The sequence below is a fragment of the Novosphingobium sp. genome (assembly GCF_036820275.1).
Classification (GTDB): Bacteria; Pseudomonadota; Alphaproteobacteria; order Sphingomonadales; family Sphingomonadaceae; genus Novosphingobium.
Genome location: NZ_DAISLT010000005.1, coordinates 171,351 through 216,996, shown reverse-complemented (window position 1 = coordinate 216,996; position 45,646 = coordinate 171,351). Strand labels below are relative to the sequence as shown.

Here is a 45,646-nt window from a genome sequence, read left to right as displayed (position 1 = left end):
TGCGCGCCTTCGACGCTGGTGCGCTGCCCGATCTTACCCGTGACGACATGGGGCGGGTGCTCAAGGGGATTTCTGCGCACTCGACCCGGGTGGGGCCCAACCAGGACTTGTTCGCATCCGGTGAAGATCTGGCCGGGATCATGGATGTACTGCGCTGGAAGAGCCCGCGCATGCCGCTCGCCTACAACCGCAATCTTGCCGCCGAGCAGGGCGCAGCAGGCCGGCTCATGGCAAAGCTGGGCTAGTCCTTACGCGGCCGGATCCGAACGCGTCCCCTGCGTTCAGCCGAGCCGGGGATCGATCAGGGGTTCTGTCGCAAATTCCCGTGATGCCGATTATGTCATAGAAAGAATTGGCTTTTGTGGCGAGGTTTGATGTTTAAGGGGCGGCATTTTGACGCAACAATTATCCTGCTATGTGTGCGCTGGTACCTCGCTTACGGACTGAGCTTTCGGGACTTGGAGGAGATGATAGCCGAGCGGGGAATATCGGTGGACCATTCGACGATACACCGCTGGGTGGTGCGATATTCGCTGCAGTTGCTCGACGCTTTCAACGCCCGCAAGCGGCCTGTGACAGGAAAGTGGCACGTCGATGAGACCTACATCAAGGTCAAGGGCGAGTGGACCTACCTGGGGTCAGTTCCGGTACGGGGCGAAATGACACCCTAAGCGCAATGGCTTAAAGGGGTGGGAAGCCGACGTTAGCTTCGCAGCATTTGTCTTACAGCTAAGACGACGATAGCGAGCAGCGGCGGGATGCAGATTAGATAGGTCAGACGAGGATGGCGGCGCGCCCACTTACCAAAGAGGCGCTCCCCAATAAGTCCTCCGAAGAAACCGATGAGCAGTTCGTCCAGCATTTATTGGGCTTCGCATCTTCCGCTAATGTCCGCAACGGGGCGCTAGCTGCCATTATAAAACTCTGTTGAGCGTAGATCAGATGTCGGTCAGATCCTCGGGGTAACGCCCGCCCCGCTGGCAGAAAAGTCGCCATGTGTCCTGTCCGCGCTCAGTGACAAGAAGACGAACAGGTTTATCCGATGAACGCACAAGGAGCCCAAGCCGGACGAGAGGGACAATGGTTCGATCACCGATCACTTTTTCCCGGTTTCGCCCCGGGACTACCATTGCCCATCCCGGCGTTCCGCGTTCGGTAAGCGCGGGCTCCAGGTATCCATTCCGGGTGTCATCCGCTTCCCGGCCAAGAAAAAACAGGCAGATGCTCCAGAAGGCATCCCTGGGTCGAGGCGGGATCATCGCCCATTCGAGAGGGCCCGTTGTATCGGGCTGCTCATGCACCGTGGTAGTAATTGTTGGAGCGTCTCGTACACCTTCACGATAGGCGCGCTCCAGCGCCTGTGCGATAGCGCCCGCGGTGTCCACAGTGTAACCATATTTGCGATCATGGCGGTCTTTGGCGACGATGCCGCGAGCGATCTCACGGAAGCGTACCTTGCGCCGCGGATCGGGCGGCAGGCGTGGCGGGGCTTTTGTCATGCCGCTATTTCCTCGGCAGGAGAGCGATCTGCTCTTGCCCGACCGACGATTGCAGCGACCGTGTTCTTGCTCAGGCCAAGATCCCGCGCGATCCAGCGATAGCTGCGCCCCTCTTCAACCAGCGCGAGTACTTTGGGGCCAAGCCGATCCGACTTGGGCCGTTCTCCCGGTTGCCGTCCGAGCTTGCGCCCCCTCGCTCGGGCCGCAGCCAGCCCGGAACGGACACGCTCGCTGAGCATGTCGCGCTCGAACTGCGCGATGCCGGCAAGCAAAGTGGCCATCATCCGCCCATGCGGTGTGTCGACCTCGAACGTCATGCCGCTCATCGCCACCACGGACACGCGCCACCCGGACAACCGGTTCAGTGTGTCGAGCAAGTCCTGGGTGGAGCGGCCCCACCGGCTTAGTTCGGTCACAAGGATCGCATCGATCTGGCGTGCCTGCGCCAGCTTCATCACCTGGTTACGTGCCGCCCGGTTCGCCTTCATGCCGGAGGCTGTCTCCCGGAACGCTTTCACCACTTCATAGCCGCCCCGTTCGGCAAAGGCGGCAAGGTCGCGCAATTGCCGCTCGCACGACTGGTCGGCGGTCGAGACCCTGGCATAGATGGCAGCGCGTTGTCCCAATTGAACCCCTCTGGATTTAGGCTTCGAAAACCCTTGATCTGCGTGGGGTCAATGTTGTCCAAAACAGACTCCTGTTCAACTGGGACGATGCGCCTGTGCCAAGACGCCACATCCTGACGGCGCGTCAGCGCTCGGCACTGCTCGACCTGCCGACCGACGAGGCATCGCTGCTCCGCCATTATATTCTGGCTGACGACGACCTGATCCACATCGACCGGCGACGCAGGCCGGAGAATCGGATCGGCTTCGCGCTTCAGCTATGTGCGTTGCGCTATCCCGGGCGCGCTCTTGCCCCGGGCGAACTGATCCCCCAGGCCATCTCGGCCTTTTTGGGCGCCCAAATCGGTATCCCGGGTGAGGCGCTCGTACGCTACGCTGTCCGTCGTCAGACCCGGCAGCAGCACATGGAAGCGCTGCGCCGTATTTACGGCTATCGCATGTTTCCGGGACAAGGTCGTTATTCTCGAGCCTTTCGGCAGTGGCTCGTCGAGGAAGCGGAACAGGCTCACTCGAATGAAGATCTGGCCCGCCGCTTCGTTGCACGCTGTCGCGACACGATGACCATCCTGCCGGCGATATCGACAATCGAGCGATTATGCGCTGATGCATTGGTTGCAGCCGAGGGTCACATTGAAGCCCGTATCGTCGGCCGACTTGATCTCGAAATGCGTAAACGTCTGAACGCGCTGTTGACAGAGGTCATGCCCGGCAATGTCAGCCGGTTCGTCTGGCTTCGGAAATTCGAGGTGGGCCATAACTCGACGGCAGCAAACCGTCTTTTGGATCGGCTTGAATTCCTTCAGGGCTTTGGTTTGTCGGTACAGAGCCTCGCCGGTGTTCCGATGCGCCGGATTGCACGGCTACGCCGGCAGGGGGAGCGTTACTTCACCGATGAGGTGCGCGATACCGGCGCGAACCGCCGGTTGGCCATTCTCGCGGCCTGCGTCATCGAATGGGAAGCGGCCATGGCCGATGCGGTGGTGGAAACCCATGACCGCATTGTGGGCAAGACCTGGCGCGAAGCAAAGCAGGTGCATGAAACCAGGACCAGCGCTGCCCGCACGAGCGTCACCGATACACTACGTGCATTTACCGCACTGGGATCGGCCATGATCGAGGCCCGTAATGACGGCGTCCCGATAGAGACGGCACTGACGCGATCGCCGGAATGGGAAAGGCTTGACGAGTGGGTGGCGATCGCGGGGCAATTGAGTTCGGCGATGGCGGAAGAACCGCTTGCCCATGTCGGGCACGGATACCACCGGTTTCGCCGCTATGCCCCGCGCATGCTCCGCTGCCTCAGAATTGGTTGTGCTCCCATAGCAAAGCCGCTCTTTACGGCGGCGATGGCGATCGGCGATACCCGGTCACCGGTCCAATCGGGCGTCGATTTCCTCCGCCCCAATTCCAAATGGCACCGATACCTCAAGGCGCAGGAGGCCGGGTACGGCCGACTTCGGGAAGTGGCCATTCTTTTCCATCTGCGTGATGCCTTCCGGTCCGGGGACATGTGGCTGACGCATTCCCGGCGCTACGGCGACATCACCCAGGTATTGGTCCCGTTGGCGATGGCGCAGGAACAAATGGGTCGATTGACCTTGCCGCGCGATCCTCATGCCTGGCTCGATGATCGAACGCGGCGACTGGAAGAGGGGCTGAAGCGGCTCGGGGCCGCCGCCCGTGACGGCACGATCCCCCATGGAAGCATCGAGGACGGTGAACTTCGGATTGATCGGCTTACCGCCGCTGTCCCGGATGAAGCGGAAGAACTGATCCTTGACCTCTACCGCCGTCTTCCTCCCGCCAGAATCACGGACATCCTTCTCGAGGTCGATGCGGCGATCGGCTTCACTGAGGCTTTCACGCACCTGCGAACCGGCGCCCCGTGCGAGGACAACATCGGTCTGCTCAACGTCTTGCTCGCCGAAGGCCTGAATCTCGGTTTGCGGAAGATGGCCGAGGCTTCGAACACTCATGATTATTGGAAACTGTCACGGCTTGCCCGCTGGTACGTGGAAAGCGAAGCCATGAACCAGGCATTGGCCATGGTGGTCGCCGCCCAGGGTAAACTGTCTATGGCAGCGCATTGGGGCATGGGTGCCAGCGCTTCCAGCGACGGCCAGTTCTTCTCCACCGCACGGCAGGGCGAGGCGATGAATACGATCAATGCCAAGTATGGATCGGAGCCGGGTCTCAAGGCCTATACTCATGTCAGCGACCAATTCGCGCCCTTCGCCTCGCAGACCATCCCGGCCACGGTGAGCGAGGCTCCCTACATTCTGGATGGCCTGTTGATGAACGAGGCCGGCAGACAGGTGACGGAACAGTTTGCCGATACGGCGGGCTATACCGACCATGTTTTTGGACTGAGCGCGCTTCTCGATCGCCGGCTCGTGCTGCGCATCCGCGATCTACCCTCCCGGCGCTTCTACGTGTTCGATCCGAGGGCGACGCCGACCGAACTACGAAAACTCGTCGCCGGTAAAATACGCAAGGATATCGTCGTCGCTAACTGGCCCGATCTGTTCCGCAGCGTCGCCACGGTCAACGGCGGCAGGATCACCCCCAGCCAGTTGCTCCGCAAACTGGCGTCCTATCCCCGGCAGAACGATCTGGCCCTGGCTTTGCGCGAGGTAGGCAGGGTCGAGCGAACGCTGTTCCTGATCGACTGGATTCTCGACGCTGACATGCAGCGGCGGGCCCAGATCGGCCTCAACAAAGGCGAAGCGCATCACGCACTCAAGAATGCGCTGCGCATCGGCCGTCAGGGCGAGATCCGGGATCGGACCAGCGAAGGCCAGCATTATCGGATCGCGGGGCTCAATCTGCTCGCAGCCATTATCATCTACTGGAACACGCTCCACCTTGGTAAGGCTGTCGACCAGCGCCGCCGGGATGGTCTCGACGTTCCGCCTGAATTGCTCGCGCACATCTCGCCGCTAGGATGGGCTCATATCCTGCTTACCGGCGAATACCGCTGGCCCAAGGGAGCCGAGCCGTTATAAAATTGTCCGGTAAAGCCGTGATCTGTATCTGCAAGAAAGTACAATGGGCCAGTCCAAGGATAAACCGCCAACCGAACGTGCGATCCGCGCCTTGCTCGACAAGCATGCCTGTCCGGTTCCTTACCACGAAGTGAGGACGCGGTTGCTGGGCAACATCGCCTGTCCCGATCCCGCTGTGCAACCCATGGCGGTTATCGCCGGCCTATGGGGCGGAGCGTTACCCGAGTTTGACAGCGTGGATGACGCCAATGCGCTGCTTGGCGCCCTGGTCATGGGCCTGTGGAACGAACTGGCCGACCATCAGGACCCAAAGAAGCCATTCCGAGCCACTCGTGTTCCCCTGGAGCCAACCAGCGCCAATCTGGGAAATCTGGGCATGGTCCGCGCGCAGGAAGTCGAAGGTTTTGTGGAAGGCCTGTTCAATGGCGAGGAGGAAGCCGGGCTACCCGAACGCGCGCATGAAGCGGTCACGCATCTCGGGGAAATCAGAGCGATGATGGCGGGCATCGCCGACCTCATCGAACGCACCAGGGACGAACCTGAGGATCGCGGGCAGATCAAGGAGACGATCAAGCATCTGCGGGTGATGACCGAGATCATGGAGACCGAAATCCATGCCGCGGTTCTATCCTGCACGCGGGCGCGCGCCCAAACCCTCCCCGGTATCACTACGCCGTTGGGAACGCGGCATTGAACCAGAATTCGGATGCGGAGCAGCGCCTCCGCGAAAAACTGCGTAAGATCGAAGCCCTGTTCGCCGGCGCCGCCACGGCAGGCGAAAAGGCCGCAGCCGGTGCCGCCGCAGAACGTATCAGGCGCCAGTTCACTGAAACGAGCCGCCGCGAAACGTCGGAAGAGTTCAAGTTCTCGATTCCAGACCCGTGGTCACGGCAGCTCTTCACAGCCCTCTGCAGGCGCTATGGCCTCAAGCCGTTCCGCTATTCACGCATGCATCGCCAGACCGTGATCGTCCATGCGCCCGTCAGTTTCATCAACCAGGTCTTGTGGCCCGAGTTCGAGGAACTCAGCGAGGCCCTCTCCGCCCATCTCCTCGAGATCACCAATCGGATCATCCGCGAGGAGGTCTATGCGACGCCTGGAGAGGCCGATGAAATTGCCGAGCCAGCACGGCTACGATAGCGAAAAGCCTTGACTGATCGCTTAGGGTGTCATTTCGCCCCCTACCGGAACTGACCCCTTAATGTGCGGGGGCTGCTTGAGGCCTGCGCGGATGATTTGCGGGGGCTGCTTGAGGCCTGCGCGGATGATTTGCCGGGGCTCAGGGATCGGGCTTTGCTGTCGGTCGCCTACGACACGGGCTTGCGCGCCTCCGAGCTGGTCGCGGTCGAGGTCGAGCACATTGTGGACGCCATCGATCCCGAGGCGCGGCTGCTGACGATTTCGCGCAGCAAGGGCGATCAGGAGGGAAAGGGCGCGACCGCGTTCCTCAGCCCGCGCTCGGTGCGGGCGATCGCCGCCTGGACTGCGGCTGCCGACATCGAGGAGGGACCGCTGTTTCGCCGGGTGCAGGTGCGCCGCTACAAGGCGCGGGCCGCGGTCAAGGGGCGGCGGATCGAGACGATTTCTGGCCGCGAAAGCTGGGATCTGCGCAAGACGTTGCCGAAGTCGGCGGTGCCGGCGCGCACCGAATATGATGTGGGAGAGGGGGCGTTGCACCCGGGTTCGATCGGGCCGATCTGGCGGGCAATGATCCGGCGCGCCTTCGACAAGGGCGCGCTGAGCGACCTCACCGCCGATGATCTGGCGCAGTTGCTCAAGGGCGTGAGCGCGCATTCGACGCGGGTGGGCTTGAACCAGGATCTGTTTGCGAGCGGCGAGGATCTGGCGGGGATCATGGATGCGCTACGCTGGAAGAGTCCCCGGATGCCGCTCGCCTATAATCGCAATCTGGCGGCTGAGCAGGGTGCCGCCGGCCGCTTGATCGCGAAAATCGGGTGAGTAGATCTTGAGCTGCGCACAATTAGGTATTTGTGACGGTGTTTGAAAATTCCGAGTGCGCCAGATCACGCGGATTAGCGTTCCAGCGAATGTCCGACGGAATCGGAAAAGAAAACCCGCCCGTCTTTTGACGGGCGGGCAAGGAAAGGTGTCTACGTCTTACCGAGACTCCTTCGGGTCGCTGGCTGATGCTATGCCTTCGTGTTTCGGATTCAAGGCTAAACTAGCGGGGCTGAGCAGTTTCTCAGGCTGTGTACATCGCCGCGACCGACGACCTGGAAATATGCGCTAGCCTTGCGTTTATGCGCAATCATGATAGATGTATTATATATACATGATTGGAGCGCGAGTCGTGGACGGTGTCTCGAAAATCAGAGAAGAAGAGCTGACTCCTTTGGTGGAGGAATTTTACGCGCGGGTCCGCACCGACCCCGCGCTTGGGCGGATTTTCAACGATGCGATCGATGACTGGCCGGAGCATCTTGGGAAGCTGACTGCGTTCTGGTCCTCCGTCATGCTCACCAGTGGCCGATACAAGGGGCAACCGGTGCCGGCCCATTTGAAGCATAAGGCCAGGATAACGCCCGCGCTGTTCGAGCGGTGGCTCGCACTCTGGGTTCAAACGACCAATGACAGGATGACGCCCGAAGCGGCAGCGGCGCTACAAGCGAAGGCGCGGCGCATCGCCGAGAGCCTGCAACTGGCGATGTTCTTCCAACTGGAGGAACGGAGTGCTGCATCGGTCGCCAACGCGGAACGTAAGGATGCCATCGAGCGACCAGGGCAAACCCATGGGTGAAATATTGCCTTACCGTTCCACGCCGGTGTTCGACCAGGACACTCTGCCGGCTGCCTTGCGCGCGCGACATGACACGAAGGCTGGTGTTTGGGGCGTGATCCGGGTTTTCGAGGGCGAACTCCGGCTAACCTACCTCGAGCCACCTTCGGAGATCGTCCTGACGCCTGACCAGCCTGGCTTGATTCTCCCTCAGCAACCGCATTTCGTAACGCCGACAGGGCCGATGAAGATGCAGGTGGATTTTTACGATCACATTCCCAAGCTCTGACATTCCGGGATTTTCAACGCATTCAAAAAGGAGAAGTTGATGACGCAGCCCCTCAGCGATCAGACCATCGCGCTCGTCAAGGCGACCGTCCCCGCGCTCGAAGCACATGGCCTCGACATCGTGAACGAGATGTATTCCCGGATGTTCCAGAACCCGAACATTCGCGACCTTTTCAACCAATCGCACCATGGTGATGCCGGTTCGCAGCCGCGGGCACTGACCGGCGCCATTCTCGCCTATGCGAGCAACATCGAAAATCTCGGTGCGCTTGCCCCGGCGGTCGAGCGGATCGCGCAGAAGCATGTTGGCCTGCAAATTCTGCCCGAACATTATCCGCACGTTGCCGAGGCGCTCCTGGGGGCGATCAAGGCGGTGCTGGGGGATGCGGCCACCGATGAAATTCTCGCTGCCTGGGGCGAAGCCTACTGGTTCCTGGCCAACATCCTGATCGCCCGCGAGCAGCGAGTCTACTCAGAACAGAAGGACGCGACCGGCGGATGGAATGGCTGGCGCGATTTTCGCGTCGAGGACGTCGTGCGTGAGAGCAGCGTCATCAATTCCTTCGTTCTGCGCCCCGTTGATGGCGGGGCCGTCATGCGGCACAAGCCCGGGCAATATCTGACCTTCTGGCTTGAAATTCCGGGACATCCGCCAGTCAAGCGCAACTATTCGATTTCAGCAGCCCCCAACGGCGAAACCTATCGCATTTCGGTCAAGCGTGAGCCGCTTGGTCTTGCGTCAGGCTGGCTTCATGATGAAGCCAAGCCGGGCACGGTGCTCAAAGTTGCCGCGCCTGCAGGCGAATTCTTCCTGGCAGCGCATGTCGAACGCCCGGTGATCCTCCTGTCGGGCGGCGTGGGGCTGACCCCGATGGTGGCGATGCTCGAAACGCTTGCTGAGGGCGAGGCGGGAGTCCCCGTGCACTATGTCCACGGAACTCATGACCGCGATACCCACGCAATGCGTGATCATGTTCGCGCTGTCGCTGGGCGGGGCAAGTCAATCACCGTCACCGATTTTCATCAGACCCCGCTCGAAGATGAAGTCGCAGGACGGGATTATGACGTCGCCGGCATCATTACCGATGAATGGCTGGTCGCCAACACGCCTGTAGGTGAGGCCGATTACTATATCTGCGGACCACGCCCGTTTCTGCGGCACGCCGTCTCGACCTTGTCGCTGGCTGGCGTCCCATCCGACCGCATTCATTACGAATTCTTCGGTCCGGCGGACGAATTGCTCGCCGCCTGACTGAGCGCGGAGAAGGGCGACATCGCCCTTCTCCGCGTCTACTCAAACCGCCATGTCGGCGTGATCTCGGACTTCTGGACGCACTTGGGCGTCAGCGACAGGTTCCTCGACGAGAATCGCGAACTTGGCACCCTTGTAATAGATGCTGGGCCGATGCCAGGCCCGCGTCACGACGACGACCGTTCCGTCGATCTCGATCTCTTCGCCTGCCTGGGGTGACCGCGCGAAGTGAAAACTGCCCCAGGCTGCTGGGGAACTGCTATCGCCAGCCCAAACGTCAACGAGCATTTACTTCTCCTCCTTATTCAACGGGCGGTCTGTGATGGTGGATAGCGCCACGGCTTGCCCTGGCCGATCGCCGCGTCAAACTGCGTTTCGGCGAAGCTCCAATTTGCGAGCCTGTTCCACCAGGACGTGATCCAGCCCGCGCGATCCTGGCGGTAATCGATGTAGTAGGCATGCTCCCACACATCGCAAGCAAGCAGCGGCGTCACCCCTTCCTCAAGGATTGGGCTACCCGCGTCGTGGGTAGAGATCACCTCGAGCTTGTCGCGCTTCGCGATGAGCCAGACCCAACCCGATCCGAAATGGCCCGTTCCTTCAGCGGAAAAACGCTGTCTCAGCGTTTCGAGACTCCCGAATTCGGACGAAATGGCGCTGGCGAGCAGCCCGGCAGGTTTAACCGTTTTCGGCGCCATGCTCTCCCAAAAGAAGCTATGGTTCCATGCCTGGGCTGCATTGTTGAAGACGCCCTTCGCGCCGCTGCCGTGCGCGATGCGGATGATTTCCTCGAGCGTGTGGGCCGAGAAATTCTGCTCGGCCAGCAGCCGATTGAGCGTTTCCACGTAGCGTGCGTGATGTTTGCCGTGGTGGATCTCCAGTGTTTCCGCCGAGAGGACAGGCTCGAGATCCTTGGTCCCACAGGGCAGGGGAGGCAATTCGAAGACGAGCCTCTCAAGGTCGGATTGAGCTATTACAGCATTGCGGCTTTGATCAGCCATCGCTTGTCTCCTTGAGCAGAAATAGCGCCGGAAATCGTTTCGGCCGAGGCGTGATGATGCGGCACCATCCGGCGCAGATAAGTCGGTAGGAAGGCCCTGATGATGAGCGCTGCGGGACCATTGCTGATGCAGCCGCACAGGGCGCTGCAATGGTCTTTGGTGAGAACGGTCAATGTGCATAGGACAGCTCCGCCCTTCGCGCATCGAGCGCGGCCATGCACAGGGCGATTGCCTCAACCGGGTGATGGGCTGTCCATTGGCCAAGCTCGCCCACCACGGTGGTTCCCCTGGGGGCCGGCTTCGATCCAATAGCCGGATGGCACCAACATAGCGGCAGCGCGGCAAGTCGCCGTGTAGAGCAGTGCCCGAACGTGGTTGCCGTCGTCCTGCAGCCAGACTCCCGGAGCAATAACGGTCAAGCTGCGCAGTGCCGGAAATACGGCCAGCGCAATCCGTGCATCAATGTCGCGATCGGGTTCACTCGCGCCCTTGCAGGCGGAGATGGCGTCGACGAGGCTGTCGTCATGGCCAATCGCCCTCACGCGGCACAGGGCGCGCATGGCGATCATGACGCGCCTGCAATCCGGAGTTTGGGAACTGCCTCATCGGGGTGGCGGCTGACGGGTGAGCAGACCGGTTGGAGAAGGCCGTCTCCAATGGCGTAGACCCAACCGTGAAGCGTTAGCGCAGCGTGCCGCGCCCAGGCCCGAAGAACCAATGGGTTGGCTGCGAGTGCTTTCACCTGGGCGCGGATATTATGTTCGCACAAACGGTCTGCATTGGTATCCGGGGTGCAGCAGACTGTTTGATAGAGCTCACGCACCGGTGCGAGCCAAAGCCCGATCGCGTCGTCCCTGTCCGGTGCCATTGCCGCTTGAATCCCGCCGCACCCGTAATGGCCCACGACGATGATGTGCTCGACCTTCAAAACATCGACCGCGAACTCCAAGGCGGCGGCGAAGTTAGGATCGCTCGGCGTGGCGAGATTGGCGACGTTGCGATGAACAAACATCTCGCCGGGATCGAGATCGACGATTTCGGTGGCCGGCACCCGGCTGTCCGAACAGCCGATCCAGGAATAGCGTGGCCGCTGCTGGCCTACGAGCCGTTTTAAAGAATCCGGGATCGATCAGGGTTTTGGCGTCAGCCCATACGCGGTTGCGGGCCAACAGGTCGGAGAGGCCGCCGTCGTCTGCTCCGTCGGCGGCGGTCTGTCTTTTTCCACTCTCCTCCAATTGCCTCATTGCCCGGGAGCCTGCAGATCGACGACCCGAAGGTAGGGCTTCCGTGTCTTGTAGCCTTGTGGGAACTGCCGGGATGCCTCCTCGTCCGACAGCTTCGGCGATATGACGACCGGCTCGCCAGGTTCCCAGTTGACGGGCGTTGCGATGCTACGGGCATCTGTAAGTTGAAGGCTGTCGATGGCACGGAGAATCTCGGCAAAATTCCGACCGGTCGAAGGCGGGTAGGTCAGGATCAGCCGCACCTTGCGTGACGGATCGATGACGAAGACGGAACGGACAGTGACCGTCGGGTCGCTCTCGGGGTGGATCATGTCGTAGAGCGCCGACACCTTGGTGTTGGCATCCGCGATCATCGGGAAGTCGAGTTTCGTCCCTTGGGTTTCGTGAATGTCGAGCTCCCATTTGTGATGGGCTTCGACCGGATCCACCGAGAGGCCAATGGGTTTGACGTTGCGTTTGTCCCATTCGGACCGGAGCTTTGCAACCTCGCCCAGTTCCGTCGTGCAGACCGGCGTAAAATTCTTGGGATGGCTGAACAGGACACCCCAGCTTCCGCCGAGCCAATCGTGGAAGCTGATGCGGCCGTGCGTGCTGTCCTGCTCGAAATCGGGGGCGATCTGCCCGAGCTGAATGGCCATGGGAACTCCTTCATATCGCAGATCTGATGTGGAGATGGACGAAGCATCATACAAACGAATGTTATTATTATTTATCAGCAAAGATATTGGATATAAATTAGCGCCGGGTTCCCGGTCCGAGCCCCACGATCACGAGGAGGGCTATCGGCATGGCGAACAGCACTATCCTATTGCCGTCCCCTTCGGCGACGAAGCCGTTTTGGCGGAGCAAATCGACAAAAAGGCGGATCGAGACGAAGGCGATGCTTGCGGCGAAAATCAGATAGAGCCCGGACATGGAGGGCGGGCGCTCTGGTCCACGCGCTTGTCGGTCATCATCGTTGTCAGCCTTCACGGCAGCTTTGTCCGTGACGAGGGAGGCGGTTTGCGGCGGCAGGTTTCCTGAAGATTAGGGGCATCTTCACCCGACGGCTGTCGGTCTTCAGATGACCACAGCGCAATGAAGTCAAACGGAGGGGGCACTTCCTGCCAGGGCTGACGCACTCGGCGATGTGCCGTTTGTTCCCAATCGAGAGAGAGGATCACACCGATACAAACCGCGATCACGAAGACCACGACGGCAACGAAGACATCGTCGCTGATCGCACCAGCGTCGTGAAAACTGAAAAGTGCTATGCCTATCCCTAAAACCAGCGACGCCAGCGCTATGCTGACTTTCCAGATTTCGGCCCGCGGCGGCGGCGGTTCGGGCGTGAAGCGGCCTGAAGGTTTCATCTGAAAGTTCGCCCAAACCGTTGGACGCTTATGGTTGTTGGTGCCTGTCCAGGGTCGATGACACGGGCCTTGCCTTGTGATCCCATCATCGGCCCGCTACCATGAAGCAAGCAAATGAATATTATTGCGCATTGAGCGCAAGGATGATGGCTTATGGATATCAATGTTGCGCGCACATTCTTGGAAGTCGTCAAAACCGGCAGTTTTGTGAACGCTGCGTCGAACCTTCACCTCACGCAGACCGCAGTCAGTGCCCGCATCCGGGTGCTTGAGGACCTGCTCGATCGGCCAGTATTCATCCGCAACAAGGCAGGTGCGAAGCTGACACCGGCGGGCGAGCAGTTTCTGCGCTTTGCAACCACCATGGTGCAGGTCTGGGATCGGGCGCGCCGCGCCGTCGCGCTCCCGCCGGGACGGGAGACCGTGGTAACGGTCGGCGCCGAGCTCAGTCTGTGGAGTCCCTTGCTGCGGCACTGGCTGCTCTGGATGCGTCGGGAATGTCCGGAAATCGCGGTAAGCACCCATATCGACACATCCGAACGCCTGATGGAGCAGGTCCAGGATGGCTCACTCGATATGGCGGTGCTCTATGCCGCGCCGAGCCGTCCGGGGATCATCGCCGAACTCTTGTTCGAGGAAAAGTTGGTCCTGGTGCGGACCACGCCAACCAGCAGCCCTCTCGCACCGGAAGATCATGTTCAGATCGATTGGGGTGAGGAGTTTGCCGGGAGCTATCACGCCGCTTTCCCGGATCAGCCTAACGCCGTCGTTTCGATAAGCTATGGTCCGCTCGCGCTCGATTATATCCTGGCGACAGGGGGTAGCGGCTATTTTCGCAAAGGCTTCATCCGCTCCTATCTCGAGGAAGGCCGCCTCGCTCTCGTCCCCGGAAGTCCTGAATTTTCGTACTCGGCCTATGTCGTCCACAGCACAAAGGCCGACCCGGGCGTGATGGACCGCATTCGTGCCGGCCTCAAGGCGGCCGCGGCGATTACAGCATGACCGTGAACGAACCATCCTCGCCCGTTTGTTACGCCAGCGAAGCCGATGACATTTACATGGGCTTTGCCGGTCGCGAGGAGATCCTCGCGGCGCTCCACGAACTGCTGGAAGCCGAACGGGCCGGCGCCCGCGTCGCGCTCGCCAGCACCAAGTCGGCGAACGATCCCGACTACGCCGAACTGATGCGATCGGTCCGTGCCGACGAAGCACGTTGGTGCGCGATGCTCTCGAGGCAGATCAGGCGATTGGGCGCAGCGCCCTCACGCAAGACCGGCGCCTTTTACAAGAAGGCGTTGGCAATCCCTGATCCGCTTGAAAGGCTCGCCTTTCTCAACCGCGGACAAGCCTGGGCGGTTCGCAAACTGGAATCTCTGACCCCTAGGGTTCGTTACGAGGCATTGCATGCCGATCTTCGCGAGATGCTCGAGAGCCATCGGGTCAACATCGATCGCGCCGCAGCGCATCTTGAAGCGGAGCATTGACCTGCGCGGAAATCCGCAGCTGTATCATTTAGTCCATGCCGACGCCGAGCGGTGATTGGCGGTTAATCAGCCGCTTCATGGCCTCACGATCGGACAGGAGATCGGAAATCCGGTAGGTATCGAATACCGCCATCATCGCCTGCATGCCTTGCGCCAGCACGCCGGTCAGTCCACATGCGGGAGACAGCGCACACCCGGAACAATCTGCGAGTTGGAAGCCTTCCTCGGTGCGGCGGACGACCTCGCCGACGGTGATCTCATCCGCTGGTCGGGCGAGACGCATGCCGCCGGCGCGACCGCGAACGGTTTCGATGAAGCCGTCGTGCGCCAGGGCGTTGACGACCTTCATCAGGTGATTGTGGGAGACATCATAAGCCCGCGCGATTTCGCCGATCGAACACAGGCGCTCTTCGTGAAGGGCCAGGTGAATCAAGACCCGCAGTGAATAATCCGTGTAGCGTGTCAGCCGCACGCAGAACTCCCGAGAACCAATCTGCAACAGCATACCTGTATGTCACAGACATGTTAAGGCCGGGATCGCCCTCGAGCCGGCTTGCAACGATCGGCCCATGGTTGTTGGCCTGCAGCGACCGGCCTTATCGAGCAATTATTTTGATGGATCGCTGCATTAAAAGTCATTTTGTGCATGAGTGCTCGTGATGCCATCCTGATGTCCCCTTGGGCGTGAGAGGCTGATATGTACAAATACGACGAGTATGATCAGGCCATGGTCGATGCCCGGGTCGAAGAGTTTCGCGACCAGACGCGCCGTCGGATCGAAGGCCATCTCAGCGAAGACCAGTTCAAGCCTCTGCGGCTCAAGAATGGGCTCTACCTGCAACTGCACGCTTATATGCTGCGCGTAGCGGTGCCTTACGGCACGCTCAATTCGCGGCAAATGCGCAAGCTGGCGCATATCGCGCGCAAATATGACCGAGGCTACGGTCATTTCACGACGCGGCAGAACATCCAATACAACTGGATCAAACTGGCGGAGGCACCCGACATCCTCGCTGAGCTCGCGACGGTGGAAATGCATGCCATCCAGACGAGCGGCGAGAGCATCCGCAACCTGTCGGCCGATCACTATGCTGGAGCTGCGCCCGACGAGATATGCGATCCGCGGCCCTGGGCCGAACTGATCCGCCAGGCCACGACGTTCCATCCAGAATTCAGCTATCTACCGCGAAAGTTCAAGATCGCGGTGATCGCCGCGCAGGAGGACCGTGCCGCGCTACGTTGGCATGACTGCGCGTTGCGCATCGTCAAGAACGGGATGGGCGAACAGGGGTTCGAGGTTTATGCTGGCGGCGGTATGGGGCGCACGCCCATTATCGCTTTCCTGATCAGAGAATTTTGCCCGGCAAGCCAGATCTTCTCCTATATCCAGGCAATCCTGCGGGTATGGAACAGGCATGCGCGGCGGGACAACATCCACAAGCAGCGGATGAAGATCCTTGTCCATGAACTGGGCGAGGAAGAGTTCCGCCGTCAGGTCGAGTTGGAGTTCGCGCATATCCTGACGCTGGGTCGGGATTTCCCACAGGCCGAGTATGAGAGGATCGCCGCCCATTTTGGCCCGCCGCCGTTCGAGACCGGGCTTTCCGAGGAGCTCGACCGCTCCGATCCCGACTTCGCGCTATGGGTCGATCGGCAGGTCGCCGCGCACATGGCGCCAGGCTATGCCATCGTCAATATCAGCCTGAAGCCCGACGGGGGCATAGCTGGCGACATTTCAGCCGAGCAGATGGAGATCGTGGCCGACCTTGCCGAGCGCTATAGTTTCGATGACCTGCGCTCGACGCATGTCCAGAACCTCGTGCTTCCGCATGTCCACAAGCGGGATCTCCATGCGGTCTGGCAGGCGCTCCACGCGGCGGGACTGGCAAGTGTCAATCTCGGCCTCGTCACCGACATCATCGCCTGTCCGGGCCTCGATTATTGCAGTCTCGCCAATGCGCGTTCGATACCCGTCGCGCAGCAGATCGCCGAACGCTTTGCCGATCTCGATCGTCAGCTCGATCTCGGCGAACTCAAGATCAAGATTTCAGGCTGCATCAACGCCTGCGGTCATCACCACGCGGCCCATATCGGCATCCTTGGCGTCGACCGGAAGGGAACGGAGAACTACCAGTTGCTGCTTGGCGGGTCCGGTGCCGAGGATGTCTCGCAGGCGAAGATTACCGGCCCGGGCTTCGACGAGGTCGGAATTGTCGATGCGGTCGAACGCACCATCGAATGCTACCGCGAGATCCGCGAGCCCGGCGAACGCTTCCTCGATTGCTATCGCCGCGTCGGCATGAACCCGTTCAAGGAGGCAATTTATGGGTGATCCGCTGCGCTTCCGGGACGATCCGGCGCCCGATGAGCCAGGGGTCTCGCTGGATGCGTTTCTCGATCAGAAGGACGCGACCTCGGTGCTTCTCGAGGCGGGCGATGATGCTCGCGCCTTGCTGCCTGAGCTTGGCCGCGTGCGGCTCGTCGAGATTGCCTTTCCGCGGTTTCGCGACGGCCGTGGCTTTTCCAGCGCGAGCATATTGCGCGAGGCGGGCTACACAGGCGAAATTCGCGCGATCGGTGACGTGCTCGTTGATCTCCTATTCTTCATGCGGCGCTGCGGCTTCGACAGCTTCGAGCCCGACGAGCCCTTCGATCCGGATGCCGTCGACGCGGCGCTGCGCCGCTATCCTGACGTCTATCAGTCCACGACCGATGGGCGCGTGCCGATCTGGGCACTGCGGCATCCTCAATGCGCCACCGGATGACGCAATTTCTTCTTCTGGTTTGAAGTTTCGGGAGCCTTTGCGTTCGTCCTGGCAGGCGAGGTTGAGACGATGATGGGCACTTCTGTAGCTTTGAAACGCGTGTGCGCTGCGAGTGCGCGGCCGCGAACACCGCCTTGAAGCCAACGCCTGCGAACGCACCGGACGCGCCACTTGTAAATATATCGTGATGCGATATATTAGAATGTGGGAGTCGGAGGGGCGTCAATGGAGGCCAATATGCCGATGTTGAAAATCCTGGTCATTTCTATCGGCCTGACGCTGGGCAGCTTTCTGGTGGCGGTATCGCTCTCCTGTCTGGCCTGGTGGGTGGCCACAAGTGTTCATCATCCGCGCTGGGGCGCGCCTCTTCTGCTCATCATAGTCGGTGGCGCTTGGCTGGCTGCGTTAGGGCACAGTGAGTTCGTGAAAATGGTCACCATATTCGCTGTGGTTGGATCGGGCCTGTTCTATTTTGTAGGTCGGGAAGAACAGGGAGGAGGGCCGTCGCGCGACACGAAGCCGGGCCGCTTCGCCATTCCTGGAGGAAGACGGTGATGGCGACGCAAACTTGGATCTATCCCGCTCTCATCGCGGTGCTGGGCCAGAACAGAAGGCCGAGCTTCGCTGAAATGCGCAATTTCGTCAGGCGCGCTCGGCGTGAAGCCGCTGCCAGCGGTTCGGAAGCTGCATGCCGGGGGAAGGTGCGTCGTCTGGTCGAGGCGGCTTTGGGGGCGGAGTCCCAGGCTTGACCACGAAGGAATAGGCATTCCTGTCCTACGGCTTGGTATATGCGATGCTGTCGAATAAACCTCAGAAGTTTTGCGGATAACCTGCAAAAATATTCGTTTGCGACATCGCGGGCAATCATTCACTCCTGCTTCAACAGACCGTGAAGATAGCTGGTCGAGAGCGAGCATCAACGGGAGAGGATGCCGCATGAAGAGGCTTATGTCGCGAGACCCTTCTACGCAGGCCATATTCACGTTGCAGCGGGCGCTATGGACGCTTGGGTTCGCTGGACTCGCCTTCATCCTCTATTGTCTCAGCGAATATCGCCTTCTGAGAGAAGAGCAGATCATGCTGCTCATTTTCCTGGCCGTGCCGATCGCCGCTTTCTTCGTTTCGGGGAAAGGGCAGGACATGTCTGATGCTTCGGACAAGGCAGACCGTGGCGCGAATCCGGGTTTCCCCACAAGAAAAGATTAAGTGCAAAATATTTGCGTTTATCCATCAATATTTTGACCTACGGTTTAACGCACCAGCTCGGTTAAAGGGCCTTCTCATATCCATGGGAGGAAATGACCACGGTCGCTTTCGATCGTGACAATCCCGTTTGTCATGGTGGTAAGTGATGCTTGTTGCGTTTGCAGGCAGGAAACGCCTGTCAGCCTCTCCCTTTGTGGTTGACCCCCAGAAGCTGCTCTTCTCGCTCAGCAGCTTGCTGGCGGCCGCCGCCACGCTGGCCATCGCCTTTTCGGCCAGCCTGCCGCGCCCCTGGTGGGCGTTGCTGACCGTCTACGTCACTGCTCAACCCATGGCCGGTGCTTTTCGGCCCAAAGTTCTCTACCGTCTGGGTGGTATACTAACCGGTGCCGCCGTCACGATCGTGCTGGTCCCCAATTTGCAGAACTCGCCTGAGCTCCTGGTCTTGTGCCTCGCGGCCTGGACAGGGTTTTGTATCTATCTTGCCGTCCTTGATCGCACGCCGCGCGCCTTTCTGTTCCAGATGGCCGCATTCAGTTCGGCGGTGATCAGCTTTCCCTATCTCGATGATCCGGGCAATATTTTCGAGACGACAGCCGCGCGCGTGCAGGAGATGACGGTCGCGATCCTGTGCGTGACCGCGGTCCATGCGCTGCTGCAACCCTGGAGCGCGACGCCGGCTATCCGCGCACGCGTCCAATCCTTTCTGGGCCATGCTCGCCGCTGGACGGCCGAAGCGCTTGGCAGTCAGCATACACGGCTCGAGGATGCGCATCGGCGCATGTTGGCGGCAGACGTCACCGAGCTTGGCATGATCGCGGTCCATTTGCCGTTCGATCAGCGCTGGGCGCCCGCGACCCGGCGGCGAGTTACGGCACTGCAACAGCAACTCGCCACCATCCTGCCGCTTGCCTCGGCGGCGGCGAACCGGCTCGATCGCCTGCGCGAAAGCGGCGATCTTCCGCCGGAGCTCGGGGCTTTGCTTGCCGACATCACCGACTGGCTGGACGATGAACAAAGTGAACTGCACCGGGTGGGACCGCTGGTGCGGCGGTGCGAGGCGCTGGCGGAATCCGGGGAGACGCGCGGAGGCTGGAGCGGATTGCTGACCGCGAGCGCCTGCATCCGCATCGCCGAGTTCCTGACCGCTTTGGCGGCGTGCCGAAGACTGGCGGGCAGGATCGGGTCACCGGAGCGACCCAGTGATAAAATTCTCGCCGCAGAACCCTTTTCCCTTGCCCGCGATCATGGCGTCGCCGCGCTGGCGGGACTAGCGACCGCCACGGCGATCGCGCTCTATTGTGCCGTCTGGATCCTGCTTGCCTGGCCGAACGGATCGGCGACGGCTGCCTTTGCCGCGCTCATCACCTGTTCCTTTGCGGCGCAGGACGATCCCGCGCCGGTGATCGGTCGCTATCTCGTGGCGACGCTCAAGACTTTCCCATTGGCGGCCCTCTACCTCTTCGTGATCCTCCCCCGGGTCGATGGTTATGAGATGCTGATCATCACCCTGGCTCCGGCCCTCCTGTGGATGGGTTATATCCAGGCCGATCCCGCGCGCTCGCCGCAGGCCTTGCCGATGTTCTCCTGCTTCATTGTCGCCATGGGCTTTCTTGCGCGATTCCAGGCGGATTTCGCGCTGTTCATCAACACCGGGCTGGCGCAACTCGGTGGAATTGTCACCACACTTGCGGTGACGCGGATGTTCCGATCGGCCAATGTTCTGTGGACCGCGCGGCGCATCCTGCGCGCGAACTGGAGTGAGCTTGCCCTGCTTGCCGATATTCGCAGACCCTTCCGCCCGGACCGCTGGACGGCCAGAGCGGTCGACCGGCTCGGGCAGGTGGCTGCGCGCATGGCTGTGGCCACCGCCGGCGATGCGCTCCACGCCGCCGATGGTCTGGCGGACCTCAGGATCGGCCGCAACATCATCCCGATCCGCCGGGCGCTGTCTCATGTCCCGCATGACGTGCGTCACCGCCTGGGCGCGGTACTTGCCGGGCTGACGGTGTTTTATGGCGAGCGCTGGCGGCATGGCCATGCGGATGCGCCGCCGCCTGGGCTGCTCGATCCGATCGATCGGGCCTTGGAGGCACTCCTCAGCCAGCCACTCGACGCGCATCGCCGGCCTGCCTTGCGGGCGCTTGTCGGGATGCGTTGCAATCTCTTCCCGGCCGCCGGAGCACCCGACATCGCTACGGTAAGGGCAGGGGGGGGCGCATGATCGAGGAACTCAATGTGCTCGGCGTCTACATGCCTGCGGCGCTCGTCTGGGGCGTTCTGGCGGCGGTCCTCGTCTATCTTGCGCGGGGGCTCCTGCAGCGCCTGCCGGCTTATCGGCTACTCTGGCATCCGAGCCTGCTCGAACTCGCTCTCTTCATTCTGCTGTGGTGGGGCCTGAGCGCTCTCGCCGATAGCCTTCTCTACCGATGGATCGCTTCCTGACATGCTGCATCGACAAAATCTCCTGCGATCGCTCGCCACGCTCCTCGTCATTTTCGTGATTTTGGGGGGGATATATGCACTGTGGCTGCGTTATCAGGTCGAGCCGGTCACACGCGATGGCAAGGTGCGTGCGGACATGGTACCGGTTGCCGCCGATGTCAGCGGGCTCGTCACCGAGGTGAAAGTCGCCGACAACCAGACGGTTCGAAAAGGCGACGTGCTCTTCATCATCGACCGCCCGCGTTACCGGCTCGCGCTGGAGCAGGCCGAGGCTAATGTGGCAAGCCAGCGCACAGCCCTGACGCAGGCAGTGAAGGAAGATCGGCGCAACCGCGCCATGCCCGAGGTGATCGCCGCCGAAGTGATCGAGCAGGGCACAGCGCGGGTCGAAGGGCTGCGGGCGACGATCGGGCAGGCCGTCGCGGCGCGCGACCTCGCCCGCTTCAATCTCGAACGAACAGTCGTGCGCGCGCCGGTAGACGGGACCGTATCCAACATGTCGCTCCAGCCCGGGGTTTATCTGACCGCCGGCAAGGCTGCGCTGGCGCTGGTCTATGATCACTCGCTCCGTGTCGAAGGCTATTTTGAGGAAACCAAATTGCCGGCGATCCGGGTCGGCGACCCTGCGAGCATCTATCTGATGGGGGTTGCCGACGAGATCGAGGGGCATGTCCAGAGCATCGCGGGCGGTGTTGAGGATCGCGAGCGGGCCGGTGCCGACGGACAATTGGCCAATGTGAATCCGTCCTTCACCTGGGTGCGTCTGGCGCAGCGCATTCCGGTGCGTGTGACGATCGACAGGATTCCGCCCAATGTGCGGATGATTCCGGGCCAGACGGCCACGGTTGTCGTTCATCCGCGCGATGACGGGCGCAGTGTGCACCGGAGCCTGCCATGGTAAGGCGTTCGCTGGTACTGGCGGCCGCAGCCGCCCTGAGTGGATGCACGGTGGTCGGCCCCGACTATCATGTGCCCGACGCCGCGATGGTGAAGTCGCCTATGGCGCAAGGCGCATTTCAATCAGGAAGCGTCGTTACGACACAGGAACCGCTGCCGGATCATTGGTGGCGACTCTACGAGGACCCGGTCCTCGACGGGCTGATCGAACAGGCATTCCTCGCCAATACGGACCTGCGCGTGGCCGAGGCCAATCTCGAACGCAGCCTGGCCTTGCTTGACGAGCGAAATGTGGGCCGGGAGATCCAGGGCAGCGTCAATGCCGAAACAAGCTGGGCCCAGCGCTCGGCGGAAGCCGAGTTGAACCATGTGAAGCCGCCGACGCGGCAAATCTACAATATGGGGATTGGCGCCAGCTATGATCTCGATCTGTTTGGCGGAATAAGGCGTGGGATCGAGGCGGCGAACGCCGATGCCGAAGCGGCCGTCGCAGCGCGCGATCTGGTGCGCGTGACCGTCGCGGCCGAAACGGCGCGCGCCTATGCCGATATCTGCAACGCGGGCTATCAGCGCGATGTGCTGGGTCGTGCGATTGCCGTTCTGGAGCAAAGCGTTCGTCTGACCCGGATCATGGTGTCGCATGGGCGCGCGGCACCCTATGAACTGGACCGGCGGCAAGCCTTGCTCGAAACCAGCAAGGCACGGCTGCCACGGTTGGTGGCGCGTCAGCGCAACGCCCTTTTTCGTGTCACGGCTCTGGCTGGTCGCACGCCGGGCGAAGCGGATACTGGCCTGTTAGCCTGTCACGCATCGCTAGCGCTGAGACGCGTGATCCCCGTTGGCGATGGTGCGGCGCTGCTCAAGCGCCGGCCCGACATCCGTATGGCTGAGCGCCGTCTCGCCGCGACGACAGCGCGGATCGGGGTCTCCACCGCCGATCTCTATCCCGACATCCGTCTGGGAGCATCGGTCGGTTCCACCGGTGCTGCCGCTGATTTCCTGTCGCCGCTCACCAACCGTTTCGGTCTCGGCCCGCTGATCAGCTGGACGCTCAACCGACACGCTGTTCGCGCCCGCATTGCGGCAACAGAAGCCCAAAGCCGCGGCGACCTAGCCGCATTTGATGGCGTGGTGATCAAGGCATTGCGGGAGGTGGAAACGGCGCTGACCAATTATCAGGCCGGGCTTGAGCAGCAGGAAGGTCTCGATCGCGCATCCGCAGATGCCATGCGGGCAGCGCTGCGGATGGGGCAGTTGCGGCGTGGAGGCAAGATCGCGGCGTTGCCCGCGTTGGAGGCCGAACGCGACCAGATTGCGGCGGATCAGGCCGTGGCCGAAGCGCGCGCGGCAATCAATGACGATCAGATTATGCTGTTCCTCGCACTTGGTGGTGGGTGGTCCAACTGATGCCCGATGTGTTTTTCTCCACCGCCAGAAGTTGGATTGCCAGGTTCGCTGCCAGAGCGCGGGCAGCCTTACAGGCCTCGAACGAACGCACTGGTGGACATTTCCCGATGCTGAGCCTGGATATGGCTCATTTCTCCTCGACGGTGCGATCGAGCGTGAGGCTCCCCACCTTGCCATCATCGAGGCGGACGACCGCTGTCCAATAGAGATCGGCTCGGTTGAAGTCATGCACCGTCATCCAGTCGGAATAGACACAGCGGGCGATGGCAGGATCTTTCCGATCGCCCGCGCAACGGGCGCCAGCCTTTTCGAGGATGTCGAGTGCGCTCCAGAAGGACATGCCGAGCGGAATTTCTCTAGAAAGCGTGGTGCGTGTCTTCTCGATGTCATTGTCCCACTGATAGTCGTCTTCGAGAACGCTGAATTGAAATGGGCGCTCTGACTTATCCTTCGCCTGAAGGGTGCAGGGAAGTGAAAGCAGGGCGGCGAGAGCGATGAAAGGCTTGTACATATTGAGCCTTCTAACGAGTTCTAAGCCGCGAAAACCCGCAAAATCTTGAAGTTTCCCATCAAGGATTTTGTTGTTGCCGAGCTGCGCTTCTCCGCGCCTTCGATCTTGAAAACACGGGATGGTTGTAAGAGCAAGCGCGAGATGCTCAGCGCATCGGGGATACAAGAACGGATGAAACCGTCGTCAGCATTTGTGCTGTTTCGTAAGGCTTGGGAATCATGATGCTTTTGGGAACACCATAGAGTGGCCATTCTGCGGCACTATCTCCCGACACATAGATCACAGGAATATCTGGCTGCAGTTCGCGGGCCCGCCACGATACCTCCCATCCATTGGGCCCCAACCCGAGCCTCACATCGGTAATCACCCCTGCAATTTCATGATGGCGGCCATCGAGAATGGTAATCGCCTCTGATCCAGAAAACGCGGGGAGGACGGCATATCCGCCGATTTCCAGCATCTCCTGGACTGTCCAGAGGATCAGCGGTTCGTCCTCCACCATCAGCAATAATGAGCCGTCTGACACGACATCGCCGCTCCCTGCTAACCCCTGTTCCCACTTGCGGCAGGGAATTATGTCGTGATGCGAACGAAATTGCTGGCGATTAGTTCCCAAAGGCGTCGGCAGCGGGTTCGACGCGCTGCTGATCCTAGCTTGGGTTCTGGGCTGGGTATGACCGGGACTTGGTGCCAACATGGCGTGAACGACCGAGTTCGGCATGACGGTTCGCGCTGCGGGTTTTGAGCAGATCCTGGCGCGAGAGAATGCCGAGCACGCGCCGGGTTTCAGGCTCGATGATCGGAATGCGGCCGATCCCGGATTCGACGATGAGATCGGCGACTACCCCGGTCGGCGTGTCGGGATAGGCAACGGGCTGCGCCGCATCTGAGATTGCATCGACGAGCGGCGTTTGATCGTTGTCGCGGTCGCCCTGCCAGCGCAGGGCATCGGTGCGGGAGACGAGACCCAGCAACCTGCCTTGCGGATCGATCACCGGATAGCTGCGATGCTCGGCTTCGGTTGCGAAGAAGGATACCGCCGCCTCCACGGTCATCGTCCCCGGTAGCGTCGCCGGATCGCGCGTCATGATCTGAGACGCCTGGATGAGGTCAAGGGGATCGACCGTATATTCCTGGAGGATATGCCGGCCGCGCCGCGCGATCTTTTCGGTGAGGATCGATCGCCGCATCAGCAGCACGCTGACGGTATAGGCGCCGCCCGCAGCCGCGATCGTGCATGGGATGGCACTGAAATGTCCGGTGAGTTCGACCGCGAAGATTGCGCCAGTCATTGGCGCACGCATCGCGCCGCTCATAATCCCCGCCATGCCGATCATGGCCCAGAACCCGGGATCGCCGGGTAGAAACTGCCCAAGCAGAAAGCCGGCGGCGCCGCCCAGGATGAGGAGCGGCGCCAGCACGCCGCCTGATGTGCCCGACCCCAAGGCGACCAGCCAGACGATGGCCTTCACGACGAGGAGCGCGGCAACGACCCGGAGCGATAGCGAGGCGTTGAGGAGGGCCTCGATGCTCGCATATCCTGCACCCAGCACATGAGCATCGATGAGACCGCCCAGTCCGACGACGACCGCGCCGATTGCCGGCCACCACATCCAATGAAATGGCAGGCGATGGAAGAGATCCTCGATGCGGTAGAGGGATGTCGACAACAGCGCGGCTTCTAGACCGACGATGAGACCGATCCCACCCGAAGCGAGCAGAGCCCAGCTTGCTTGCGGGGCGATCGCCGTCATGGGGAACATCGGTCCTGATCCGAGCAGCAGGGGGCGCCAGGCAAAGGAAATGAGCGCCGCGACGAGCACGGGGACGAAGCTGCGCGGTTTCCATTCGAACAGGAGCACTTCGACGGCCAGCAATATCGCGGCGAGCGGCGTACCGAAGATCGCGGTCATGCCGGCCGCCGCGCCGGCCACGAGCAGCGTCTTGCGTTCTGCTGCGCTGAGGTGGAAGCATTGAGCGAAAAGGGAGCCAATGGCACCGCCCGTCATGATGATCGGCCCTTCCGCGCCGAATGGACCGCCGCTGCCGATCGAGATCGCCGAGGACAAGGGTTTGAGCAGCGCGACCTTGAGCGACAGTCGGCTCTCGCCGAACAGGATCGTCTCGATCGCCTCGGGAATGCCATGGCCGCGGATCTTGTCCGACCCGAACCGCGCCATCAGACCCACGACAAGGCTGCCGACGACGGGGATCACCACCACCAGCCAGCCCACCGATGCATCGGTGATCACCGAATGATCAGCAGAAAGACGACCGAACCAGAAGAGATTGGTGGCGATCGCAATGAGTTGGACCAGCACCCACGCGCCAAAGGCGCCGCCCGTTCCGACCACGATGGCCATGATCGCCAGCATGACCATGCGGCGGTCGACACTATGGTCGGCGAGTTGATGGCCTTCGACGGCGCGCGGAGGTGTCAGCGACATGAATCGACATTATCCTGTAAAAATGAGTACGCGCCCACTATATCGCATTGCGATACAGTTCAACCAGTGAGGATCATTTGAGGCAAAAGGATAAATTGTTGGGAGATGCCGACTATGCGGCGCTGGCCTCGTTTCGCCACGCCATTCGCCGCTTCCAGGCGTTCAGCGAGGAAAGGGCCATTGAAGTCGGATTGACGCCGCAGCAGCACCAGGCGCTGCTCGCGATCCGGGGCTGTCCGCCGGAAGAAGCCACCGTCGGGCATGTCGCGGAACGTCTGATATTAAAGCCGCACAGCGCCACGGGTCTGATCAATCGCCTCGAGGCGTTGGAGCTGATTACGCGTGAAGCGGCCGCCACTGATCGCAGGCGGGCGCTGCTGCGCCTCACCTCCAAGGCCTATGCCCTGCTCGACTCCCTGTCCGCCGTCCATCGTGAGGAAATCCAGCGCCTGCGGCCGGTCTTCACCGGCATCTTCGAACAGCTGGGGCGAACAAGCACGATTTAATCCAAATTTCATGTTCTAAAATATGAATAACATTCATTTGTCTTATGGTAATTTACCCGGCACAGTCCGATTTCCAGAGTGAAGACGCTTCACGACAACAGCGCCCGGAGAGGATCCCGCGAAAGCAGGCCGGAGCGCGGGAACGGAGACGGCAGCCGAGGACAAGTGTATGATGCGGAGTGAGCATCCAGGGAAGTCCCTGGCCCTGGAGCAATGGCGATCGGCTCAGGATCTGACCGCATCGCTGACGACAGCGCAGGCGTCTTGGTCTAGCGGCTACTTCACCAGGTTAGACGCCGGCGCGCGGCCCCCCTACCGCAGCCGGCGTCTTTCCGAAGTTCGGTCAGGCCGGTCACTTACTAAATTATTCGGCACGAGAACGGGCAATTTGGCCGAGCCCGCATCGTGCGCGAAGTAACCGAGGTACACCTCTTCAATGACTGAATCCAAGGATCAGGTGCCTTGCGCCCAGACGATCGCCGCCGCGCACGGCGTTGCCAGCGATGCTGCCTTTGGAGCGGTCGCCCCACCGCTTTATCTTTCGAGCACCTATGAGTTTGCTGGCTACGATCAACCGCGTTCCTACGATTACGGCCGGGCAGGCAATCCGACCCGCGACCTTCTTGCCGAGGCGCTTGCAAGGTTGGAGGGCGGGGCCGGGGCGATCATGACATCGAGCGGTATGGCAGCTCTCGACCTTCTTGTCGGACGATTGGGGCCAGGCGATCTCATCCTCGCGCCGCATGATTGCTACGGCGGTACGATGCGTCTGTTGAAGGCGCGCGCGAACCGGGGGCATTGCGTTGTCCGGTTCGTTGATCAGGGTAACGAGAGCGCCTTTGCCGCAGCGCTGGAGGACGTTCCGGCGCTGGTTCTCATCGAGACGCCGAGCAATCCCCTGATGCGGGTTGTCGATATCGCGGAGCTCGCCGCGAAATCGCGCGCGGCAGGGGCAACAGTTGCCGTCGACAATACCTTCCTCTCGCCAGCCATCCAGCAGCCGATCGCGCTGGGCGCCGACTATGTCATCCATTCGACGACCAAATATCTCAACGGCCATTCCGATGTAATCGGCGGCGCGGTGGTCGCGGCCGATCCGGGGCAAGCTGAGGAACTGCGCTATTGGGCAAATGTCGTTGGGAGCACCGGCGCGCCGTTCGATGCCTGGCTCACCCTGCGCGGCCTTCGTACGCTGTTTGCCCGGATGGAGCATCAACAGCGCAATGCGATGATTGTTGCGCAATATCTCGAACGGCATCCGGCAGTATCTCAAGTCCACTATCCAGGTCTTGCTGCCCATCCAGGCCATCGGATCGCCTCACGCCAGCAGCGCGGTTTTGGCGCGATGCTGAGCTTTGAACTCGCGGGGGGAACGGAAGCAGTTCGGCGGTTTGTCGCTGCGGTCCGCTATTTTACGCTCGCGGAATCGCTGGGTGGGATTGAGAGCTTGGTCGCACATCCGGCGACCATGACCCATGCCGACATGGGCGAGGAGGCGCGCGCAAGAGCGGGCATCAGTGACAGCCTGCTGCGGCTTTCGGTCGGCCTCGAAGCAGAGCAGGATCTGATCGTCGGGCTCGAACAGGGATTGGCAGCATGCGCAGCATGAGTGCGGGCAAGAGTTCTGGCACCTACAGGAGGAAAACGTGCCTGGATATGTATGGACCGTAGATGCCTTTGGGCTGCTTCTTGCGCTGCTCGGCTTCAACATGGCGTTTCGACAGGTCAGTTTCAGACGCGCTATCGGACGCCCGAAACCGCCGGCGAGCTCGCTGCGAGCGGGAAATGAGGATGAGGATCCGCTCACCTATATTCTGCGGATCGCCGGGGTCATGATGATGGTTTTCGGCATCGCGATTGGCGGAATGCTGACGCTATTCAATATGGCGTAGCCGGGACTGAAGAGGAAGGCGGAGGTGCCCCACGGGCAAGGTTCAATCTCAAATCGCTCCCGACTGGCATGTCGCTCAATGGTTTGATGCCGATTAAGGGTCGGCGCTCCCCGACCTCCAAGGCCGGGTGATCTCGTTGTACGCCTTCCAGATGCTTTGTTCGGGGTTGTTCCAGCGAGCCATAGGCTCGCCATGGTCCAGTCCTACAAACCATGGTAGCCTACGCCATGCAAGGAACGCCATCGTCGGCCCTGATCGATCAATGCGGTCGCCTACGCAAACACAGCTTCGGAATTGAAGACGACATGCGTGTGGATGCCGATATGGCTCTTCTCTTGGCGGAACCGGAGCGGATTGATGACGCATGAATATGATGATCCGATCGATCCCGAGGGAGTAGCAGAAGCCGTTCGTTACATCGCCGAACGTCACCGTGCTGAAGATCGACCTCTTGAGCAGCTTGTCGAAGAGGTCATGCTCGAACGCTTCTGCGGTTGCGTAACGTCGGCGAACGAAAGTCGCAGCACTCCGATTCTGGCCGGCCTCAAGCTGGAGATCGCGCGCCAAGTGCGTGTGCTCGTCGCAAGCGGCGAGCTCATCGACGAGATCGATGAAGCTTCGATCGAATCTTTCCCGGCAAGCGATCCTCCGGCCTGGGTTGGACATAAACCTGGCAAAGACAGTTGATGGGTAAGATACAGATCAAGCGGATCTATACGCCTCTCGCACCAGGCGATGGCTGCCGCGTGCTTGTCGATCGGCTGTGGCCGAGAGGCGTCTCCCGCCAGACCGCAGCACTCGATCTGTGGCTCAAGGACATCGCACCCAGTCCAGATCTGCGAGGATGGTTCGGCCACGATCCCGCACGTTTCGACGTCTTTCGGCAAAAATACCGGGATGAGTTGTCCCATAACACCGAAGTGGTTGAGCTACTGCTCGGTCTCGCGAAAAAGCAGGATGTCACGCTGCTTTACGCAGCACGCGATCCTGTGGTGAACCATGCCGCCGTCCTCGCGGAGTTTCTGGCAGATCGTCAATGACCTAAAAATCCGCGAATTTGGACGCTTGGTATACACTTGCCCAATAGCGGTGTGATGGACGGATAGACGTTAACCGGTGCGAGCAGCCTGTCCGGAAAGGCCTGCATGCACGGGCAGAAGCCAAACTCTTGCGGGGCGCGCAGAGCGGCCGCCCGCCAGAGCCGGTGTAATGTTCATCGATCCTGAGATCGGCGCCATGACTGGTGAGGTCGTCGCGAATGATAGGCGACGGTGCGTGCTGACTAACACGGCCAGTGCCGCGCGCTAGCTGGCGTCGCAAATATAAGCGCCATCGGCCCACAGGAGTTAATCACGCATCACGTCTTGCCTCAAGGTCCCCATATCGTTGCCGTGCAATACGCTTTATCTGAGGGCATAGGTAAGCGTATGGTGTTGATTGCCACTGAGATGTGACCCGGGGGGCGTATAAATTACCATTGAGAATTGACCCATGTTTCCCTCGCCTCCGGCTGCCAGTCGGAGGGTCGTGGAGTGATCGACATGGACTTACTCAGTGTGATCCGCCGGTGGCATTTCCGGCAGAAGATCTCCATTCGGGAGATCAAGAGGCGGACCGGCCTGTCCCGCAATACCATCCGCAAATATCTGCGTTCTGACGCGATTGAGCCGAGCTTCAAGGTTCCGATCCGGCCGAGCAAGCTCGACCCTTACGCCGAGAAGCTGACGGCCTGGTTGCGAGTGGAATCCAAGAAGTCCCGTAAACAAAGGCGGACTGCCAAGCAGTTGCATGCTGATCTGGTCGAGCTGGGATACGATGGCTCTTATAACCGGGTTGCCGCTTTTGCCCGACGATGGCGGACCGAGCTGCAATATGAGCAGCAGACCAGCGGGCGTGGAACATTCGTGCCCCTGGTTTTCCAGCCTGGCGAGGCGTTCCAGTTCGACTGGAGCGAGGACTATGCCGTACTGGATGGCAAGCCCACGAAGCTGCAGGTCGCTCATACCAAACTGGCGCATAGCCGCGCCTTCATCGTCCGCGCCTATCTGCTCCAGACCCATGAGATGCTGTTCGACGCGCTGACGCAGGCGTTCCGAGTGCTGGGCGGCGTGCCCCAGCGTGGGATCTTCGATAATATGAGGACCGCTGTCGACAAGATCGGGACCGGGAAGGCGCGGCAGGTCAACGCAAGATTTGCCGCCATGGCCAGCCACTATCTGTTCGAGACGGATTTCTGCAATCCGGCTTCTGGTTGGGAGAAGGGTCAGGTCGAGAAGAACGTCCAGGACGCTCGGCGCCGGTTGTGGCAACCGATGCCCAGTTTCCCTGGCCTGGCTGAGCTGAACGCCTGGCTGGAAGAGCAATGCATCGTCCAATGGAGCGATATCCAGCATGGCGTCATGCCCGGCACGGTGGCCGATGCGCATGCCGAGGAAGTTTCCTGCCTGATGCCGCTGGGCCGGCCCTTCGATGGCTTTGTCGAGCAGATCAAGCGCGTGTCGCCGACCTGCCTCATCGCCTTTGACCGCAACCGCTACTCGGTACCTGCCTCCTTCGCGAACCGACCGGTCAGCCTGCGGATCTACCCTGATCGTCTGGTCATAGCGGCCGAAGGCCAGATCGTGTGCGAACATGCCCGGCTCATCGAGCGCTCTCATCACAAGCCGGGACGCACAATCTATGACTGGCGGCATTATCTGGCGGTAATCCAGCGCAAGCCCGGCGCCTTGCGTAATGGCGCTCCCTTCCTCGAGATGCCCGAAGCCTTCCGGCAGTTACAGGGCCATCTGCTCAAGCGCCCTGGTGGCGACAGGGAGATGGTCGAGATACTTTCTCTCGTTCTGCATCACGACGAACAGGCTGTGTTGAGCGCGGTCGAGTTGGCTTTGGGGGCCGGTGTCGCCACCAAGACTCACGTTCTCAACGTGTTACATCGCCTCATCGACGGCAAGGCGCCTCCAGCTTCGCCGATCGATGCGCCTCAAGCCCTGCGCCTGACGCAGGAGCCCGAGGCCAATGTCGTTCGCTATGACAGGCTGAGGGATATCCGCCATGCGTCATGACCCCGCCAGCGCCGCGGTCGTCGTCATGCTGCGCAGCCTCAAGATGTTCGGCATGGCTCAGGCCGCCGACGAACTGATCGAGCAGGGCGCGCCTGCCTTCGATGCTGCCGTGCCGATGCTCGCTGGACTCCTGAAGGCAGAGATGGCCGAACGCGAGGTCAGGTCCATCGCCTATCAAATCAAGGCGGCCCGCTTCCCGGCCTATAAGGATCTGGCTGGCTTCGACTTTGCTGCCAGCGAGATCAACGAAGCCCTCGTCCGCCAGCTTCATCAGGGCGACTTCATGGAAAACGCCGACAATGTCGTGCTGATTGGCGGGCCCGGAACCGGCAAGAGCCATATCGCAACTGCGCTGGGCGTCCAGGCCGTCGAGCATCACCGCAAGAAGGTCCGCTTCTTCTCCACGGTCGATTTGGTCAATGCGCTTGAGCAGGAAAAGACCATGAACCGATCCGGCCAGCTGGCAGAACGCCTGCTACGTCTCGACCTGCTCATCCTCGACGAGCTGGGTTATCTGCCCTTCAGCCCATCGGGCGGAGCCATGCTCTTCCATCTGCTCAGCAAGCTGTACGAGCGCACCAGCGTCGTCATCACCACCAACCTAAGCTTCAGCGAATGGGCTGGCGTGTTCGGCGATGCCAAGATGACCACCGCGTTGCTCGATCGGCTAACCCACCACTGCCACATCCTGGAAACCGGAAACGACAGCTTCCGCTTCCGTGCCAGCACCGCTGCGCCAAAAGCCAGAAAGGAGAAGCCAGCATCTTGAACCTGCCAGGATACGGCAGCACATAACCCATACCCACCCGGGTCAATTCTCAATGGAAACCCTGGGTCACATCTCAGTGGCAATCAACAGGCTCGGGGGCCTGAGACTGCTCTGGCTATCACCAACGAGATAGGGTAGGGGGGTATGCTATGGGACATTTGACCGAAGGCAGTGATGAGCTCCTGAAGCGCGTGCGACGTATCGCCGGGCAGGTCACGGCGATCGAGAAAGCGCTGACCGCCAACGCCGATTGCACGACGACTCTGCATCTCGTTGCAGCGGCGCGCGGCGCCATGAACGGGCTGATGGACGAGATTATTGAAGAGCATGTCCGAGCCCATGTGGCGGACCCCGACCTCACGGCCGAAGATCGTGCCGCGGGAGCAGACGAATTGATCGCGGTCATACGCCGCTACGCGAAATAAGGCTGAGATCATGACGACGTCCCGCGATATTGACGCCTTTGTGCACGACCATGTGTATCTGGGGGCCTCTCACGACGACAACGCTCGTCGGACGCTGTGGGTGGTGGTGCTGACGGCTGTGATGATGATCGGCGAGATTTTCGCCGGCTATGTCACCGGATCGATGGCGCTGCTGGCCGATGGCTTCCATATGGCAACGCATGCTGGCGCGTTGAGTGTCGCAGCGATTGCTTATGCCTATGCCAAGCAGCATGCATCGAACCGGCGGTTCAGCTTCGGAACAGGCAAGGTCGGCGACTTGGCGGGCTTCGCCTCGGCGCTGGTGCTGGGCCTGATCGCCCTGGGGATCGGGATTGAATCGATCCTTCGGCTGTTCGAGCCCATAAAGGTTGCCTTCGGCGAGGCGACCCTGATTGCCGTCGTTGGGCTTGGCGTGAATATCCTCAGCGCCTTCCTGCTGTCGGGCAGCCACCACCACCATCATGGGCATGACGATCATGCCCACGACCATCATGCCCATGGCGGCGACAACAATCTCCGCTCGGCGTATGTGCATGTCCTCGCCGACGCTCTCACATCGGTATTGGCAATCGCGGCCCTTCTGGCAGGCCGCTACCTTGGCTGGGTGTGGATGGACCCCGTCATGGGGATCGTGGGAGCCGTCGTAATCGCCCGCTGGTCCTGGAGCCTGATGCGAGATACCGCCTCAGTCCTCCTCGACTCGACCGACAGCCATGTTGCCGAGGAAATACAGGATCTCGTTGAAGGGCCAGGCGATGTGCGTATTGCCGATCTGCATGTCTGGCGTGTCGGTCCCGAGGCCCATGCCGCCATCGTCGGAGTGGTCGGCAGTGCGGGGATCAATGCAGGCGTGATCCGCGACCGGCTCGTGCCGGTCCATGAGTTGAAGCACCTAACAGTCGAATGCCACTGACGAGGTTGCTGTTAAGTCGCCGTGCATAGACCTGTGCCGTTTCGATGGCACGACCGGGTGGTGTCGAGGGTGCGGTAGGTCCAAACCCGAATGCCGGGCATGGAAGAAGGCGCAGCCTCAACAGCAACGCAAGATTGCTGCCGATCTTCCGCGCCGGCTCGCGAAACTGGCGGGTCGCGAGTTGCAGAAATGAGCGCGAAGGCCCCGCGCGAAGACTAGATTCAAGATTCCAGATGCGTCAGGATCGGACATTCCGGCCGATTGTTACCGTGACAGCTCCTCGCCAGATCCATCAGCGCTGCTCGCATCGCATTAAGCGCGTCCGCCTTGCGGCCAAGGTCGGCTGCGCGGGACTCTGCCAGTGCCTTGACCTCGGCACTGGCGCGGGCCCGATCGGACCATAGATCAAGCAGCTTTCGGATTTCTTCGATTGGAAAGCCGAGGTCGCGGGCATTGGCTATGAACCGAAGTCGATGCACATCGGCATCCGAGTAGTCGCGATACCCACTATCCCGCCGCGCCGCCGACGGGATCAGGCCGATTTTCTCGTAATGGCGGATCATCCGCTGAGAGACCCCGCTCGCGTCCGATGCCGCGCCGATGTTCACAATTCCACCCGGTTGAGCCGCAATGCGTTCGTCACGACGCTGACGGAGGACAGTGCCATCGCGGCCGCCGCGATGATCGGCGAGAGCAGGATGCCGAAGATCGGGTAGAGCAGCCCCGCAGCGATCGGGACCCCGGCAGCGTTGTAGATGAAAGCGAAGAACAGGTTCTGGCGGATGTTGGACATCGTTGCTTCGCTCAAACGGCGCGCACGAACGATGCCGTTCAAGTCGCCCTTCAGCAGGGTGACGCCGGCGCTTTCGATTGCGACATCGGTGCCCGAGCCCATCGCAATGCCGACATCGGCGACGGCGAGCGCGGGCGCGTCATTAACTCCGTCGCCTGCCATGGCCACGATGCGCCCCTCAGCTTTCAATCGCGAGACCACATCGCTTTTCTGATCCGGCAACACTTCGGCTTCGACATCATCGATTCCAAGTTTCCGCCCGACCGCTTGTGCTGTTGTGCGATTGTCGCCCGTCAGCATGACAACCCGGATGCCCTCCTTGCGAAGCGCCGCGATAGCCTCAGCCGTCGTTTCTTTGATTGCATCGGCAATGGCAAGGATGCCGGCGGCCTGTCCGTCGATCCCGATGAAGATGGCGGTCGCGCCGTCTTGGCGCAGCTCATCCGCCTGCGGCTCAAGGGCGCGAACCTCGATCCCGTTTTCTGACAGGAAGCCGGCATTGCCCAGCGTGATGCGCTTGCCATCGACCGTGCCGATCGCTCCCTTGCCGGTTGGGGAATCAAAGTCGGTGACCTCGGGGAGCGCAATCCCCCTATCCTTGGCGGCGGCGACCACGGCCAGCGCCAGCGGATGTTCCGATGCCCGCTCCACGCCGGCGGCAAGCCGCAGCAGCTCGGTCTCCTCATAGCTTGTCGCGGGAACGATGCGGGTAACCGACGGCCGGCCCTCGGTCAGCGTGCCGGTCTTGTCGACGACCAGTGTGTCGATCTTCTCCATCCGCTCCAGCGCTTCGGCATTCTTGATCAGCACGCCGAGCCCTGCACCCCGGCCGATGCCGACCATGATCGACATCGGCGTCGCCAGCCCCAAGGCGCAGGGGCAGGCGATGATGAGGACAGCGACAGCGGCGATCAGGCCATGGGCCAGACGCGGCTCTGGTCCCCAGATTCCCCACACGCCAAAGGCAATGAGCGCGATCAGCAGGACCGCGGGCACGAACCATCCCGCGACCTGATCGGCCAGGCGCTGGATGGGTGCCCGCGAACGCTGGGCGTCAGCGACCATCTGGACAATACGCGCCAACATCGTGTCGCGTCCGACCTTCTCCGCGCGAATGACGAGGGCGCCGCTTTGGTTGATCGTTCCGCCGATGACCGCATCGCCCAGCGCCTTTGTGACCGGCATCGACTCGCCCGTCACCATCGACTCGTCGAGCGAGGATCGGCCGTCTTCGACCTTGCCATCGACGGGTACTTTTTCGCCGGGCCGCACACGGAGACGATCACCGACGGCCACCTGCTCGAGCGAGACCTCCTCATCATCCCCGTCGGCGCCAATGCGGCGCGCGGTCTTGGGCGCGAGGTTGAGTAGCGCCTTAATTGCGCCCGAAGTCCGCTCGCGGGCGCGCAGCTCGAGCACCTGCCCCAGCAGCACGAGCACGGTAATGACGGCGGCGGCTTCGAAATAGATCGCGACCGTCCCGTCCATCATCCGAAACGCTGCCGGGAATACCGACGGGGCGATGGTTGCCACCACGCTGTAGGCCCAGGCCACGCCCGTGCCCATCGCGATCAGGGTGAACATATTGAGGTTCCGTGTCCGCACGGACGCCCACCCACGTTCAAAGAATGGCCAACCCGCCCAGAGCACGACCGGGGTAGCCAGCGCAAACTGAAGCCAACCAGATAGTTGGGGCGGTACAAGATTGTGCAGCGCCGGGAAGAGGTGGCTGCCCATCTCCAGGACAAACACCGGGATGGTGAGCAGCAAGGCGATCCAGAAACGCCGGGACATATCCAGAAGTTCACCGCTCGGCCCAGTGTCTGCCGTCACAAGTTCCGGCTCAAGGGCCATGCCGCAGATCGGGCATGGCCCGGGATGATCCTGGCGGACCTCCGGGTGCATGGGGCAGGTCCAGATTGCGCCCGGTTGAGCGGTTGCCGCCTCCTTCTCACCCTCGGACAGGTAGCGCTCCGGGTCAGCGACAAACTTCGTGCGGCAACCCGCGCTGCAGAAATGATAGTCCTCGCCGTCATGCGAGGCATGATGTGACGTTCCCGTCGGATCAACCATCATCCCGCAAACCGGATCTTTGACCGTTTTCACGTCCGTGCCGCCACCGTGCTTGCCGGCGCAGCAGCTATGGGCGCCCGAATTGCTAGCTGGAACAGGATCAGTCACAGGCTCGTCTCCTTATCGACGAAATGCAATCTGGGGTCTGACATCGTGTCAGGGTCAAGCCCGACATGCATATATTTTTGATGGCTGATTCTGCGCTGGCGTCTCAGCCGGGCAACAGATTGTGGATCGCCGTTGCAGCCTTGGCGGCCTGACCGGCCGCAACAGCAATTTGATCCAGCCCTTCGACCATGTCGCCAGCAGCGAACAGGCCGCTGACCGTCGTTTGTTGATGCTCGTCGACGACAATGCACCCTGCCTGGTCCAGTTTCGCACCGGCCATGTGCGCGAGTTCCGAGCGAGGGGAGGTTCCGAGGGCAACATAAAGGGTGTCGAAGCGAAGCGATCGGCCATCGGTCAATTGAGCGATCAGATCCTTTCCATCGATCGACAAATCTCGGACAGGGGCGCGTTCGACCGCGATACCGCTTCGAGCCAGATCTGCCTCTTCGGCCTCCGACAGTTGCGAGCCGTCCTGCGCGAGCAAGGTGACGGTGTCGCTATAGTGCCGCACGAACACAGACTCGGCGGCGCCATGGTCTGAGCACCCCAGCACGGCCACCCGCTTGCCGCGTACCTCATAGCCGTCACAGATCGGGCAATAGCGTATCAGACCTTGCACGAGGCCTCGATCATGCGTTTCCAGCGCCATTCGCGGACGATGATTTCTCACGCCTTGGGCAAGCAATATCGTGCGGGTATTGACGGCCTCGACACCTGTAGTGACCAGGAAGCCCGTCCGGGTCTGTACAATCCCATTGGCTAAACCATCGGAGAGCTTCGCGCCGTAACGCAGGGCATGCCGGCGCATCCGCGACAGCAGATCGTCGCCCGATATGCCGTCTGGAAAACCCATCAGGTTGTGCGTGGCTGGAATGGAGGACGCGCGGCCGTCGCCGGCATCGATGACCAGCGTAGAACGCAGAAACCGGCCCAGATAGGTGGCTGCTGTCAGCCCTGCCGGGCCACCGCCTATGATGACGCAATCGTACATGCGAGCCTTTCGCTGACCTCGGCCGTCACTGATATTACGCGGTACGATGCCTCTTCCCTCGAACAGAGACACGCTCTTCCAAAAAAAGATCGGGTCGTGAGGGGTAAACGCCAGCGCTGCGTAAATTGAGATGAAGCCCATCGCCTGGCAGGATGGACAGCCGAGGTGCCCACGGGTCGCAGCGTGGCGCCGGGGCGAGCGGATGTGGGGAAGACGGATTGGAATCAACCGATCGCGCTCCGTGTCGCTCGCCCCGCAACAAAGGTTGCAGCATCACGGGCAGGGGCGTCAGCATCATAGTCGGGTGGGAGCAATGGAGACCTACAGCCCTTTCTCGGCCTCGATGGGCCAGGCGCTTTGGGTGATCATGATCGTCGCTGGCCCCCCGCTGATAATCATGTTGGTGGTGGGGCTGATTATCTCAATGATCCAGGCTGCTACATCGATCAACGAACAGACCGTGAGCTTCGTCCCCAAGCTCCTGACGTTCATCTTGTTCCCCGCGCTTTACGGGGCAACCGCTGGCGATCTCCTGATCGACTATACCCGTGACCTGCTGACGCATATTCCGGACGATATCAAATAATGAGGACCGATTTTCATTCGGGGCGACCACGCAAAAACTGGTCGAATACGGGACGGAGTGCTAGCGTCGGAGAGGATCGGCGCGAAAGGGGAGCGGGGTTTGGCGGAGTTTGAATTGCTGGCGCGGCAACTGATCCAGCGATGGAAGGAAGACCCGAACGCGACGTACCAGAGCTGGTTTCTTTGGGATGAGCGCATCAAGAACTTTCGCTCGATCAGGCGTGGTCTGGCTCAGGTGGTTGCTGAGATCGAAGCCGGTCGGTTTGGCGTGGCCTATCGCGGTTCTTCTCTGGAGACGGTCGTTCATTCAGTCGCCGAGCAGAGGCAGATCTTCAAGGGCGCGGACCATGCGTTTCTCTGGAAGCCCAAATTGCGCATTCCCGACATCTATGAAAACCCGGCGAACCAACGCGCGTTTGGTCGATTGCTGGACCATTGCGCCTGTTGCGACACCGCGGAAGAGATCATCGCAGGTATTCACACGATTGATCGTCTGAACATCAAAGGGCTGGGGCCAGCGGTGGCCAACCTCCTCTATTTCCTGCATCCAACCCTCGTGCCGCCGTTCAACACGGCGATCGTCAACGGCTATAACAAGCTGACCGGCGGCAAGGTGAAGCTCGGAAGCTGGCAGCATTTTCTCGCAATGCGCTCGGGCGTGCTCGACCTGAACGAGCGTTTTCGCGATCTGCTGTCGAACGATCTGGGCGCCATTGGTGGCCTTCTGTTCGACATCGGCTCGGGCCGCTATCCCGCGCCCCCGCGCGACGAGGAAGACCAGACTCTAAGATCCTGGGCCGCGCGCCTCGAGCAAGCCCGGGCCGAAGCTCAAACCCTCAACAAAGCGCTGCAAAAGCAGGGCGAGAGTGACCGCACCCATTCGGAAATCCAGGCGTGGCTGCGCGATATCGGTCTAGCGCTGGGGTATGACATCTGGATCGCATCCAATGACCGGGGACGGCTGCATGACGGGGTGCGCTTGGGGGAGGGGTGCCTCGAGAGCCTGCCAACTTCCATTTCGACATCGACGGGAGCGGATGCGATCCGCCTCATCGATGTTTTGTGGCTGGAGCAAGGCGGCGACCGGGTCGCGGCAGCCTTCGAAGTCGAACATTCGACCTCCATCTATTCGGGTATCGTCCGGATGCTGGACCTTGCGCTGAGCGGCAGCGATCTTCACGCGACAGCCGGATTGTTTCTTGTCGCTCCTGACGCTCGCGAAAGCGAAGTCCGCGCGCAAATCGCAAGGCCCGCGTTCAACCGGATCGCGGACCTCGAAATCGCCTATCTTCCCTATGGCGAGCTCGAACGGCACAAGGAGGCGATTTCCCGGTTTGGCTCGGGTCTAAAGGCGATCAAGGCGATATCGCGCGCGCTGCCTTGATGCCTTTTACATCCCGGAGGCAGGTGGCGCCAACAGCCCCAACCAGGCAACTAAGATAAGAATGGTAACGGCGCAGCCGGTCTCGATTGCGAGGCTGCGGCGGAGCGACCCTATCGCCGAGGAGGTGTTGCCTGTCTCGATCGCCGCCGCGAGCGACGGCGTCAGAAAGTAGCGATTGGCCGCCGCCAGCAACAGCATCAAGCCGAACAGCAGCAGCTTTGCCACCAGCAGCAGGCCATAGAGGCTGGTAAACATGGATCCCAGATTGGAGGGGCCGATCAGTATCCAACTATTGATCAAACCCGACACGATAAGCAGCGCCACGACCACCGATCCGACCTTCGCAAATCCATCCAGCGCGCGGTGCGAGAGGTGAATGTGATCCACCGCCATGCGCGCGGCAGGGCGGAAAACGAGGAGGCAAAGCGCGAACAACGCGCCTACCCAGATGCCAGCTGCCCAGAGATGGATGATATCGGCACCAAGATGGACCCATCCCCGCAAGCCTTCGTCGGCAGCGCCATGCCCCGTCCAGGCCAAGGTCGCCAGAGCGACAGCGGCGGTCGCTGACAGCGACCACAGGGCGAAAGCGGGACGCCGCCAACCGACGATGGAAAAATAGAGCACGAGCAGGAGGGCCGCGACCCGTACCTGCCAGACCGTCCCGATCGCAGTGCCCGATATGAGAAGATTGACCGTGGCGCGGTCTACCTGATCGAGTGGCACGCCCCCCATCGAGGCCGCCAGGACCATCATGCCCAGGATAGATAATACGATACCGGCCAGCGCGATTGTCGCCAACACCGACCGGAAACGCAGGACCGAGCCGGATGCCCGCTCAGTCCCGCGCAACGTGTAGAGGCCGAACATCGGCAACCCGAAGAGGAGCATGAGATCGAGGAAAAGTCCCAGCCTCACTGCGATCGCTATGATGTCCGGCACGGTCTTACTGGACCTTGAAGGTGTAGCTGCCCTGGATGCGATGGGTGTCAGCAGAGACGACGTGATAGTCGACCTTGTAGGTTCCAACCGGCAACGGCTTGGCAAGCGTCGCGACGAGCGTCTTGCCATCGGCGCCCACGGTGGCCTTGACGCCGTTCATCTTCATCGGCGCCATCTTCATGCCTGGCATTTCGGTCATCGTCAGGTCGAGCCCGGAAAATTGTGCGACGAGCGCTTCAGAAAAGACGAGCTGAATTCTGGTCGGGGCGGCGACCACGGCATTTGCGGCAGGGGTGGCGGCATTGAGCTTAGGGTGAGCCTGCGCAGCGGTAGCGGTGAGGACAGACGCCGCCATGGCGACGGCAAAGATTGTTTTACGAAACATCGATTTCTCCATGGGCGGCGAGACTGCCGACACATCGAATTACGCACCACGCGGCGCCACCCCTCATCAGGCGCGCAAGAATTCTGCAAATCAGAACCCCGGCGGGATTTGCGAATGAGATCTGCGCGACAGATGAGGGATCGAAGCTTGCAGTGCGTATGGACAATTGGATGGGTGTGAGAACCACCCGGATCCAAGGGACGCTGCCGCTCGGGAGGAAGCTATGGAGAATGCTAGGACGACTTGGCTGCGCAGGCACTTTCCAAGTGTAGGTTTTATCGCTGCGACAGCGCTGGTCGGCGGCGCGCTAGCGGGGATCGTCGTCTATGTGGGTGCCTATGACATCGGGGCGGATTCGCCGCACACCAAACCGGTCTATTGGCTGATCGAGCAGCTCCGAGATCGTTCCATCGCCGTGCGATCTCGTGATGTGAATGTCCCGGCCAACCTTGGGGACGTGAAGCGGCTGCAGAGCGGGGCGGGGCTCTACACCGAGATGTGCAGCGGCTGCCATCTCGGGCCAGGACTGGAAAAGTCCGAAATCAGCCAGGGACTCTATCCGAGGGCGCCGGAGCTTTCCCGCGAGGAGCAAAGATCGCCAAAGGAGCAATTCTGGATCATCAAGCATGGGGTCAAGCTGACCGCGATGCCAGCTTGGGGTAAGACCCATAGCGACGAACTGATCTGGGATATGGTGGCTTTCGTAAGGCAACTTCCGCGTATGTCACCCGCCCAATATCAGGCGGCAATAGCCAGTGCGCCCGAAGACCATGACGCGATGATGAAGGATATGCCCGGCATGACGAAGACGGCGCCATAGCGTTGCGGCTGCTCCGTCGCTGTTGCTCAGATCTGCCCGCTATGTGCGATGCTTTGACGGACAGGCTGATAGAGGGGAAAGTAAAGAACACGTCCTGGGCCGTTGCCCCGGATTGATTGAGGATTGGACTTTTCGATGGATACCGACCTGGACCGGCTGCTGAGCCGCTTACGCAACGAACCGACGCATCCGGGGCTGATTGGTCTGGAGGATGCTGTGTTCCGACGCATAGCGGCATTGCCGCAGGTTTCGACCGCGTCTCAATTCCGCCTCGGTGCGGTCGCGGCTTTCGGAGCGGTACTGCTGGGTATCGCCAGCAATGGCTTTACGCCGCGTGCCGAGGCGTCGGTCACGCTATCGCCTTTCGGGCCATCAAATCCGCTTGCCCCTTCGACGCTGCTGGTAGGTTCTCAATGAAGCCCAAATTGCTCCTCCTCGTCGCCATCGTCGCCTTTGCATCGGCGGTTGCGGGCGTGTTCCTGGGCCGCTACTTTTTCCCGCAGCCCAAGGCAGCCGGCGTCGAGCTCCACGATGTCTTGCACAGCAAGCTCGATCTGGATGATCGTCAGAAGGCCAAGATCGAGCTGCTAGAGCAGGGTTTCGCCGTGCGTCGGCGCGCGCTGGAGCTTGAACTGCGATCGGACAATGCGCGTCTCGCAGCCGCGATCGAGGTCGAACATGGCGAAGGGCCGCGTGTGACCGCGGCCGTCGATCAGTCGCATCAGGCAATGGGCGAACTGCAAAAGGAAACGCTCGGGCACATCTTCGCCATGCGGCAAATCCTTCGCCCCGATCAGGCCAAGACCTTCGATCAGGCGGTGGTTCATGCGCTCACCGACGATGCACGGTGAGTCTGGATCTCCAGGCGTGTTCGGACGGTGAACTAGCGGCACTGACGCTTGCCGGTCGGCAGTCGGCTTTCGCCGAGATTATGCGTCGGCACCAGACAGCGATATTTCGACTGGTGCGCGGCCTGGTCGGGAATGCCGAGGAAGCACTTGATCTCACGCAGGACTGCTTTGTATCCGCGTTCAGCCATCTGCGGAAATATGATGGTGCGCGTCCGTTGCGCGCCTGGCTATCCCGGATCGCGATTAACAAATGTCGCGATTGGCGCCGCCGCCAGAGGGTGCGGCAGCTCTTCACATTTGGCTCCGCGCCGTCGGATGATGAGATTGAGCAAGTGCCGGATGACGCACCCTCCGCACATGCCAGTGCTGAATCGAAAATAGAGGTGGAGCGACTGTCGGCGGCGATCAGCGCATTGCCTGCCACGTTGCGTGAAGTCCTGATGCTCAGGACCGTCGAAGGGCTCAGTCAATCAGAGGCCGCCAAAGCGCTTTCCGTCAGTAGCAAGGCTGTGGAGACGCGCCTGTATCGCGCGCGCGCGCGCCTCGCAGAAATACTCGCTGAGGAATGAGGGGTGCGCGCTGCTCGCGCGTAAGGATAAAGAGATACCGCGCTTAAGCGTCTTTTCAGACCCAAAGTGCTGCACGTTGAACAAGGAGATATTATGTCCCCCGGATTGAACCGCCGCGACCTTTTCCGCGGCGCTGCGCTGGCCGGCGGTGGCCTCGCATTGTCGGCATGGCTGCCGGCATGGGCTCAACCCATTTCGTCCGGGATTGCCAAGCCACTGCCAACGGTCAGCGGGAACGATATCACGCTCAAGATCGCGCATCAGATGATGATGATCGACGGCCGACAGAGCCATGCCATCGGCATCAATGGCACTGTGCCTGCGCCCCTCATCCGTCTGCGTCAGGGCCAAAACGTCCGCCTGTCGGTGATCAACGATCTCGAGGAAGACAGCTCGATCCACTGGCACGGCCTGCTTTTGCCGTTCCAGTTCGACGGCGTGCCCGGCATCAGCTTCCCCGGCATCAAGCCCAAGTCGACCTTTGTCTATGAGTTCCCCATCGTCCAGGCTGGCACCTATTGGTATCATAGCCATTCGGGGCTGCAGGAGCAGTTAGGTCATTACGGACCGATTGTCATCGACCCGGAAGGCGAGGATCCGATTCAGTCGGATCGAGAGCATGTCATCGTGCTCTCCGACCATAGCCAGATGCATCCGCACGCAATTTTCCGGAAGCTCAAGCAGGTCGGCGGTGGCTATTTCAATTATCAGCGGCAAACGCTGGCCGGTTTGCTGGCCAAGGAAGACCAACCCCTCAAGGACCGACTTGACTGGGGCAATATGCGGATGGATCCGACCGACGTGTCCGATGTCACGGGCTCGACCTATACCTATCTCGTGAATGGGCATGGCCCACGGGACAACTGGACCGCGCTTTTCAAGCCAGGTGAGCGCGTTCGCCTGCGTTTCGTCAATGCCTCCGCGATGACGACGTTCAATGTCCGGATTCCCGGTCTCAAACTTACGGTTGTTCAGGCCGACGGGCTCAATGTCAGGCCGGTCGAGGTCGACGAGTTTCAGATCGCGGTTGCCGAGACCTATGATGTCATCGTTACTCCGACCGATGATCGCGCCTACACGCTGGTCGGTGAATCCGTTGATCGTTCGGGCATGGCACGCGCCACACTGGCTCCGCGTGAAGGCATGACGGCCGAAGTTCCGCCGCTCCGCAAGCGGCCCCTTGCCGATATGAAGGACATGGGCATGGGGGACATGGATATGAGCGGCATGTCCGGCATGGACCACGCAGCAATGGGGCATGACATGTCTGCCGGCGGAGCTGCCGCGGGCGGGATGGCAGGCATGGATATGGGGGCCGGCGCGTCGATGCCAAGCATGCAAAAACCGGCGGATAGTTCCATGGCCAACATGCCCGGAATGGGCAGCGGGTCCGGTGATACAATGGGCGGCATGGCGATGGGCGGAATGGGCGGCATGAACATGCGCGACGCCAGCAAAGCGCCGCAGGTTAAGATGGGACCGGGTGTCCAGACGATCTCGCCCATGCCGATGGATCGCACGGGAGAACCGGGACAGGGTCTCGAAGACGTTGGCCACCGGGTTCTTGTCTATCGCGATCTCATGGCGGTGGAGCGCAACCCCGATGTTCGCGCGCCAGACCGCGCGATGGAAATCCACCTGACCGGGAATATGGAACGCTATATGTGGTCGTTCGATGGGGTGAAGCTCAGTGACAAGCGCGAGCCCATTCCCTTTATCGAAAACGAAAGGGTCCGCGTCACGCTCGTCAATGACACGATGATGTCGCACCCGATCCATCTTCATGGGCATTTCTTCGAGCTGGTGACCGGGCATGGCGAGTATTCGCCGCGCAAACACACCGTCAATGTCGCACCAGGAGGCAAGGTAAGTTTCGACGTCACCGCAGACGCAGTCGGCGACTGGGCGTTTCACTGCCATATGCTCTATCACATGCATGCCGGGATGATGCGCGTCGTCTCTGTCCGTCCCCGGGGAGATGCCGCATGAAGTCGCTTCTCCTTCTGATCGGCGCGGCCCCGCTCGCCTTGGCGACCCCAGTCAGCGCGCAGTCGATGCAGAATATGCCGGGCATGAACATGCCTGCTGCTCAGCCAGCGGCGAAGAAAAAGCCGGTGGCCAAGCCAGCAAGCCAGCCCAGGCGCGCCGCTGCGCCCACGGCTAAGGGCAAGCCTGCCACCCCGAAGCGCCGGGCACCGGCAGCAAAACCCAAGTCGGCGCCGCACGACATGTCGGGCATGGGGGCTATGTCCGGCATGGAGATGCCCGGTGACAAGACGCCTCCAACGGCTGACCCGCATGCCGGCCACGACATGTCCGGCATGCCTGGCATGACCATGCCCGATGGGGCGGGCGGTACGATGAAACACGACATGCCCGGCATGGACATGCAGG

At 61.1% G+C, this 45,646-nt stretch carries 53 protein-coding genes and 3 pseudogenes (1 of these 56 running past the window's edge); 37 read left to right on the top strand and 19 right to left on the bottom strand.

Translation table 11 applies throughout. From position 1 onward, the window contains the following. Together V7066_RS06490 and V7066_RS06485 are read left to right on the top strand one after the other, a co-directional pair. Window positions 1-245 (top strand): annotated as a pseudogene (locus tag V7066_RS06490) (integrase); the annotation flags it as partial. A 129-nt stretch (window positions 246-374) separates the two neighbouring features. Then, window positions 375-635, top strand: a pseudogene (locus tag V7066_RS06485) (IS6 family transposase); the annotation flags it as partial. A gap of 303 nt (window positions 636-938) precedes the next feature. On the opposite strand, the gene V7066_RS06480 reads toward V7066_RS06485, so the two are convergent. Beyond that, window positions 939-1,499 (bottom strand): hypothetical protein, encoded by a 561-nt coding sequence (locus V7066_RS06480; protein WP_082370115.1) that lies wholly within the window; start codon window positions 1,497-1,499, stop codon window positions 939-941. Further along, complete coding sequence (locus V7066_RS06475) at window positions 1,496-2,125, bottom strand: recombinase family protein (protein ID WP_054434826.1); 630 nt, start codon at window positions 2,123-2,125, stop codon at window positions 1,496-1,498. Before V7066_RS06475 ends, V7066_RS06480 begins: the two co-directional genes overlap by 4 nt. A gap of 95 nt (window positions 2,126-2,220) precedes the next feature. On the opposite strand from V7066_RS06475, the gene V7066_RS06470 reads away from it, so the two are divergent. The 7 genes and pseudogenes from V7066_RS06470 to hmpA all read left to right on the top strand — a co-directional run bounded on the left by V7066_RS06470 (window position 2,221) and on the right by hmpA (window position 9,407). Further along, complete coding sequence (locus V7066_RS06470; protein WP_132470475.1) at window positions 2,221-5,130, top strand: Tn3 family transposase; 2,910 nt, start codon at window positions 2,221-2,223, stop codon at window positions 5,128-5,130. A 43-nt stretch (window positions 5,131-5,173) separates the two neighbouring features. Next, complete coding sequence (locus V7066_RS06465; protein ID WP_132470472.1) at window positions 5,174-5,824, top strand: UPF0149 family protein; 651 nt, start codon at window positions 5,174-5,176, stop codon at window positions 5,822-5,824. Further along, the gene (locus V7066_RS06460; RefSeq protein ID WP_054434824.1) at window positions 5,821-6,270 is read left to right on the top strand and encodes a hypothetical protein; all 450 of its coding nucleotides are present in this window, start codon (window positions 5,821-5,823) and stop codon (window positions 6,268-6,270) included. Before V7066_RS06465 ends, V7066_RS06460 begins: the two co-directional genes overlap by 4 nt. Before the next feature lie 93 nt (window positions 6,271-6,363). Continuing rightward, a pseudogene (locus V7066_RS06455) lies at window positions 6,364-7,089 on the top strand (tyrosine-type recombinase/integrase); the annotation flags it as partial. A gap of 319 nt (window positions 7,090-7,408) precedes the next feature. Beyond that, window positions 7,409-7,888, top strand: coding sequence for a group III truncated hemoglobin (locus tag V7066_RS06450; protein ID WP_054435124.1), 480 nt, complete (start codon window positions 7,409-7,411; stop codon window positions 7,886-7,888). Beyond that, the gene (locus tag V7066_RS06445; protein WP_054435121.1) at window positions 7,881-8,156 is read left to right on the top strand and encodes a DUF1971 domain-containing protein; all 276 of its coding nucleotides are present in this window, start codon (window positions 7,881-7,883) and stop codon (window positions 8,154-8,156) included. Before V7066_RS06450 ends, V7066_RS06445 begins: the two co-directional genes overlap by 8 nt. 39 nt (window positions 8,157-8,195) lie before the next feature. Then, the gene (hmpA, locus tag V7066_RS06440) at window positions 8,196-9,407 is read left to right on the top strand and encodes an NO-inducible flavohemoprotein (protein ID WP_004206960.1); all 1,212 of its coding nucleotides are present in this window, start codon (window positions 8,196-8,198) and stop codon (window positions 9,405-9,407) included. A gap of 42 nt (window positions 9,408-9,449) precedes the next feature. Here the strand turns inward: hmpA and V7066_RS06435 are convergent, their stop codons facing one another. The 8 genes from V7066_RS06435 to V7066_RS06400 all read right to left on the bottom strand — a co-directional run bounded on the left by V7066_RS06435 (window position 9,450) and on the right by V7066_RS06400 (window position 13,004). After that, window positions 9,450-9,695 (bottom strand): hypothetical protein, encoded by a 246-nt coding sequence (locus V7066_RS06435; RefSeq protein ID WP_054435118.1) that lies wholly within the window; start codon window positions 9,693-9,695, stop codon window positions 9,450-9,452. Between the two features lie 17 nt (window positions 9,696-9,712). Further along, complete coding sequence (locus tag V7066_RS06430) at window positions 9,713-10,408, bottom strand: superoxide dismutase (protein WP_054435115.1); 696 nt, start codon at window positions 10,406-10,408, stop codon at window positions 9,713-9,715. Continuing rightward, window positions 10,381-10,581, bottom strand: coding sequence for a hypothetical protein (locus V7066_RS06425; protein ID WP_021318857.1), 201 nt, complete (start codon window positions 10,579-10,581; stop codon window positions 10,381-10,383). Before V7066_RS06425 ends, V7066_RS06430 begins: the two co-directional genes overlap by 28 nt. Before the next feature lie 60 nt (window positions 10,582-10,641). Continuing rightward, entirely contained in the window at window positions 10,642-10,977 is a 336-nt protein-coding gene (locus tag V7066_RS06420) for a hypothetical protein (protein WP_231635533.1), read from the bottom strand. After that, a complete protein-coding gene (locus V7066_RS06415; protein ID WP_231635532.1) occupies window positions 10,974-11,459 on the bottom strand; it encodes a carbonic anhydrase in 486 nt (161 codons plus the stop codon). Before V7066_RS06415 ends, V7066_RS06420 begins: the two co-directional genes overlap by 4 nt. Window positions 11,460-11,648: 189 nt before the next feature. Beyond that, entirely contained in the window at window positions 11,649-12,290 is a 642-nt protein-coding gene (locus V7066_RS06410; RefSeq protein ID WP_054435109.1) for a peroxiredoxin, read from the bottom strand. Between the two features lie 97 nt (window positions 12,291-12,387). Then, the gene (locus V7066_RS06405; protein ID WP_054435107.1) at window positions 12,388-12,567 is read right to left on the bottom strand and encodes a hypothetical protein; all 180 of its coding nucleotides are present in this window, start codon (window positions 12,565-12,567) and stop codon (window positions 12,388-12,390) included. Between the two features lie 53 nt (window positions 12,568-12,620). Then, a complete protein-coding gene (locus V7066_RS06400) occupies window positions 12,621-13,004 on the bottom strand; it encodes a hypothetical protein (protein WP_132470303.1) in 384 nt (127 codons plus the stop codon). 153 nt (window positions 13,005-13,157) lie between these two features. Between V7066_RS06400 and V7066_RS06395 the strand changes: the two genes are divergently transcribed. After that, a complete protein-coding gene (locus tag V7066_RS06395) occupies window positions 13,158-14,006 on the top strand; it encodes a LysR family transcriptional regulator (protein WP_054435103.1) in 849 nt (282 codons plus the stop codon). Then, the gene (locus V7066_RS06390; RefSeq protein WP_054435100.1) at window positions 14,003-14,488 is read left to right on the top strand and encodes a DUF6306 domain-containing protein; all 486 of its coding nucleotides are present in this window, start codon (window positions 14,003-14,005) and stop codon (window positions 14,486-14,488) included. The genes V7066_RS06395 and V7066_RS06390 overlap by 4 nt, the downstream gene beginning before the upstream one ends. A gap of 28 nt (window positions 14,489-14,516) precedes the next feature. Here the strand turns inward: V7066_RS06390 and V7066_RS06385 are convergent, their stop codons facing one another. After that, window positions 14,517-14,960, bottom strand: coding sequence for an Rrf2 family transcriptional regulator (locus V7066_RS06385; RefSeq protein ID WP_008828736.1), 444 nt, complete (start codon window positions 14,958-14,960; stop codon window positions 14,517-14,519). A gap of 225 nt (window positions 14,961-15,185) precedes the next feature. Here V7066_RS06385 and V7066_RS06380 point away from each other — a divergent pair, with 225 nt between their 5' ends. The 8 genes from V7066_RS06380 to V7066_RS06345 all read left to right on the top strand — a co-directional run bounded on the left by V7066_RS06380 (window position 15,186) and on the right by V7066_RS06345 (window position 23,205). Further along, entirely contained in the window at window positions 15,186-16,820 is a 1,635-nt protein-coding gene (locus V7066_RS06380) for a nitrite/sulfite reductase (RefSeq protein WP_054435097.1), read from the top strand. Further along, window positions 16,813-17,253 carry a DUF934 domain-containing protein gene (locus V7066_RS06375; protein ID WP_054435094.1) on the top strand — a complete coding sequence of 147 codons (441 nt, stop codon included), beginning with the start codon at window positions 16,813-16,815 and terminating at the stop codon, window positions 17,251-17,253. Before V7066_RS06380 ends, V7066_RS06375 begins: the two co-directional genes overlap by 8 nt. 225 nt (window positions 17,254-17,478) lie before the next feature. Next, entirely contained in the window at window positions 17,479-17,808 is a 330-nt protein-coding gene (locus tag V7066_RS06370; protein WP_231635531.1) for a hypothetical protein, read from the top strand. A 381-nt stretch (window positions 17,809-18,189) separates the two neighbouring features. Then, complete coding sequence (locus V7066_RS06365; RefSeq protein ID WP_054435089.1) at window positions 18,190-18,459, top strand: hypothetical protein; 270 nt, start codon at window positions 18,190-18,192, stop codon at window positions 18,457-18,459. Between the two features lie 145 nt (window positions 18,460-18,604). Next, on the top strand, window positions 18,605-20,680 hold the full coding sequence (locus V7066_RS06360) for an FUSC family protein (protein WP_132470306.1): 2,076 nt from the start codon (window positions 18,605-18,607) through the stop codon (window positions 20,678-20,680). Next, window positions 20,677-20,901 (top strand): DUF1656 domain-containing protein, encoded by a 225-nt coding sequence (locus V7066_RS06355; protein WP_054435086.1) that lies wholly within the window; start codon window positions 20,677-20,679, stop codon window positions 20,899-20,901. Before V7066_RS06360 ends, V7066_RS06355 begins: the two co-directional genes overlap by 4 nt. A 1-nt stretch (window position 20,902) precedes the next feature. Further along, window positions 20,903-21,802, top strand: coding sequence for an efflux RND transporter periplasmic adaptor subunit (locus tag V7066_RS06350; RefSeq protein ID WP_054435082.1), 900 nt, complete (start codon window positions 20,903-20,905; stop codon window positions 21,800-21,802). Further along, entirely contained in the window at window positions 21,796-23,205 is a 1,410-nt protein-coding gene (locus V7066_RS06345; RefSeq protein ID WP_054435080.1) for an efflux transporter outer membrane subunit, read from the top strand. The genes V7066_RS06350 and V7066_RS06345 overlap by 7 nt, the downstream gene beginning before the upstream one ends. Window positions 23,206-23,332: 127 nt before the next feature. On the opposite strand, the gene V7066_RS06340 is transcribed toward V7066_RS06345, so the two are convergent. The 3 genes from V7066_RS06340 to V7066_RS06330 form a co-directional block, all read right to left on the bottom strand. Next, window positions 23,333-23,716 (bottom strand): hypothetical protein, encoded by a 384-nt coding sequence (locus V7066_RS06340; RefSeq protein WP_054435077.1) that lies wholly within the window; start codon window positions 23,714-23,716, stop codon window positions 23,333-23,335. 145 nt (window positions 23,717-23,861) lie between these two features. Further along, window positions 23,862-24,242 carry a response regulator gene (locus V7066_RS06335; RefSeq protein ID WP_165913373.1) on the bottom strand — a complete coding sequence of 127 codons (381 nt, stop codon included), beginning with the start codon at window positions 24,240-24,242 and terminating at the stop codon, window positions 23,862-23,864. 124 nt (window positions 24,243-24,366) lie between these two features. Further along, the gene (locus V7066_RS06330; protein ID WP_132470308.1) at window positions 24,367-26,163 is read right to left on the bottom strand and encodes a chloride channel protein; all 1,797 of its coding nucleotides are present in this window, start codon (window positions 26,161-26,163) and stop codon (window positions 24,367-24,369) included. A gap of 95 nt (window positions 26,164-26,258) precedes the next feature. On the opposite strand from V7066_RS06330, the gene V7066_RS06325 reads away from it, so the two are divergent. From V7066_RS06325 to V7066_RS06280, 10 genes are all read left to right on the top strand, one after another. Then, a complete protein-coding gene (locus V7066_RS06325; protein WP_054435072.1) occupies window positions 26,259-26,669 on the top strand; it encodes a MarR family winged helix-turn-helix transcriptional regulator in 411 nt (136 codons plus the stop codon). Between the two features lie 436 nt (window positions 26,670-27,105). Next, complete coding sequence (gene metB, locus V7066_RS06320; RefSeq protein ID WP_054435068.1) at window positions 27,106-28,278, top strand: cystathionine gamma-synthase; 1,173 nt, start codon at window positions 27,106-27,108, stop codon at window positions 28,276-28,278. Between the two features lie 37 nt (window positions 28,279-28,315). Further along, window positions 28,316-28,561: a hypothetical protein gene (locus tag V7066_RS06315; RefSeq protein WP_054435065.1), complete on the top strand. Its 246-nt coding sequence runs from the start codon at window positions 28,316-28,318 to the stop codon at window positions 28,559-28,561. A 357-nt stretch (window positions 28,562-28,918) separates the two neighbouring features. After that, window positions 28,919-29,248 (top strand): hypothetical protein, encoded by a 330-nt coding sequence (locus V7066_RS06310; RefSeq protein WP_054435062.1) that lies wholly within the window; start codon window positions 28,919-28,921, stop codon window positions 29,246-29,248. Further along, entirely contained in the window at window positions 29,248-29,601 is a 354-nt protein-coding gene (locus V7066_RS06305) for a DUF488 domain-containing protein (RefSeq protein ID WP_054435059.1), read from the top strand. Before V7066_RS06310 ends, V7066_RS06305 begins: the two co-directional genes overlap by 1 nt. 501 nt (window positions 29,602-30,102) lie before the next feature. Beyond that, window positions 30,103-31,623, top strand: coding sequence for an IS21 family transposase (gene istA, locus V7066_RS06300; protein WP_142637815.1), 1,521 nt, complete (start codon window positions 30,103-30,105; stop codon window positions 31,621-31,623). Next, entirely contained in the window at window positions 31,613-32,392 is a 780-nt protein-coding gene (istB, locus tag V7066_RS06295; protein WP_132470100.1) for an IS21-like element helper ATPase IstB, read from the top strand. The genes istA and istB overlap by 11 nt, the downstream gene beginning before the upstream one ends. Window positions 32,393-32,541: 149 nt before the next feature. Then, window positions 32,542-32,817, top strand: coding sequence for a metal/formaldehyde-sensitive transcriptional repressor (locus V7066_RS06290; RefSeq protein WP_021243461.1), 276 nt, complete (start codon window positions 32,542-32,544; stop codon window positions 32,815-32,817). A 10-nt stretch (window positions 32,818-32,827) separates the two neighbouring features. Next, on the top strand, window positions 32,828-33,751 hold the full coding sequence (gene dmeF, locus V7066_RS06285; protein ID WP_021243460.1) for a CDF family Co(II)/Ni(II) efflux transporter DmeF: 924 nt from the start codon (window positions 32,828-32,830) through the stop codon (window positions 33,749-33,751). Between the two features lie 25 nt (window positions 33,752-33,776). Beyond that, the gene (locus tag V7066_RS06280; RefSeq protein WP_081659631.1) at window positions 33,777-33,944 is read left to right on the top strand and encodes a DUF1289 domain-containing protein; all 168 of its coding nucleotides are present in this window, start codon (window positions 33,777-33,779) and stop codon (window positions 33,942-33,944) included. Between the two features lie 28 nt (window positions 33,945-33,972). Here the strand turns inward: V7066_RS06280 and cueR are convergent, their stop codons facing one another. The 3 genes from cueR to V7066_RS06265 all read right to left on the bottom strand — a co-directional run bounded on the left by cueR (window position 33,973) and on the right by V7066_RS06265 (window position 37,857). After that, complete coding sequence (gene cueR, locus V7066_RS06275) at window positions 33,973-34,359, bottom strand: Cu(I)-responsive transcriptional regulator (RefSeq protein WP_021243459.1); 387 nt, start codon at window positions 34,357-34,359, stop codon at window positions 33,973-33,975. Continuing rightward, window positions 34,356-36,650 (bottom strand): heavy metal translocating P-type ATPase, encoded by a 2,295-nt coding sequence (locus V7066_RS06270; RefSeq protein WP_051187041.1) that lies wholly within the window; start codon window positions 36,648-36,650, stop codon window positions 34,356-34,358. The genes cueR and V7066_RS06270 overlap by 4 nt, the downstream gene beginning before the upstream one ends. A 178-nt stretch (window positions 36,651-36,828) precedes the next feature. Continuing rightward, window positions 36,829-37,857, bottom strand: a complete 1,029-nt coding sequence (locus V7066_RS06265) for an NAD(P)/FAD-dependent oxidoreductase (RefSeq protein ID WP_243692778.1) — start codon at window positions 37,855-37,857, stop codon at window positions 36,829-36,831. 172 nt (window positions 37,858-38,029) lie between these two features. Between V7066_RS06265 and V7066_RS06260 the strand changes: the two genes are divergently transcribed. Next, window positions 38,030-38,302 (top strand): flagellar biosynthetic protein FliQ, encoded by a 273-nt coding sequence (locus V7066_RS06260; RefSeq protein WP_021243456.1) that lies wholly within the window; start codon window positions 38,030-38,032, stop codon window positions 38,300-38,302. A 99-nt stretch (window positions 38,303-38,401) separates the two neighbouring features. Continuing rightward, a complete protein-coding gene (locus V7066_RS06255) occupies window positions 38,402-39,685 on the top strand; it encodes a type II restriction endonuclease (protein ID WP_132470098.1) in 1,284 nt (427 codons plus the stop codon). A 6-nt stretch (window positions 39,686-39,691) separates the two neighbouring features. Here V7066_RS06255 and copD read toward each other — a convergent pair whose 3' ends face one another. Both copD and copC read right to left on the bottom strand, forming a co-directional pair. Beyond that, on the bottom strand, window positions 39,692-40,627 hold the full coding sequence (gene copD, locus V7066_RS06250) for a copper homeostasis membrane protein CopD (protein WP_021243454.1): 936 nt from the start codon (window positions 40,625-40,627) through the stop codon (window positions 39,692-39,694). A 4-nt stretch (window positions 40,628-40,631) separates the two neighbouring features. After that, a complete protein-coding gene (copC, locus tag V7066_RS06245; protein ID WP_051035789.1) occupies window positions 40,632-41,024 on the bottom strand; it encodes a copper homeostasis periplasmic binding protein CopC in 393 nt (130 codons plus the stop codon). Window positions 41,025-41,235: 211 nt separating this feature from the next. On the opposite strand from copC, the gene V7066_RS06240 reads away from it, so the two are divergent. From V7066_RS06240 to V7066_RS06215, 6 genes are all read left to right on the top strand, one after another. Then, window positions 41,236-41,832, top strand: a complete 597-nt coding sequence (locus tag V7066_RS06240) for a c-type cytochrome (RefSeq protein WP_017502273.1) — start codon at window positions 41,236-41,238, stop codon at window positions 41,830-41,832. Between the two features lie 135 nt (window positions 41,833-41,967). Further along, window positions 41,968-42,249 (top strand): hypothetical protein, encoded by a 282-nt coding sequence (locus V7066_RS06235; RefSeq protein ID WP_017502274.1) that lies wholly within the window; start codon window positions 41,968-41,970, stop codon window positions 42,247-42,249. Beyond that, complete coding sequence (locus tag V7066_RS06230) at window positions 42,246-42,683, top strand: periplasmic heavy metal sensor (RefSeq protein WP_031290470.1); 438 nt, start codon at window positions 42,246-42,248, stop codon at window positions 42,681-42,683. Before V7066_RS06235 ends, V7066_RS06230 begins: the two co-directional genes overlap by 4 nt. Continuing rightward, on the top strand, window positions 42,680-43,252 hold the full coding sequence (locus V7066_RS06225; RefSeq protein ID WP_021243451.1) for an RNA polymerase sigma factor: 573 nt from the start codon (window positions 42,680-42,682) through the stop codon (window positions 43,250-43,252). Before V7066_RS06230 ends, V7066_RS06225 begins: the two co-directional genes overlap by 4 nt. Before the next feature lie 93 nt (window positions 43,253-43,345). Next, entirely contained in the window at window positions 43,346-45,241 is a 1,896-nt protein-coding gene (locus tag V7066_RS06220; protein ID WP_021243450.1) for a copper resistance system multicopper oxidase, read from the top strand. Beyond that, window positions 45,238-45,646, top strand: partial view of a copper resistance protein B gene (locus V7066_RS06215; RefSeq protein WP_017502279.1) — the 5' end (the start) only. The gene runs 857 nt beyond the window's last position; 409 of the gene's 1,266 nt are visible here — the first part of the coding sequence; it begins with the start codon at window positions 45,238-45,240; its stop codon lies off the right edge, out of view. Before V7066_RS06220 ends, V7066_RS06215 begins: the two co-directional genes overlap by 4 nt.

Coding starts and splice junctions, on each gene's coding strand:
- V7066_RS06420 (WP_231635533.1), bottom strand. CDS start 10,977: ATGATCGCCATGCGCGCCCTGTGCCGCGTGAGGGCGATTGGCCATGAC.
- V7066_RS06445 (WP_054435121.1), top strand. CDS start 7,881: ATGGGTGAAATATTGCCTTACCGTTCCACGCCGGTGTTCGACCAGGAC.
- V7066_RS06390 (WP_054435100.1), top strand. CDS start 14,003: ATGACCGTGAACGAACCATCCTCGCCCGTTTGTTACGCCAGCGAAGCC.
- V7066_RS06330 (WP_132470308.1), bottom strand. CDS start 26,163: ATGTCGCTGACACCTCCGCGCGCCGTCGAAGGCCATCAACTCGCCGAC.
- istA (WP_142637815.1), top strand. CDS start 30,103: ATGGACTTACTCAGTGTGATCCGCCGGTGGCATTTCCGGCAGAAGATC.
- dmeF (WP_021243460.1), top strand. CDS start 32,828: ATGACGACGTCCCGCGATATTGACGCCTTTGTGCACGACCATGTGTAT.
- V7066_RS06380 (WP_054435097.1), top strand. CDS start 15,186: ATGTACAAATACGACGAGTATGATCAGGCCATGGTCGATGCCCGGGTC.
- V7066_RS06450 (WP_054435124.1), top strand. CDS start 7,409: ATGTATTATATATACATGATTGGAGCGCGAGTCGTGGACGGTGTCTCG.
- V7066_RS06360 (WP_132470306.1), top strand. CDS start 18,605: ATGCTTGTTGCGTTTGCAGGCAGGAAACGCCTGTCAGCCTCTCCCTTT.
- V7066_RS06355 (WP_054435086.1), top strand. CDS start 20,677: ATGATCGAGGAACTCAATGTGCTCGGCGTCTACATGCCTGCGGCGCTC.
- V7066_RS06395 (WP_054435103.1), top strand. CDS start 13,158: ATGGATATCAATGTTGCGCGCACATTCTTGGAAGTCGTCAAAACCGGC.
- V7066_RS06435 (WP_054435118.1), bottom strand. CDS start 9,695: ATGCTCGTTGACGTTTGGGCTGGCGATAGCAGTTCCCCAGCAGCCTGG.
- V7066_RS06220 (WP_021243450.1), top strand. CDS start 43,346: ATGTCCCCCGGATTGAACCGCCGCGACCTTTTCCGCGGCGCTGCGCTG.
- V7066_RS06405 (WP_054435107.1), bottom strand. CDS start 12,567: ATGTCCGGGCTCTATCTGATTTTCGCCGCAAGCATCGCCTTCGTCTCG.
- V7066_RS06260 (WP_021243456.1), top strand. CDS start 38,030: ATGGAGACCTACAGCCCTTTCTCGGCCTCGATGGGCCAGGCGCTTTGG.
- V7066_RS06340 (WP_054435077.1), bottom strand. CDS start 23,716: ATGTACAAGCCTTTCATCGCTCTCGCCGCCCTGCTTTCACTTCCCTGC.
- copC (WP_051035789.1), bottom strand. CDS start 41,024: ATGGAGAAATCGATGTTTCGTAAAACAATCTTTGCCGTCGCCATGGCG.
- V7066_RS06350 (WP_054435082.1), top strand. CDS start 20,903: ATGCTGCATCGACAAAATCTCCTGCGATCGCTCGCCACGCTCCTCGTC.
- V7066_RS06305 (WP_054435059.1), top strand. CDS start 29,248: ATGGGTAAGATACAGATCAAGCGGATCTATACGCCTCTCGCACCAGGC.
- V7066_RS06310 (WP_054435062.1), top strand. CDS start 28,919: ATGACGCATGAATATGATGATCCGATCGATCCCGAGGGAGTAGCAGAA.
- V7066_RS06230 (WP_031290470.1), top strand. CDS start 42,246: ATGAAGCCCAAATTGCTCCTCCTCGTCGCCATCGTCGCCTTTGCATCG.
- V7066_RS06365 (WP_054435089.1), top strand. CDS start 18,190: ATGAAGAGGCTTATGTCGCGAGACCCTTCTACGCAGGCCATATTCACG.
- V7066_RS06235 (WP_017502274.1), top strand. CDS start 41,968: ATGGATACCGACCTGGACCGGCTGCTGAGCCGCTTACGCAACGAACCG.
- V7066_RS06265 (WP_243692778.1), bottom strand. CDS start 37,857: ATGGGCTTCATCTCAATTTACGCAGCGCTGGCGTTTACCCCTCACGAC.
- V7066_RS06430 (WP_054435115.1), bottom strand. CDS start 10,408: ATGGCTGATCAAAGCCGCAATGCTGTAATAGCTCAATCCGACCTTGAG.
- V7066_RS06240 (WP_017502273.1), top strand. CDS start 41,236: ATGGAGAATGCTAGGACGACTTGGCTGCGCAGGCACTTTCCAAGTGTA.
- V7066_RS06410 (WP_054435109.1), bottom strand. CDS start 12,290: ATGGCCATTCAGCTCGGGCAGATCGCCCCCGATTTCGAGCAGGACAGC.
- V7066_RS06290 (WP_021243461.1), top strand. CDS start 32,542: ATGGGACATTTGACCGAAGGCAGTGATGAGCTCCTGAAGCGCGTGCGA.
- V7066_RS06400 (WP_132470303.1), bottom strand. CDS start 13,004: ATGAAACCTTCAGGCCGCTTCACGCCCGAACCGCCGCCGCCGCGGGCC.
- V7066_RS06375 (WP_054435094.1), top strand. CDS start 16,813: ATGGGTGATCCGCTGCGCTTCCGGGACGATCCGGCGCCCGATGAGCCA.
- V7066_RS06345 (WP_054435080.1), top strand. CDS start 21,796: ATGGTAAGGCGTTCGCTGGTACTGGCGGCCGCAGCCGCCCTGAGTGGA.
- V7066_RS06370 (WP_231635531.1), top strand. CDS start 17,479: ATGGAGGCCAATATGCCGATGTTGAAAATCCTGGTCATTTCTATCGGC.
- hmpA (WP_004206960.1), top strand. CDS start 8,196: ATGACGCAGCCCCTCAGCGATCAGACCATCGCGCTCGTCAAGGCGACC.
- V7066_RS06480 (WP_082370115.1), bottom strand. CDS start 1,499: ATGACAAAAGCCCCGCCACGCCTGCCGCCCGATCCGCGGCGCAAGGTA.
- istB (WP_132470100.1), top strand. CDS start 31,613: ATGCGTCATGACCCCGCCAGCGCCGCGGTCGTCGTCATGCTGCGCAGC.
- V7066_RS06465 (WP_132470472.1), top strand. CDS start 5,174: ATGGGCCAGTCCAAGGATAAACCGCCAACCGAACGTGCGATCCGCGCC.
- metB (WP_054435068.1), top strand. CDS start 27,106: ATGACTGAATCCAAGGATCAGGTGCCTTGCGCCCAGACGATCGCCGCC.